The organism is Paenibacillus sp. AGC31 (assembly GCF_057334655.1).
This window is the reverse complement of record NZ_JBHFJH010000046.1, coordinates 1-57,671: the sequence shown is the minus strand read 5'-3', so window position 1 is coordinate 57,671 and position 57,671 is coordinate 1. Positions and strand designations below refer to the sequence as shown.

Annotated in this window: 49 protein-coding genes and 1 pseudogene; 44 read left to right on the top strand and 6 right to left on the bottom strand. The window is 46.7% G+C overall.

The genetic code is table 11. The features are described from left to right. The first annotated feature begins 283 nt into the window (after nt 1-283). The 17 genes and pseudogenes from ACE04G_RS27440 (at nt 284) to ACE04G_RS27360 (ending at nt 16,180) form a co-directional block, all read left to right on the top strand. Nucleotides 284-2,077, top strand: a complete 1,794-nt coding sequence (locus ACE04G_RS27440; protein ID WP_486095224.1) for a serine hydrolase domain-containing protein — start codon at nt 284-286, stop codon at nt 2,075-2,077. Nucleotides 2,078-2,138: 61 nt separating this feature from the next. Further along, nucleotides 2,139-2,744 carry a phosphotransferase gene (locus ACE04G_RS27435; RefSeq protein WP_221821583.1) on the top strand — a complete coding sequence of 202 codons (606 nt, stop codon included), beginning with the start codon at nt 2,139-2,141 and terminating at the stop codon, nt 2,742-2,744. Between the two features lie 233 nt (nt 2,745-2,977). After that, on the top strand, nt 2,978-3,403 hold the full coding sequence (locus tag ACE04G_RS27430; protein ID WP_221821582.1) for an NUDIX hydrolase: 426 nt from the start codon (nt 2,978-2,980) through the stop codon (nt 3,401-3,403). Between the two features lie 26 nt (nt 3,404-3,429). Then, the gene (locus tag ACE04G_RS27425) at nt 3,430-3,852 is read left to right on the top strand and encodes an NUDIX hydrolase (RefSeq protein WP_449005471.1); all 423 of its coding nucleotides are present in this window, start codon (nt 3,430-3,432) and stop codon (nt 3,850-3,852) included. 34 nt (nt 3,853-3,886) lie between these two features. After that, nucleotides 3,887-4,634: pseudogene (locus ACE04G_RS27420) on the top strand (class I SAM-dependent methyltransferase). A gap of 143 nt (nt 4,635-4,777) precedes the next feature. Then, nucleotides 4,778-5,272, top strand: a complete 495-nt coding sequence (locus tag ACE04G_RS27415) for an AAA family ATPase (RefSeq protein ID WP_221821580.1) — start codon at nt 4,778-4,780, stop codon at nt 5,270-5,272. A 41-nt stretch (nt 5,273-5,313) separates the two neighbouring features. Continuing rightward, entirely contained in the window at nt 5,314-5,907 is a 594-nt protein-coding gene (locus ACE04G_RS27410; protein WP_221821578.1) for a C39 family peptidase, read from the top strand. A gap of 317 nt (nt 5,908-6,224) precedes the next feature. Continuing rightward, a complete protein-coding gene (locus ACE04G_RS27405; RefSeq protein WP_339304141.1) occupies nt 6,225-7,355 on the top strand; it encodes a collagen-like protein in 1,131 nt (376 codons plus the stop codon). A gap of 254 nt (nt 7,356-7,609) precedes the next feature. After that, nucleotides 7,610-8,002, top strand: a complete 393-nt coding sequence (locus ACE04G_RS27400) for a hypothetical protein (protein ID WP_449005470.1) — start codon at nt 7,610-7,612, stop codon at nt 8,000-8,002. Then, on the top strand, nt 7,989-8,177 hold the full coding sequence (locus ACE04G_RS27395; protein ID WP_339177033.1) for a hypothetical protein: 189 nt from the start codon (nt 7,989-7,991) through the stop codon (nt 8,175-8,177). Before ACE04G_RS27400 ends, ACE04G_RS27395 begins: the two co-directional genes overlap by 14 nt. A 209-nt stretch (nt 8,178-8,386) precedes the next feature. Next, complete coding sequence (locus ACE04G_RS27390) at nt 8,387-8,779, top strand: DUF2500 domain-containing protein (protein ID WP_017688132.1); 393 nt, start codon at nt 8,387-8,389, stop codon at nt 8,777-8,779. Between the two features lie 147 nt (nt 8,780-8,926). Next, nucleotides 8,927-9,676, top strand: coding sequence for a glucose 1-dehydrogenase (locus ACE04G_RS27385; RefSeq protein WP_339304139.1), 750 nt, complete (start codon nt 8,927-8,929; stop codon nt 9,674-9,676). A 204-nt stretch (nt 9,677-9,880) separates the two neighbouring features. Next, nucleotides 9,881-11,566 (top strand): hypothetical protein, encoded by a 1,686-nt coding sequence (locus tag ACE04G_RS27380; RefSeq protein ID WP_221821575.1) that lies wholly within the window; start codon nt 9,881-9,883, stop codon nt 11,564-11,566. A gap of 160 nt (nt 11,567-11,726) precedes the next feature. Further along, nucleotides 11,727-12,149, top strand: a complete 423-nt coding sequence (locus ACE04G_RS27375) for a cell wall hydrolase (protein WP_221821779.1) — start codon at nt 11,727-11,729, stop codon at nt 12,147-12,149. 18 nt (nt 12,150-12,167) lie between these two features. Continuing rightward, entirely contained in the window at nt 12,168-12,683 is a 516-nt protein-coding gene (gene gerQ / locus ACE04G_RS27370) for a spore coat protein GerQ (RefSeq protein WP_449005469.1), read from the top strand. A 226-nt stretch (nt 12,684-12,909) separates the two neighbouring features. Next, entirely contained in the window at nt 12,910-14,493 is a 1,584-nt protein-coding gene (locus tag ACE04G_RS27365) for a sigma-70 family RNA polymerase sigma factor (protein WP_449005468.1), read from the top strand. A gap of 370 nt (nt 14,494-14,863) precedes the next feature. Next, complete coding sequence (locus tag ACE04G_RS27360; RefSeq protein ID WP_486095218.1) at nt 14,864-16,180, top strand: hemolysin family protein; 1,317 nt, start codon at nt 14,864-14,866, stop codon at nt 16,178-16,180. Nucleotides 16,181-16,249: 69 nt separating this feature from the next. Here ACE04G_RS27360 and ACE04G_RS27355 read toward each other — a convergent pair whose 3' ends face one another. Further along, nucleotides 16,250-16,900 (bottom strand): hypothetical protein, encoded by a 651-nt coding sequence (locus ACE04G_RS27355; RefSeq protein WP_449005466.1) that lies wholly within the window; start codon nt 16,898-16,900, stop codon nt 16,250-16,252. A 232-nt stretch (nt 16,901-17,132) separates the two neighbouring features. Between ACE04G_RS27355 and ACE04G_RS27350 the strand changes: the two genes are divergently transcribed. Beyond that, complete coding sequence (locus ACE04G_RS27350) at nt 17,133-17,645, top strand: hypothetical protein (RefSeq protein WP_339304129.1); 513 nt, start codon at nt 17,133-17,135, stop codon at nt 17,643-17,645. A gap of 5 nt (nt 17,646-17,650) precedes the next feature. Here ACE04G_RS27350 and ACE04G_RS27345 read toward each other — a convergent pair whose 3' ends face one another. From ACE04G_RS27345 to ACE04G_RS27330, 4 genes are all read right to left on the bottom strand, one after another. After that, entirely contained in the window at nt 17,651-18,601 is a 951-nt protein-coding gene (locus tag ACE04G_RS27345; RefSeq protein WP_221821569.1) for a hypothetical protein, read from the bottom strand. After that, nucleotides 18,579-19,169 carry an RNA polymerase sigma factor gene (locus tag ACE04G_RS27340; RefSeq protein WP_074095416.1) on the bottom strand — a complete coding sequence of 197 codons (591 nt, stop codon included), beginning with the start codon at nt 19,167-19,169 and terminating at the stop codon, nt 18,579-18,581. The genes ACE04G_RS27345 and ACE04G_RS27340 overlap by 23 nt, the downstream gene beginning before the upstream one ends. 247 nt (nt 19,170-19,416) lie before the next feature. Next, nucleotides 19,417-20,649, bottom strand: a complete 1,233-nt coding sequence (locus ACE04G_RS27335) for an aminopeptidase (protein WP_449005465.1) — start codon at nt 20,647-20,649, stop codon at nt 19,417-19,419. Between the two features lie 91 nt (nt 20,650-20,740). Continuing rightward, nucleotides 20,741-21,973, bottom strand: a complete 1,233-nt coding sequence (locus tag ACE04G_RS27330) for an aminopeptidase (RefSeq protein WP_449005464.1) — start codon at nt 21,971-21,973, stop codon at nt 20,741-20,743. 210 nt (nt 21,974-22,183) lie between these two features. On the opposite strand from ACE04G_RS27330, the gene ACE04G_RS27325 reads away from it, so the two are divergent. The 19 genes from ACE04G_RS27325 (at nt 22,184) to ACE04G_RS27235 (ending at nt 49,270) form a co-directional block, all read left to right on the top strand. Continuing rightward, on the top strand, nt 22,184-22,456 hold the full coding sequence (locus ACE04G_RS27325) for a hypothetical protein (protein WP_047843332.1): 273 nt from the start codon (nt 22,184-22,186) through the stop codon (nt 22,454-22,456). A 180-nt stretch (nt 22,457-22,636) separates the two neighbouring features. Beyond that, the gene (locus tag ACE04G_RS27320; RefSeq protein ID WP_449005463.1) at nt 22,637-23,446 is read left to right on the top strand and encodes an MBL fold metallo-hydrolase; all 810 of its coding nucleotides are present in this window, start codon (nt 22,637-22,639) and stop codon (nt 23,444-23,446) included. Between the two features lie 179 nt (nt 23,447-23,625). Then, on the top strand, nt 23,626-24,636 hold the full coding sequence (locus tag ACE04G_RS27315) for an aldose 1-epimerase (RefSeq protein ID WP_449005462.1): 1,011 nt from the start codon (nt 23,626-23,628) through the stop codon (nt 24,634-24,636). A 132-nt stretch (nt 24,637-24,768) separates the two neighbouring features. After that, nucleotides 24,769-26,157: a class II fumarate hydratase gene (gene fumC / locus ACE04G_RS27310; RefSeq protein ID WP_074095411.1), complete on the top strand. Its 1,389-nt coding sequence runs from the start codon at nt 24,769-24,771 to the stop codon at nt 26,155-26,157. A 176-nt stretch (nt 26,158-26,333) separates the two neighbouring features. Continuing rightward, nucleotides 26,334-29,078: a CHASE3 domain-containing protein gene (locus tag ACE04G_RS27305; protein ID WP_449005461.1), complete on the top strand. Its 2,745-nt coding sequence runs from the start codon at nt 26,334-26,336 to the stop codon at nt 29,076-29,078. Nucleotides 29,079-29,505: 427 nt separating this feature from the next. Beyond that, nucleotides 29,506-31,128 (top strand): PucR family transcriptional regulator, encoded by a 1,623-nt coding sequence (locus tag ACE04G_RS27300; protein ID WP_449005460.1) that lies wholly within the window; start codon nt 29,506-29,508, stop codon nt 31,126-31,128. Between the two features lie 237 nt (nt 31,129-31,365). Then, entirely contained in the window at nt 31,366-32,871 is a 1,506-nt protein-coding gene (pucL, locus tag ACE04G_RS27295) for a factor-independent urate hydroxylase (protein ID WP_449005459.1), read from the top strand. Beyond that, complete coding sequence (uraH, locus tag ACE04G_RS27290) at nt 32,871-33,248, top strand: hydroxyisourate hydrolase (RefSeq protein WP_336758501.1); 378 nt, start codon at nt 32,871-32,873, stop codon at nt 33,246-33,248. Before pucL ends, uraH begins: the two co-directional genes overlap by 1 nt. Before the next feature lie 42 nt (nt 33,249-33,290). Continuing rightward, nucleotides 33,291-34,694 carry an allantoinase AllB gene (gene allB, locus ACE04G_RS27285; protein WP_449005458.1) on the top strand — a complete coding sequence of 468 codons (1,404 nt, stop codon included), beginning with the start codon at nt 33,291-33,293 and terminating at the stop codon, nt 34,692-34,694. Continuing rightward, nucleotides 34,691-35,998, top strand: coding sequence for a Zn-dependent hydrolase (locus tag ACE04G_RS27280; RefSeq protein WP_449005457.1), 1,308 nt, complete (start codon nt 34,691-34,693; stop codon nt 35,996-35,998). The genes allB and ACE04G_RS27280 overlap by 4 nt, the downstream gene beginning before the upstream one ends. A gap of 6 nt (nt 35,999-36,004) precedes the next feature. Further along, entirely contained in the window at nt 36,005-37,246 is a 1,242-nt protein-coding gene (locus tag ACE04G_RS27275; RefSeq protein ID WP_449005456.1) for a pyridoxal-phosphate-dependent aminotransferase family protein, read from the top strand. Next, entirely contained in the window at nt 37,240-38,835 is a 1,596-nt protein-coding gene (gene ggt / locus ACE04G_RS27270; protein WP_449005455.1) for a gamma-glutamyltransferase, read from the top strand. The genes ACE04G_RS27275 and ggt overlap by 7 nt, the downstream gene beginning before the upstream one ends. A 45-nt stretch (nt 38,836-38,880) precedes the next feature. Then, on the top strand, nt 38,881-40,203 hold the full coding sequence (locus tag ACE04G_RS27265) for a 5'-deoxyadenosine deaminase (RefSeq protein WP_091029542.1): 1,323 nt from the start codon (nt 38,881-38,883) through the stop codon (nt 40,201-40,203). Nucleotides 40,204-40,245: 42 nt separating this feature from the next. After that, nucleotides 40,246-41,526 (top strand): XdhC family protein, encoded by a 1,281-nt coding sequence (locus ACE04G_RS27260; RefSeq protein WP_486095209.1) that lies wholly within the window; start codon nt 40,246-40,248, stop codon nt 41,524-41,526. Beyond that, the gene (locus tag ACE04G_RS27255; protein ID WP_221821550.1) at nt 41,492-42,139 is read left to right on the top strand and encodes a nucleotidyltransferase family protein; all 648 of its coding nucleotides are present in this window, start codon (nt 41,492-41,494) and stop codon (nt 42,137-42,139) included. The genes ACE04G_RS27260 and ACE04G_RS27255 overlap by 35 nt, the downstream gene beginning before the upstream one ends. Before the next feature lie 290 nt (nt 42,140-42,429). Next, on the top strand, nt 42,430-43,344 hold the full coding sequence (locus ACE04G_RS27250) for an FAD binding domain-containing protein (RefSeq protein WP_449005453.1): 915 nt from the start codon (nt 42,430-42,432) through the stop codon (nt 43,342-43,344). Between the two features lie 33 nt (nt 43,345-43,377). After that, nucleotides 43,378-45,810, top strand: coding sequence for a molybdopterin cofactor-binding domain-containing protein (locus tag ACE04G_RS27245; RefSeq protein WP_449005452.1), 2,433 nt, complete (start codon nt 43,378-43,380; stop codon nt 45,808-45,810). After that, nucleotides 45,807-46,325, top strand: coding sequence for a (2Fe-2S)-binding protein (locus ACE04G_RS27240; RefSeq protein WP_221821545.1), 519 nt, complete (start codon nt 45,807-45,809; stop codon nt 46,323-46,325). The genes ACE04G_RS27245 and ACE04G_RS27240 overlap by 4 nt, the downstream gene beginning before the upstream one ends. A gap of 365 nt (nt 46,326-46,690) precedes the next feature. Next, nucleotides 46,691-49,270 carry a glycosyl hydrolase gene (locus tag ACE04G_RS27235; protein ID WP_449005451.1) on the top strand — a complete coding sequence of 860 codons (2,580 nt, stop codon included), beginning with the start codon at nt 46,691-46,693 and terminating at the stop codon, nt 49,268-49,270. Nucleotides 49,271-49,376: 106 nt separating this feature from the next. On the opposite strand, the gene ACE04G_RS27230 is transcribed toward ACE04G_RS27235, so the two are convergent. Then, complete coding sequence (locus ACE04G_RS27230; protein WP_221821543.1) at nt 49,377-49,997, bottom strand: YczE/YyaS/YitT family protein; 621 nt, start codon at nt 49,995-49,997, stop codon at nt 49,377-49,379. A 122-nt stretch (nt 49,998-50,119) separates the two neighbouring features. Here ACE04G_RS27230 and paiA point away from each other — a divergent pair, with 122 nt between their 5' ends. The 7 genes from paiA to ACE04G_RS27195 all read left to right on the top strand — a co-directional run bounded on the left by paiA (nt 50,120) and on the right by ACE04G_RS27195 (nt 57,651). Then, nucleotides 50,120-50,638, top strand: coding sequence for a spermidine/spermine N(1)-acetyltransferase (paiA, locus tag ACE04G_RS27225; protein WP_221821542.1), 519 nt, complete (start codon nt 50,120-50,122; stop codon nt 50,636-50,638). A 691-nt stretch (nt 50,639-51,329) separates the two neighbouring features. Beyond that, complete coding sequence (gene glpX / locus ACE04G_RS27220; protein ID WP_076217229.1) at nt 51,330-52,412, top strand: class II fructose-bisphosphatase; 1,083 nt, start codon at nt 51,330-51,332, stop codon at nt 52,410-52,412. A 509-nt stretch (nt 52,413-52,921) separates the two neighbouring features. After that, nucleotides 52,922-53,971: a LacI family DNA-binding transcriptional regulator gene (locus tag ACE04G_RS27215; RefSeq protein ID WP_449005450.1), complete on the top strand. Its 1,050-nt coding sequence runs from the start codon at nt 52,922-52,924 to the stop codon at nt 53,969-53,971. A 54-nt stretch (nt 53,972-54,025) separates the two neighbouring features. Next, a complete protein-coding gene (locus ACE04G_RS27210; protein ID WP_169479161.1) occupies nt 54,026-55,198 on the top strand; it encodes a Gfo/Idh/MocA family protein in 1,173 nt (390 codons plus the stop codon). Between the two features lie 70 nt (nt 55,199-55,268). Further along, nucleotides 55,269-55,994 (top strand): ThuA domain-containing protein, encoded by a 726-nt coding sequence (locus ACE04G_RS27205; protein WP_449005449.1) that lies wholly within the window; start codon nt 55,269-55,271, stop codon nt 55,992-55,994. Nucleotides 55,995-56,083: 89 nt separating this feature from the next. Continuing rightward, nucleotides 56,084-57,190 (top strand): Gfo/Idh/MocA family protein, encoded by a 1,107-nt coding sequence (locus ACE04G_RS27200; RefSeq protein WP_047843312.1) that lies wholly within the window; start codon nt 56,084-56,086, stop codon nt 57,188-57,190. A 140-nt stretch (nt 57,191-57,330) separates the two neighbouring features. Next, the gene (locus tag ACE04G_RS27195; RefSeq protein ID WP_373865008.1) at nt 57,331-57,651 is read left to right on the top strand and encodes a transposase; all 321 of its coding nucleotides are present in this window, start codon (nt 57,331-57,333) and stop codon (nt 57,649-57,651) included. Nucleotides 57,652-57,671: the final 20 nt, after the last annotated feature.

Sequence of the window (57,671 nt, the reverse complement as noted above, 5' to 3'; positions counted from 1 at the left end):
ACTCAAAATGTGGAATTGTTTATTGACTCTTAGTTTGGAGGAAGGTGACAAGGATAAACGTAGTATTCATTAAACCAATGGCTTGTTTTGGGATACCAAAGGACAACTTTTGTCATCCACAAATGTGTTGCTGCAGAAGAGGATAGACTTGTTTATAAAAAATGTTACTTTGATAATTGATGCAACTGTAAAATGATGATTTTGCTAATAAAGCAAAGATGCTCCCTGTAACCTTTGTGATAAAGGCACGAAAACTATATTAGAACGATAAGGAGAGTGGCTAATGAAGATTAATCGAAAATATTACTATGTTAATAAAGTAATCGCTTGTGTTCTGATACTTGCATTCATCATTACGACATGTGCGGTACCTGTAAACGCTGAGGTAGAGAATGTGGAGACTACGCCCTCCAGGATTGCGTTGTCTTCGCTAGAGGAAACGATTGATTCATACGTGGCCACGAATCAGAAGAATACCGCTGCCGTTTCGGTTGTAGCTATCAAGAACGGTGAGACCATTGTGAATAAGGCCTATGGATATGCAGATTTTGAGCTACAGAGAAAAGCAGACACCTCTACTGTATTTGAATGGGGTTCAACTTCTAAACTATTGGTCTGGACGAGTGTTATGCAGCTTGTAGAACAGGGGAAGCTTGATTTGGATACCGATATTCAGGACTATTTGCCGGAAGGATTTCTAAAGAAGCTTGAATACGATGCTCCCGTTACCCTAATGAACCTTATGCATCATAACGCAGGATGGGAGGATAGATTGATAGATTTATGGTATTCATCCGAGAGTGATATTGTGGAATTAGGTGAAGCTTTACAAAAATTTGAACCAAGGCAGATCGATAAACCTGGGAGTGTTGTTGCTTATTCAAACTATGGTACGGCTATGGCTGCTTACATCGTTGAAGTGCAAAGCGGACAACCCTTTTACAAATATGTCAACGAACATATATTTAAACCACTGAACATGAAAGACACATCGATTCACCCGTCACAGTATGATAATCTAAACGTCTTGAAAAGAAGAAACGAGATTCAGGGGTACACTACGAATTTGAAACTCATCCCTAAGAACAGAGCATACATAAGCTTATACCCTGCGGGGGGCGCCATTGGAACAGCAGAGGATGCAGCTAAATTTCTCGCAGCCTTAATGCCGGTGGATCGTAGCAATTTATTGTTTGCGAACAAGGACACGTTAGACGAGATGCTGTCAACCAGTCTATATTACGATGGGACTTCTACTCCACGAATTGCACATGGCTTCTTTGAAGTAGAGTACTGGGTGCCTGCACTGGAACACGCTGGAAGTACGGCGGGATTTTCAAGTAAATTTGTTTTTGACCCGGAGTCTAATTTTGGGTTAGTAGTCATGACAAACCAGTCAAATGAAATGGCTTATAACATTGGTCTTGTACAAAAGGTGTTAGGAAGTAGTTTCAGCACGAATTCAGTTGAATCTGAGGGAGGAGGATATTATCTGCCTGCGCGGCGGGTCGTTTCCGGTTTTACGAAGGCATATTCGATGTTAAGTCTACAGAAATATACCACATTTGACCTTAGTAACTTTGCAAATGTTGTTGAGCGTAACGGCACTGTTGAGAAGGTTTCCATCCCTTATAATGACTTTTTGCCCGTATCCAATTTAACGATAAACTTGATCAAAGCATCTTTTATTGCTCTTGCAATAGCGATCCTGCTCAGTTTGAGAGCGATAATTGGCTATTTTATTCGGTTATCCAGATACAAATTAAAAAACTGGGAAAGACCCGGTACAGGGTTTGATAAATATCATATTGTCATTAATATCGCCAGTCTGGCATTAATTTTGAATACGATCCTATTGTTCATGCGCGCCTTAGGCTTCTCCCCCTATTCTTCATTGCGCATACATCTCATCTTGAACCTGGTTTATGTGATTCTAGCTGTGGTGTATCTTGTCTTGTTGTTCTACAAAGTGCTGAAAAGAAGCTATAGTAAAAAGCAAAAGGCGGTATACATCATGTCTGGCATGTCGGCTTTCCTATTTGCTGCTTTTATTATGGGATGGGATTTGTACTTTTAGAGCTTAATTATCGACGAGAACATGATAAGAAAGAGCATGAGATAGTAGAAAGGATAAAACTATGAACATTCAAGATCTCCCAATTGAAATAAAAGAACATATAGGGGAAGTCCAGAAAATCACTTTTCCTAAGCAAGGTCATACTTCTACTGTGGCTATACTGGATACGTTTGATCAAAAGTACATCATCAAGAAGACAGAAAACGATCTTTATAATGAATGGTTATCCGATGAATATAAGGTGCTCCAATACCTTTACCATACCGGACTCCCTGTTCCAAAGGTATATTCATTTCATACTGAGGACACATCGAGATGGCTCCTGATGGATTATATTGATGGAATAAGTTTAAGAGAATTTCTCTCTAAGATGCCTGACCTCCAAAGTAAAGAAAAAGCGATTTTTAACTTTGGGCTTTGTTTAAAGAAAATACATGAATGCTCTTGTCCTGTTGAATTATTGAACAATAACACTCCTTGGTTAGATACAATACTTAATAAAGCAGAATATAATCTAACTCACTTTGCTGTAGACGGCTCAGCAGAACTACTTCAACAGTTGAAAGAAGGAAGACCAAAACCAATAGAGAACACTTTCATTCATGGAGATTTCACTATAGATAATGTGCTAGTTAATGATTGCAATATTGTTGGAGTTATTGACTGAGCAGGTGCCGCTTATGGCGATCCAAGATATGATGTAGCATTAGCCACCAGACCGAAACATAATGCGTTTGATAATGAAAGAGATAGAGAAATATTTTATAACGGGTATGGAAAGTTAAGAATAACGGATGAAGAATACAATTATTTTGAAGACGGGATATATAACTTCTTTTAGTCTGGCTATAAATCATATCCTCAAATGCATATCCAATCTCTCTAGAAGGAGTCGAATAAATGAGCCCTCCAAAACATATCTTATCTGCCGCTGCTATCGTGATAAACGACAAAAATGAATTATTACTTATTAGAGGACCACGAAGAGGATGGGAAATGCCAGGTGGTCAAGTAGAAGAAGGAGAATCCCTAAGTCAAGCTGCGGTCAGAGAAACGAAAGAGGAGTCCGGAATCGACATTGAAATCATCAGATTCTGTGGAATATTTCAAAATATTGAAAATTCAATATGTAACACATTATTCCTAGCCAAACCAATAGGAGGAGAATTAATCACATCATCGGAGAGCTTAGAGTCTGGTTTCTTTCCGATCGAAGAAGCCATTTTAAAAGTCGAATGGAAAAACTTCAGAGAAAGAATAGAGTATTGCTTAAAACCTGAGATGCAACCTTTTTGCATTGAGTTCAGTGATAAGAATAATATTTAAAATTTTCCAGAAAGGAAGTTCAATCAATGAAACGAGTTGATGTAGTTTACTCATTATTAACGAATCCATCCAAATCTAAAGTGCTTGCGGTAAGAAATGTAGGACGTTCAAGCTGGTCGCTGCCTGGTGGAGCTGTTGAAGCTGATGAATCATGGGAACAAGCAGCAATCCGGGAAGCCAAAGAAGAAACAGGACTCGATGTTGGCGTCCACGGTATTGTAGCAATAAACGAGTGTAAATTTGAAGAAATAAAGGAACATGCCATTTTTATCACATTCAGAGCGGAAATCGTCGGAGGGAGAGAAGAGATATCAAGACCAGACGAAATCTCTGAGATTGCATGGTTGGATATAACACAGGCAGATGAGCTTATGCCTTATTACAAGAACGGCTTTAAAAGCTTACTTAATGGCAATGAGATTACATATTTCAACGAAGGTAACAAGTAATGTTCTGAATGTAGTGTATAAAGGAGGCTATCAGATGAACAAGTACAGTGTTTATGAAACAAACAGCTTTTATTGGGATACAAAAGGGAATGACTTTTTGAGTGCAATCGTGCTTCCACATTATGGAGCATTTATCTCAGAAGAAAAACACCAACTTTTTGGTGATGTCTCAGGATTAAAGATGTTAGAGGTGGGCTGTGGAAATGGTCAATCCTTGCAGTATCATGGAGACCGCAAAGCAGGTGAACTGTGGGGTATGGATATATCCCCAGAAACAGATAGAAAAGACACAACAACACTTGAGGACATACGGAATTCCTGCAACATTGATATGTTCACCCATGGAAGAGGAATGCGGTATTCCTACTAATTATTTTGACGCTGTGTATTCGATTTATGCCATAGGTTGGACAACCGATCTTGAAGGTACTTTCAGCCGAATCGCTTCTTATTTAAAGAAAGATGGTATTTTTATTTTCAGTTGGTCTCATCCAATTCATAGATGTGTCGTTGAAGAAAATGATAGATTTGTCTTCAATAAGCCATATTCTGATGAATCGTGGTATGCGATATCTCCTGATTTTTGTCAGGGTGAATTAACCTTGGCTGATCGTCAACTATCAACCTATGTCAATGCGTTAGCGAAAGCGGGATTTGTCATTGAACAAATGATAGAAGAATCCGATGAGGACATCATGCAATTACATAATAATAGCGATAGTCTCCTTAAGAGAGCAAAGATGTTACCTGTATCTTTTGTGATTAAAGCAAGAAAACGGTGATTAAATGAAATGAATCGGAGAGTGGGCTATGTTTAAATATCAAATGGATACTGCTACCTATATATCGCTATTATTTATGGCTTGAAAGCAGATCAATGGAGAACGTAATAAATCAAATTTTATTTTAACTAAAGGAGCGAGTTATGAGAAGATTACCCCTTTTTGTAGTGACAGGCGCAAGTGGAACAGGAAAAACAACGATCTCTTCGCATGTTCGGAAGCAGCTACCCGAATTTGACGTTTTTGATATGGATATCATCGATAATGTGGATTGGCAGATTGCCAAAGAGAATTGGTTGAGGATTGCGTATAACATATCGCTAAGTGGGCGAGGGACTGTTTTATGTGGAACGATGGTTCCGGAAAACATTGCATCGTCCGATTACATAGATCGATTTGATCGAATTCTATATATGAACTTGCATTGTGACGATGTTACTCGCGAGACGCGTTTAAGAGCCCGTGGGTGGGACGTGAACTTGATTGAAGATCATAAAAACTTTGCCAACTGGTTACTCCATAATTCGGAAACTGCGTTTGACCCGCCAATGCAAACAATTGATACGACAGAACTTACAGCAGTGGGAGTAGCTGAACAAATTAAAGATTGGGTTTTAAAGAACTGGTGCGAGGAATGAACATCTAAAAGACATCTTGATGAGACGAAGGAGGTCACGTTTTGTTTCTCAATGTATTACTTTGGTTGATTATTCTCTGGGTGATCTCCCTTTATTTCAGTTTCCCTAAGAAAGATCGCATGTACACAGTCAATGTGCCAAGCACATATTACATTCAATCTTCAAATCGGTTGGATATTCAGAAAAACTACGAATGCGCTGCATTTTCAAGTGCGTTTGTCTTGAGACATTTCGGTTTGGAGTCCAACGGAACAAAGTTATATGAAACCTATCCTCGCAAATTACTGGATGGGACGGTATATCCCAAAGCGGTCGTTGTTTTTTTCAGGAAGCTAGGATATCAGGCAATGTACTTACGAGGAAATGCGAATACGTTGAAAAAACAGATCAGCCAGGGTGTGCCTGTTATTTTATTTATTAGAGTACATCCCAAGCAACGTTATTTGCATTTTGTTCCCGTCGTTGGTTATGATGAAACACATTTTTACTTGGCAGAATCGTTAGACCACAAGATTAATTGTGATGAAGAATATTACAATCGAAAAATCAGTATAAGTGAACTCAACATGTTATGGAGGTCCTGGTTACCTTTTTCTCAAAACTCCTATATCGTTGTACACCCGATGCAGATGTAAGACGACTCTCTTTCAAGGGGTATGATATATTAGCTTTAAACGAACTAATCTGCTTTATTCGGAACGTCTGCGTGATTAAACCAAGCAACTCATGCCCAAATGGCATGAGTTTTTTTGTGAACAAATACCGTTACGTAAACCAGCTCGACTCAATTAATGGTTATGACCGATTTAGATCAACCGTAGGGACGGTGTGATTCAATTTTATTGTTTTTCCTGGGAATAAGCTGAGTTTTTCACTAAAATGGTTGTTCGTCCACGCACCTTTTCATCTACATACGTACGTTAAACTATGTCTTTAGGGAGGTGTCCACACGGTGAGTTATTCAGAAGTGAAGAAACGTATGAGGAGAAAAAAGGCAACATTACACCCGTGTAAAATTAAAAGAAAAGAACGCCGATTAAAAGTGGTTAAAAAGTTCGTTCAAGTAAAATGTCCGCCTCCAGAAGTGAATATATCTACACCTACTGTTGTTGGCCCAACAGGACCACAAGGTATACAAGGCGTACAGGGCGTACAGGGTATTCCAGGTAAACAAGGGGTTGAAGGACCACCAGGAGCTCAAGGACCAGCAGGGGGGCCACCTGGACCACAAGGACCTCAGGGACAGCCTGGTCCTGCTGGAGCGGTAGGCTCTCAAGGCCCGGTCGGACCTGCTGGACCCATGGGAGCACAGGGGATTCCGGGAGAAGCAGGGGCCGTAGGGCCACAAGGTCCGCAAGGTAATCCAGGTCCTGCCGGAGCGATTGGACCTCAAGGTTTCCCCGGACCCGCTGGAGCAGTAGGCCCAGCAGGACCAACAGGTGCAACAGGAGCAATAGGCCCTGCTGGAGCAGTAGGCCCGGCAGGACCAGTCGGTGCAACGGGAGCGGCAGGCTCTGCTGGAGCAGTAGGATCGGCAGGACCAGTCGGCGCAACAGGAGCGGTAGGTCCTGCTGGAGCAGTAGGTCCGACAGGTGCGACTGGAGTAGCTGGTCCCGCTGGAGCCACAGGAGTTACAGGTGCAGCAGGAGCAGCCGGAAGTGTACTGGGGTTTGCGGACTTTTTCGCACTGATGCCACCTGATAATGCAGCAACGGTTGCTCCCGGTACTGATGTAAGCTTTCCTCAGGATGGGCCGACAAGTGGAATAACGATCGCACGCACAGGGCCTAGTTCATTCAATCTGGCAGCCATTGGTACGTATCAGATTTTGTTCCAGGTGAGCATCAATGAAGCCGGTCAATTAATCTTAACTCTCAATGGGGCAGATTTGGCTCCTACTGTAGTTGGGCGAGCAACGGGAACGTCTCAGATTGTGGGTATGGCTTTAGTGCAGACAACCGTGATTAATTCTATTCTGACCGTACGGAACCCGGCTGGTAATGCTACAGCATTAACAATCACGCCACTTGCGGGCGGAACAAGACCTGTATCGGCACATCTTGTGATCACACAATTAGCTTGAGTACGTTAACAGCCTAGGCTAATTGTCCTTTGCTTTATTAAATATGCATCTACAATGGTAATATGGGTTTGCTTGAACTGAGATAGCAGTGCTTTACCCGAGGCTGTTATCTCAGTTGGAGCGGATAATGGTACAGGAGTAACTACATATCGGATCCCCTGTTGATTTGTGAGGAATGGTGAAAACGTCACTACTAATTATTTTCTCAGTTGTTAATATGATAAAAATATTGGAAAAACATCAGAGGTGAGTACATGAGGAATGGACACTGGAGAAAAATAACATGGATTGTTGCGGCATTATTATTAATCATGATCACGGCTTGCGGCAATAGCAAATTCAATCCAAACGAATTTTCAGAACAGGATCTGGCTGTGACGAAGACCGACAGTGAGGATAAGATTACGTATGGAATGAGCCAGGAAGAGGCGGAGAAAATCCTCGGTGAGGGAACATCTACTGGTGTGGGTCAATCCTATCAATACAATAATGGAATCACGATTGGGTATAGGGATGCCAAAGTCGTTAGTATCATCTTGAACAAGGACTCGAAAGGGTACTTTAAGACGGCTCGCGAGGCAGAGGCGGGGATGACACATAGAGATTCTCGACCTGTATGGCAAGGAACATGGTTTGGTCGAATCTGAACGTAATATCGATTATGCCTATCATATTCAGAAGGAAACATTCCTGGATGAGAAGTCGCTGCAAGCGGAAAAAGATGATCTGGCTATCTATCGTGCATCGTTTATGCTGACAAAAGAAGGACAGGTTAATCAGGTTATATTGACGGATCAACGATTTGCAACAACCTTTAAATAAAACAGGGCTGCTAGTTAAACAAGGTATTAGATAATGAAATAGTACTTATTTTCGGATAAAGCAACCCTTCGGTATTCTGCCGGAGGATTTTCCCCTTCACACCGTTCGATTTTAATCCGGATAACAAGTTCCTTATTTACGTGCATATACATTACTGGAGACGGGTCAAGACTCCGGCTGTCCTAAGTTGTATGAACGGAGGGAGAGACATGGGCATTGAATCATCCTGGATGTTTGATTTGTTTGGAACCGTCTTTCCGGTTGTATTTGTTCTGATTATAGGTATAGTCCTTCTGTCGATGGGAAAGGAGGTATGGAGGTGGGGACGCAACAACTCGGAGCCGCTATTGACCGTGCCTTCACGAATCACCAGCAGACGGATGAAGATGAGTCAGTCGCAATCTGAACCGGGCAGTACAGCACGAACGTTATACTACGTCACCTTTGAAGTAGAAAGTGGAGATCGGCTTGAATTCAAAGTCAATGGTGAAGAGTATGGTTTGTGCGCCGAGGGGGATGAAGGACGGCTCTCGTTCAAAGGAACGCGTTATGTAGGCTTCGAGCGATATAATCGCGTATATTCTGAACGCCTACGTGGTTAAACTGAGCAGCTTGCGCCAGAAGGGCGTGAGCTTTTTTTGATTATTTGCTGGACAAGCGTTTCTTAATGGGCCTATCGTGTTTTTATATAAGAAGAGGCTTAATGTGGTTATGATCAAAGGATCATTACAATAGAGGAGGCAATCAATATGTCATATACAGATCAGGTCGTTGTTGTAACCGGGGCCGCTCAGGGAATAGGACGGAGTGTGGCTGAGGCTTATGCAGTCGCCGGGGCCAAAGTTGTACTTGCCGACTACCAGGAAGCAGAAGGGGCGGCAGCTGCAGCTTCCATTCGTAATGAAGGCGGAGAAGCCATCTTTGTCCAATGTGATGTTCGGAGCGAGCAGGATATTACGAATCTTTTTCGTACAACCGTGGAAGAATTCAAACAAATTGATGTGTTGGTGAATAATGCAGGACTCGCCAAGTGGAAGTCACCCTATGAGCTGACGCTGGAAGAATGGGACGATGTACTCAATACCAATGTGAGGAGTTGCTTTTTGGCGAGTCGGGAAGCAGCCAAACATATGAAAAGCAATGAACATGGGGGTGCCATTATCAACATGGCTTCTACCCGTGCGCTGATGTCTGAGCCGGATACAGAAGCTTATGCCGCATCCAAAGGAGCGATTGTAGCTCTGACGCATGCGCTGGCGGTCTCACTGGGCAATGACCAAATTCGGGTCAATTGTATCAGTCCGGGATGGATTGAGACAGGTGACGTGGAGAAATTGAAAAAGGAGGATCATGAACAGCATCCCTCCGGTCGTGTGGGTGTTCCTTCGGATATCTCCCGTGCTTGTTTATATTTGTCTGATCCAAGCAATACCTTTGTCACAGGGACCAACCTCGTTATTGATGGAGGCATGACCCGAAAAATGATATATGAGGACTAGAACCGGGATTGAGCCGGGCGAGCCCTAAGCTGTCCCAACTTAAGAGCAATAAGCCCAAGTTAAGCACTTGGGCTTATTTGTTTTTAATAACTCGGTTGCTATAATTAATGTGATTTTACAACAGTAGAGGAATGGAGGGAGTATATGTTCGGGAAACAATCCCGGAAGGTATTTTGGCTGTTACTGCTGATCGGAGGGATGATAATGATAGGGAATGAGTCTCCTGCTGAAGCTGACGGCGCAGATATACGGGCGGCCTGGGTATGGCAGGCGCAGTCTGTTAGCAACGGAGATGAGCTGTTGGCCAATGCAGCTAAACATAAGATAAACAGGCTGTACGTGAATATAGACATGACGCTGTCCAAAGAGGTATACCAGACGTTTATAGCCAAAGCCAGCCGTGCGGGTATTACGGTTGAAGCACTGGGAGGCGATCCATCCTGGGCACTCAGTGGCCGTGAAGTCCCCATGCTCAGATTAGCGTCGTGGGTAAGTGATTACAATCAAGCTGTTGAGACTAACGAGCAATTTGATGCCATACATCTGGATATCAAACCCTATGTGTTACCGGCCTGGAAAGAGGATGCCAAGCCACTGGTACAATCATGGGTAGCCAATATGAATCTGTTATTTGAGCAAGTGAGACAGGATGGCGCAGTTGCAGTGAATATTGACCTGCCATTTTGGCTGGATTCCTATACCATCACAGGAAATAGAGTTTCTGAGGATGCAGATAACGAACCATTGTCACGTTGGTTCATTGAACGAGTGGAGCATGTCACTTTACTCGCTTACCGTGATAACGCGCAAGGGAACAATGGTATCATACGTTTGATTGAACAGGAAATGAACTGGGCCGATACCAGCAATGTGAGCGTTACGGTTGGGTTGAACACCAAGCCCATGCCTGGCGAGGAGTTCACGTCATTTGCCGGGAAAGGTGCAGCACAACTGGAAAGTGTTATTGAAGAAGTTGCCTCCGCATTCGGCGAGCATAGTTCCTACGCAGGTTCTGCTGTACATGACATCGTATACTGGGGACAACTGGAGCCGTCGGAACTGCCATCACCGGAGATTCCATCCAATCAGCCAGAGATTCGGGGAACGTATATCTGGGAGGCTTCTCAGGTGACGCATGACGGGGGAGAGCACATACTAGCGTTTGCTAGAGAGCAGAATATTAACTGGTTGTATGTGCGGTTAGATCTGGATCAACCCTATTCCAGTTACCGCAGTTTTGTGAAACGGGCAAAAGCGCAGGGCATAGAGATTCATGCGATGGGTGGACATCCGATCTGGGGCAAGAAGGAGAATCGTCCACGCATTAAGCGCTTGATTGATTATGTGAAAAACTATAATGCTGAATCCGAGCCGGATGAACGATTTGAAGGCATCCATCTGGATATTGAGCCTTACACATTGCCAGAGTGGGAGAATAGTCGGGACACCCTGTTGACCGAATGGGCTGCCAACATTACATTTTTCCAGGAAGAAACAAAGAAGGACAGTGATCTCGAAACAAGCGCAGACCTTGCTGTATGGCTGGATAGCTTCGCGTTGCCAGGAAAGGATACATCTGTGGCTGAATTTATGATCCGTACACTCGATCATGTGTCGCTGATGGCTTTCCGTAACAACGCCGAAGGTTCCAATGGGATTGCTGCTGTTGTGAGTCAGGAGATGGAGATTGCCGATCGTTTGGGTAAAAGGTTGATGATTTCGGTAGAAATGAAGCAGAACCACGAAGGTCCTCATATTTCTTTTTATGAAAAAGGGGCAACGGAGATGGAGCTTCAGCTTGCCAAGCTTCCGGATCTGTTGGCCGAACATCAGGCTTACCAAGGCAACATTGTCCATGCCTATGATTATTGGATTGAAGCCAAGCCTTGAACAGGCGAGTATTATAAGAAACGAGTTGCTTCGGGACTTCACCTTGGGTGAGGTTCCGGGCTTTTTTTTATGGAAAAAAGATGGAATCGTGTCACCGAATGGGCTCCTGCACAATACGATGTACGGTGATGAACAGCTGAAACAAGGGAGGAAACAGACTATGGCTGTTATTAAAGCCAACTCAGAGGACGTCAAGCTGCTGGCTAGGCTCATGAGGGCAGAGGCTGAAGGTGACGGCGAACAGGGTATGTTGCTTGTAGGCAATGTAGGTGTGAACCGGGTGCTTGTGGATTGTCTGGATTTTAAGGATATTCGCGATATCAATCGTATGGTATTCCAGAATCCAGGAGGCTACGAGTCAACACAGAAGGGGTACTTTTACCAGCGGGCAAGACAGTCCGAGATTCGTCTCGCACAACGGGTGATCAATGGAGAGCGCATCTGGCCAGCGAGCAATTCATTGTGGTTTTTCCGACCTGTGGGCGACTGCCCACCAACGTGGTATAACCAGCCAAATACAGGACGTTTCAAAGCGCATTGTTTCTTCAGTCCGACAGGCGATGACTGTCCGGAAGTATATTAAATTTTGGGAGGAATCACCATGATTAATCAGCCTTATCAACCAACGACTCAAACACTGGGTCAGCAAGCGAATTCTGTATTGGGTCAACAAGCCAATTCTCAGGTTCAAGGTACGTCTTACAAAATCGGTAACGGAATGCCTACCATGTCACCAATGCCAGGGATGGTATCACCAAGCTCCACAAGTGTACCCCCACTCGTATCCAGTGGAAGCCCAATGACACCCACGGGTGCAGTGATTACAACAACAGCTCCACAGTTTGAGCAGTCATACATTGAGAATATTTTACGTCTGAACCTTGGTAAATTCGGTACATTCTACATGACTTACGAAGGCAACAAAGAATGGAACGCTCGTATTTTCCAAGGTATCATTGAAGCAGCGGGCCGTGACCATATTATCATCAGTGACCCCAAGACAGGAAGACGAATCATGCTGTTGATGGTCAACTTCGACTATGCTACATTTGATGAGCCGTTGTTGTATCAATATCCGGGCGTGGTAGGAAATTACCCGCAAGCTCCAAGCAGATAATCATTTTCCCCTCATCATTTTGATTGATTACTGACATGTCTAACACATACTGATTTACTTCGCTGTCCTGAATGTGGAGGGAATCCACAGACAGGACAGCTTTTTACATAAACATATATACGAAGGTTACTATAGGTTTAGAGTCATACGTAACCTTTTGGCGATAACATGGCACTTATACATGAATAGAACAAGCAGCATGCTTATATGAAGGGAGTCCATAGCATTGAATTCATGGATTGAAGGAGCGATGAAGGGCGAAACCGAAGCTTACGCACAACTGATGTCTCAATATCGCGGGATGGCTCTTGCTGTTGCCTATAATCGTTTAGGAGATACATTTTGGGCTGAAGATGTCGTACAGGAAGCATTTACTGAAGCCTTTGGCAATCTGTCCAAGCTGGAAGCTCCTGAGGCTTTTCCCGGGTGGTTTAAGGTGATCGTGGAGAGGCAGTGTTATCGCTGGCTAAGACGCAAGCAGCATACCATGATTCCAGTTCAGGAGCTGGAGCATGTATTCCATGAAGAGGATCAGGCGTATGATCCGGAAAAACAAGCGGTGCAAAATGAAATGCATCGTACGCTTCGTGATTCCATTGCAATACTGCCATCATCGATGCGGATTGCTGTTGAACTGTTTTATTTGGAAGGATACTCGCTCAAGGAAATATCGGATTTCCTCGGGGTGAAGGTACCTGCATTAAAGAAAAGACTGTTCGATGCCCGATCCAAACTCAAGCGCTCTATGCCAGTAAGGGATCTGGTCTCTGTATTCAGTGACTTGTATGAAGGGGGAAAAGGATTGTTACACATTATGAATGGGGATCACGCTGCCAATCGTTTAAGAGAGAGTGGAATTCAGGGAGACATCCTGGTATGGAGAGAGTTGTATACGTACGGCCCGGTAGCCAAAGAGATGGGAGATACAAAGAAGCGGAAGAATCGTGCATCCGTGTTAGAGCAGCAGTTGGGCATTCCACAGGCGGAATACTTGAAGATTGAAGAACTTGAACACAAGTTGCATTCGTTTCAACAATACAAGGAAATTGTCTTATGGTTCGAATACGATCTCTATGATCAGACGATGTTATCGTATCTATTACATTATTTCAAAGGACAAGCACTCCAGAATACAAAACTGAATCTGCTCTGTATTGACTCGTATCCAGAGATTGAGCACTTTAGAGGACTGGGACAGCTTACCTCCACACAGATTGAACGTCTGTCCGGTAGTTGGCATGTGATTGAGAAAAACGAGTTACAAGCCGGTGCGCAGTTCTGGGAAGCCTATACGTCGACTGATTTCCGGCATCATCTGGATTACTTGCGGGCAGACACTTCTGCGCTACCCTTTGCGGAAGCTACCTTTAAGGCACATTTGTCCCGTCTGCCATCTGTATCGAATGGTCTGGGGCTCATTGAGCAGACAACACTGGAGACCATTAGAGCGGGTGTGGAGCATCCGTATCCATTATTTCGCGAGGTAGGGGACAAGCTGCATATTCTCGGGATGGGTGATCTTGAATACTGGGCACATCTGAGGCGGATGACAGAAGAACCTCATGCCCTTCTTCAGATGAGCGATGCAACCACTTTCCCTAATTTCAAGCAGCATGATGAAAAATTCCGTGACGTAGTCCTGTCACTAACGGAACTCGGAATTCAGGTGTTGAATGGAGAAGTCGATTGGGCACTGCTGAAGAAGGATGAATTCTGGATCGGCGGATTGCATAACTCAAGCGGGAAACAAGCCAGATGGCGCTGGAACCCCACTTCTGAGACGGTAGTGGAGATTGAGTCGACATCGTAATCAGCAGATAGAATTTGAGAAAATAACAGTATTGCAAAAAGAGAGTATCCAGCCATGCGGAAGCATAAGCGAGGATACTCTCTTTGGTTTGGTTAGATTATGTTTGTGAAATGTTAAAAAACAGCGTAATCGAGACTTTTGTTAAAGAAATAAGGCGTTTGTGCCATTTCGTTGTCATAGGACACGGATTGACTGTGTAGTGTAGAATTATATAATAAAAGAAGCATATCTTTGTTATTCGACAGAACAAGGTGGAGGTGGAAGCATTGGGAAGTTGAAATTGCATATGAGCGGCAGAATGGCAAATATCCTACATTTTCGAAGGAGGTGGACCTATTTGCCGAAGAATGACGGCGAATAGGATGAAAATTTGAGTGACCCCTTACCGAGTATTTTAAATTTAGTATTAATTGGTTTACTTGTATTAATGAATGGTTTCTTTGTGTCGGCGGAATTCGCGATGGTGAAGGTTCGTGGAAGTCGGATTGAGGCTTTGGTGGAAACAGGCAACAAAAATGCCATCTATGCTTCCAATATCATACGTAATCTGGATGCATATCTGTCAGCTTGTCAACTAGGTATAACTTTGGCTTCACTGGGACTCGGGTGGCTGGGAGAACCGGCAATTGCACATCTGTTAGAGCCCGTGTTTACCGCATTTGGACTGGGACCAGTCTACGTTCATGGAATCTCTATTGCCATTGCATTTGTGATTATTACGATCTTGCACATTGTACTGGGAGAACTTGCTCCCAAAACGATGGCGATTCGAAAGTCTGAGACGATCACATTGTGGTCTGCGGCTTTGCTGACGTTCTTCTACAAGTTAATGTATCCATTCATATGGGCACTGAACGGTATGGCTAACGGCTTGTTGAGACTGTTCCGAATGGCACCAGCTTCGGAGATGGACTCGGCACATAGCGAAGATGAAATACGTATTCTGATGAAAGAAAGCAATAAGAGCGGTTTAATTGATAACACTGAATTAGCACTTGTTGATAATATATTTGATTTTACGGATACAACCGCCCGTGAAATTATGATTCCGCGGACGGAAATGATCTGTCTGAACGCCAATGAGTCCATGCTGGAAAATCTGGAGATTGCCAGTGAAAGTATGCGAACAAGGTATCCGGTATATAACGGAGACAAGGATCATATTATCGGCTTTATTCACATCAAGGATCTGATGCGATCCCAACTCACGGATACCATCTCCGTAATCCGGCCCATCCTGGCTGTGCCAGATACCACGCTGATCAGTGATCTGCTCAAGCGTATGCAGCGTAGCAAGACACAGATTGCGATTCTGATTGATGAATACGGCGGAACCTCCGGGCTTGTCACACTTGAAGATATCATGGAAGAGATCGTAGGCGAGATTCAGGATGAATTCGACCATGAGCGTCCTGTCATTGAGCAAGTGGATGAGATGGAATACTCCATTGATGGATTGATGCTGATTGAAGAAGTCAGCGAACGATTCGGGCTGGAGATGGATCGTGCCGATTACGATACCATCGGGGGCTGGTTATACTCCAGAGTAGATGCCATTCCACCTGAGGTCGGTCAATCGGTTGAGCATGGGGGGTATGTATTTGTCATTCAAGAGACAGAGCATAAGCGGATTTCCCGAGTAAATGTGATTAAGCTGGAACTGTTGGTTGAAGAAGAAGGCGCGTAGCCAGATCGAAATTGTAACAAATGAAGCTGTATGGTGACGTAATGGTCATCGTACAGCTTTTTTGCATACTCATGATTCTTTGGGTGCATGAATGACAATATCGGCGTAACGATTCTCCGTGACCAAGCTATTCTCGATAGAAATTCGCTTATAAGTGACGTAAACATTCTCTCCCGGAGCGAGATCATACTGGATATTCAGCTTTTTTCGAGTGGATTGGGTTGTTGTCGGTGTCTTAATGGTGATGATGGCGTACATAGGCGTATCGACAAAAGTAACCTCGTAAGAGTTATAGTCCCCCACCTTAGTGGTGGATAGCACAGGATTTTGCTTAAACTGGGTCAGGTGATCATTCACCATGCCAAGTGTTACGGGTAACACATAAAACAGAAGTACCAGAGGCAGAAGGCAGAAAGCAATCCCGAAAACACGTAAAAATTTGACATGGGAAAGGGTTCGTCCGCTCTGCCTGAGGAAAAGAAAAGCAAGGACGGGAGACAGTAGAAGTCCCCAGATCATAAAGGGCAATACATAGCGGTCAATCCCCATGCTTATCCAGCTTTCTCGAGCTGTAGCCAATAAATATATTAAGGTCCCTGCGGTAAGTGCACTCACCAAGATAACAAGCCAACGTTTGAACGAGCCGGAAACTTCGATATGTAGTTCATTCGGGTTGGAGCTGTGACGATGCCTTCTGGATTTGGATTGAAATTTACTCAAGTTTTACACCTCATTTGCAAATCTGGTTGGTTCATATGGTTTCGTGTATCCATTACCCAATACATACGGGCTGGAATAATTTAGGTTTCAACCATGCTGGAGATGCATGCATAGACAAAAGACGCTGCCGACAGAAACATCGGAGCGTCTAATTTTTTTTGAAACCTGTCACCCGATCCGTCCGTTTATACCCTTACACAAAATCAAGTATGGAAGCGGAGGATGGATCAATATGCGGAAAATGAAAACGAAGAGTGCAGCATCTATGCTAAAAATAACCCTTGTTGCCTTGTTAATGGTGCCAACAATCCTGGTTATACCTACGTCCGAACCAGCCGTTGCAAGCCCGATGGTCAACGTGTCCTCTGGTGCCCTTACACCCCCACCGCCGCCGGAACCATCCATCCATTCGCTTGTTAACACTCGAGAACTTGGACATATCTATCAAGCGGTCGGTGCAGTCATTCCTGGGGGTGGACTATCGGCTATCGTCAATACCAAGACCATGACATATACAGCAATGAAGACACTTTCCGTAGACTATCGACTTGAGCGCTGGACAGGAACAGCATGGGTAACTTTCAAAACCAATTCCAACAATGCAACGAATACAAACTTACTGAATGCCACATCGGATTGGACCGTTATGCCAGGATATTATTATCGCGTTACCAGTATTCATACAGCGTATGATGGAAGTACCACGGAAACAAGCAAACATGTCTCTGGCACCGTGTTATTCTGATCTTATCAACGGGTGCTACCGGGAAACTTCTGTTCTTGAAAATCGTTGGCAATAGCAGTCATTTCTTCTTCCGAAAGGGTGCCAAACAGACTCATATTGTTGGAACCCATCATCCACTGAAAGGAGTTATAGGGTGGGCCGATATACATCAGTGCTTCCGATCCATCCGCCAGCTTAACGGTGCTCATATCACGAAGCATGGCGCCTTCAATTTTCTCCCCAGGCATGACATAGACATAATCAAACTGGATAATCTCATCCTCTATGCTCTTGCCTTCACTGGTATATTGAACTCTCATTTGTGTGGACTCATAATAATCGTCTGGATTCACAGGGTTTTCAGTATCAAGCACGAGTTCGAATTTAACCTTGTTGAATCTCTCGGGAATGGCATTGGATAACAGAAAGTCACCCATGAACCCTTCGCGTGCGATCTCTTCCGTAACAAGTACTGGACGAAGCAGGTGGCTCGATAACTCATACGAAGGTGTATTAAGAGCTTCTTCTTCCTGTACTTTAAGAATGTCGTCTAAGCTGGTTTCCGGTGGTGGAGGTGTTTTGGCTGTTGACGGATCAGCCCCCAGATGGGTCGTGCGATCCTCGATGATAATGGATTTCATGCCATTGCCCCAATCCTTGATGGATTGCACAAAAGGGGATACCGCTTGCGTACCGGACGGCAGGCTGAAAATAACGGCTCCGATGGTCACGGACGCTGCTACGACAACTGAAAGTCGTAAGGTACGAATTCTTTTTTTGCGTAAACCGATTCTGTTAATTTCCCTGTGTACCTTCTGCCAGGATTGCTGCATGGATTCGGTATGGGAGGCGGAAGGGGCAGAGACGGCCTGATGGAAAGCTTCATCAAAAGCCAGGTCAAACGCAGCGTCGAAATATTCGTCTTCCAGCTCTGAATCGAATGGCTCTACGTGCTTATCGGACTTGCCTTTGCTCAATGCTTCCACCCCATTCCTTATGTAATTTCTTCTTGATACTGCCACGGGCTCTGAACAAACGTTGTTTCACAATGTCTTCGGAGGTATCCAGCAGTTCGGCCATCTCTCGGTAAGAGAGACCTTTTTTCCACCGTAACTCCACCAGTACACGGTATTCCGGTTTGAGCTGTCCGAGATAATATTCAATGGACTCTTCCATCATCTGCGTTTCTACCATGCTTTCCACGGAAGCTGCCGTCTGATTCATCGTCTCCATATCTATAAAAACACTATCCGTATCCAATTGGTTACGGTTATTTTTATTTTTTCTCAGATAATTAATAGCTGTGTTCCGTGTGACAACCTTGAGCCAGGCTTTCAGTTTGACCTCGTCTTCAAAGATGGGTTTGTTTTTAATGATTTTGATAAAAGCTTCCTGAATAATATCTTCTGCTGCAGCACGCTCCTTGATGATATAAACGATAAGACCATGTACCATATTATAATATTCATAATACACTTCTTCTTGAAGTGCAGAGCCTAAATTATGGAAATCTGAGGCTAGTAATAACTGGAGCCGATTGGCCATGATGTTCTCCTTTCTGGTGAACAATCCACAAACATTGGTATCATTACATTTTACAACATAATATGGAAACGATACAATGGGATGTTGGTCCGGGAAAAACCAGTTGAGAGAAGTGTGTATAACATGCGGGAAAGTTTGCTTAAGATTAATAAAAGGCCGTCTCGCCAACCATGAAAAAATGGTTGCAAGACAGCCTTTTCGACTGTTCAGAGAAAATACATTAAGGGAGATAACTCTCCGTAATCAGTTAGAATGCCCAGTCTCCCTTAAGGAAGATAGCTTCACGTTCGCCGTTTGCCGTGATACCGTAGATGTCCGTCTCGGGTGAGCCCATCATGAAGTCCACATGGGTGATGCTGGTGTTCATGCCACGGGCTGCAAGCTCTTCAGGAGACATCGATTTGCCACCTTCGATATTGAATGCATAGGAACTGCCAATCGCAAGATGGCAAGACGCATTTTCATCATACAATGTAGTGTAATACAGGATGCCACTCTCAGAGATCGGTGAATGGAAGGGAACCAAAGCGACTTCGCCGAGGTAATGAGAGCCTTCATCCATGGAAATGAGTCTTTCCAGCGTATCCTGACCTTCTTCAGCTTGAAAATCAATGATACGTCCGTTCTCAAATGTGAGTGAAAAACGATCAATGATACTGCCGCCATAGCTGAGTGGTTTGGTGCTGGACACCTTACCGTTAACACCGTGCTTGGCTGGAGCGGTGAATACTTCCTCTGTCGGGATATTGGCGACAAAAGGGGTGCCTTGCTCATTCACGCTACCAGCCTGCGCCCAGATATGACCTTCTGGAAGCTCGACAGTAAGATCCGTCCCTGGGGAGAGGAAGTGCAATGCTTGATACTTCTTGTTGTTCAGGGCAACGGCTTTGGTCTCCAGTCGTTCAATATGCTGTTCCCAAGCCGCTACAGGGTCCTCCAGATCGGCTCTCACCGCAGCAAAAATGGCTTCCCACAGCTGGCTAACCTGCTCGGCTGCCGGGAGATCCGGGAATACTTTGGCTGCCCAATCGGGGGAAGGACAAGCCACACCCGTCCAGCTCATTTTATCCGCCTGTTGATACTGACGGTACTTGGCCATAGCCTGACCAAATGTACGTTGATGGGTCGAGATCCGCTCCGGGTCAATACCTTTCATCAGGTCTGGGCTGGATGACAATACGGTCAGAAAGGCTGCATTATTGGCCGCCAGTTCTTCAAGCTCCGCTGCATGCCATTTCGGCGGCTCTTGGAAGGATTCCTCAGGGGCCATCTCAAACCGCAATCGATTGACGGTTTCATCTCCGTATTTTACAATCACCTGCTTGGCGCCAGCTTCATATCCCTTACGTACCAGCAAACGTACGAATTCAGCGGTATCAATCATCGCAGAGATGACAAATACTTGTCCTGGTTGCACGTTAGCACCTACTCTTACAGCCAGTTCAGCGTAACGATCCAGTTTTTGTTCAAAACTTAACATATGAGTTCCCTCCAATTGTTGAATTTTCGACCTGTTGACGCAGGAAAAGAGAGGAGTAATCTCCTCTCTCCTAAATCACATCAAACGGTTATTAAAATGCCCAGTTTCCTTGCAGGAAGATCGGCTCTTCCGCGCCTTCGGAGGTCACACCGTGGATGTTCATTTCTCCGGATCCAATCATGAAGTCTACATGAGTGAGACTGGAGTTCATGCCACGTTCAATCAACTCTTCTTTGGACATCGTTTTACCACCTTCCAGACAGAAGGCATAGGCATTACCGATAGCCAAATGGTTGGAGGCATTTTCGTCAAAGAGTGTATTGTAGAACAAAATATTCGTATCCGAAATTGGTGACTGATGTGGAACGAGGGCTACTTCACCCAGATAGTGTGCACCTTCATCCATCTCGATCAGGTTTTTGAGTGCATCGAGACCTTGATCAGCGGTGTAATCTACGATTCGACCGTTCTCAAATGTAAGGGAGAATCCGTCAATCAGGTTGCCACCGTAGCTCAGTGGTTTCGTGCTGCGCACTGTACCGTTAACACCTGTTTTCAGCGGAGCCGTGAATACTTCTTCGGTAGGCATATTGGCAATAAAGACATGTCCTTGCTCATTCACACTTCCACCGGATACCCAGATATGGCCTTCTGGAAGTTCAATGGTCAAGTCTGTGCCTGGAGCTGTATAGTGAAGTTTTTTGTATTTCTTGTTGTTCAGCAGATCAGCGCGGGAATCCAGGTTTTGCAAATGGGTTTTCCATTCGGCAACAGCATCATGCTCACCGATCCGTACCGTTTTGAAAATGACGTCCCACAGGCGATCCACTTGCTGTGCTTCTGGAAGATCCGGGAACACTTTAGCTGCCCATTCCGGAGAAGGAACGGCCACGATAGACCAGCTGAATTTGTCAGCCATCTGATAAGCACGATATTTTTCGAGCGCTTTGCCGCGCACTTTTTGGCTGGTAATAATGCGTTCCTGCGCTACACCGTTCAGCAGATCAGGATTTTCAGCGATGACGTGCAGAATAGCGGCACCTTCTTCAACAAGTTCAGTCATTTCAGCTGCAAACCATTTCGGTTCAATGGAGAAGGCTTCATCAGGTGCAAGATCGTAATGAAGACGTGTAACGGTTTCATCGCTCCAGTTTACTTTGACCAATTTCGCACCTTTACCGTAAGCTGCTTTGACAATCAGTCGTACAAAATGTGCTGCCGAGATTGGAGCGTTAACCACGAGTGTCTGTCCAGGATGGACATTGACACCGACTTGTACAGCCAGTTCAGCATATTGCTGCAGATTCGTTTCAAAAGTGTTCATGCTATTTTTTCCTCCAATGTGATAATAATATCGTAGCTTGTTGGCTATTATAGTCCTCATTACAACTATGTAAGGACTCAGAATGGTTCCTTCATTGAATAAGGTATACGTTGCTACGTTATATATTGTACAATTAACCAATAATAATTACCAAACTAGGTTTACCAGAAATGTTGGAGACCGACTGTAGATGAAAGATTAAAGGAGAGAATGATTGTGAATATTGAAATTATAAGTGCTGAAATGCGCCGTGAAGGTGAAAAAGGATACGTGGGAAATACCGTTTACCGCACAGAAGGCGAAAAGTCAGTATATGAGATTACCTTCATGAGCAAGAACGGAAAAGATTGGGACTATAGCTTGCATTTCACGGAGCAATCCGGTGATGAAGAAGAGTTACTGCGTATGGACGAGTTGCTTGAAAATGATGACGATCTGTACAATCAATTGCTCGATGCTGCTTTGGAGGCATTTCCGGCTTAACTAGCCGAGATGTTCTTGTTCTATTGTGTTGTGTCGATGACTATACTAGACGGTGTATGCCCGAAACAGGGTGTATACCGTCTATTTTATTGGAAATGTTGAATAGATGATCCAGAAAAGGGAAGTCTACGAGATGAATGGAACCAGAGAGACAATCCGCCTAATGGGAGGTAACCGTGAATGGCATCTGACAATCTGATTACAGAAGGGTTGACGGGACTTGAAGAAGTCGCGCCCGATATTCTCAGTTTACGTACACTATTCGTTAATGTCGTGTTCATCGGAGAGCCAGGAAGCAGGAACTGGGTCCTCGTGGACACCGGAATGGCGAGGTTCACAGATCATATTGTTCAGGTTGCAACAGAACGATTTCAAGGTCCGCCGTCTGCGATCATATTGACGCATGGTCACTTCGACCATGTAGGAACCGTTATTGAGCTGGAACAATTCTGGGGTGTGCCAGTGTATGCTCATCCGCTTGAAATTCCGTATTTAACGGGATTAAAAAATTACCCGCCAGCGGACCCTTCTGTAGGTGGAGGTTTAATGTCCAGGTTGTCATTCGCATATCCCAATGAGGCGATCAATCTGGATGATCGGATATTCAGTCTACCCAAAGATCATTCCGTTCCAGGCGTATCAGGATGGGAGTGGGTGCACACGCCAGGTCATACGCCTGGACATGTGTCGCTGTTTCGAGAAGCAGATCGTTTGTTAATTGCGGGAGACGCAATCATCACAGTGAAGCAGGAGTCGCTGTGGAGTGTATTGCTTCAGGACAAACAGTTGCATGGCCCGCCTTCCTATTTTACAACCGATTGGCAGGCTGCTCATCAATCTGTCCAGCATATAAGGCATCTGGAGCCGAAACTTGCGATTACCGGGCATGGGCATGCCTTGAGCGGAGATATGCTGAGTGAATCCTTGAAGCGGCTTGATCTGGACTTTGAAGAGAACGCTGTGCCGGATCACGGCAAATATGTGAATTAATTGAACCATCCTATGAAAGACAGCAGAGACAGCCGTAACGTATTGCAGCTGTCTTTTTCCTGTCTTTTTTGTCTTTCTATTATGAATTTGTTCTCTATCATAGATTGGTATTTTGCGCTCGGGCATGATATAGTCGAGCCGTATAATATAACCTTAGTATGCAGGAGGTACATATAACGATGACACAGCAAAATGCAGCACTTGAAGAACAATTTGGAGGGATACCAGCCATTTGGCTTCGTTTTAATCAGTTTGAAGCGGCAGTTATTCCAAGCGTGGGTGCCAACCTCGTTGCTTTTCGTGATACAGAAAAGGGTTTTCGTTACTTGAGAGAGCCGAATCAGGATCAGATGGATGAATTTATGGCAGCACCTGCGGTTTATGGAATTCCGATTCTTTCTCCACCGAACCGTTATGAGGATGGACGTTTCCCTTGGAATGGTAAAGTTTATCAGTTGCCTGTGAACGAACCCGCTACAGGAAACCATTTGCATGGATTTTTGCATGATGCCGAGTGGAAGGTTGAAGGATACGGTTCTGATCAGCTGGAGAGTTATGTGTTGCTTAGCCAGGACGTGAAAGAAGGACATACATTCCATCAGTACCTGCCTTTTACGTTCACAGTGACGCTTCGTTACTCTTTGAGCAGCCAAGGACTTCAGCAACAATTGATCGTCCGCAACAACGGGACTGAATATATGCCGAATTTGTTTGCATTCCACACGGCGATTGCTGTACCTTTTGCACCGGACAGTCAGGCCTCGGATTACACGGCCAAAGTTACAATTGGACAACGTCGTGAATTGAACGAGCGTTCTCTGCCAACAGGACAATTTCAACCGCTTACACCTGAGGAAGAACAATTGAAGAACGATGGGGTTAGTCCGTTCTTTGCTGCCATGGATAATCATTACACTGCGGAGCCGCAGAATGGACGTAACTATATGGAACTTACGGATCACCGTACTGGAGACAAACTGGTATACGATGTGGGCACCTCTTACAAGCACTGGATGATCTGGAACAATAACATGGGTGGCGAATTCTTCTGTCCTGAACCACAGATGAACTTGGTTAACGCTCCTAATGTTGAAGGCATACCTGCAGAAGAAATCGGATTGATCGGTTTGGAACCAGGTGAACTATTCGAACAGAGCAGCCGATTGTATCCAATTGCGTCACAAAAATAATTCACGCTCATTTTGCGCTACGCTTACAATTTTGTCGAAAAGGTGAAAACCTGCTCGCAAATCATGTATAATATGACGAGATACACAAGCTTTGTAGAGACCCAAACCATTTTTTTGGAGGAGGACAAGCAAGTGGAATACCGCATTGAGAGAGATACGTTAGGCGAAATGAAAGTACCAGCCGACAGGCTGTGGGGAGCTCAGACGCAGCGCAGCAAGGAAAACTTCCCGATTGGCAGTGAACATATGCCGATGGAAGTTATCCGTGCCCTTGCCATTTTGAAAAAAAGTGCTGCGGCTAGTAACCATAAATTAGGTAAATTATCTGCGGCTAAGTCCGATGCTATTGCTTATGCAGCAGATGAGATTATTGCAGGCCGAATTGATGACCATTTCCCATTGGTAGTGTGGCAGACTGGTAGCGGAACACAATCCAATATGAACGTGAATGAAGTGATTGCGAATCTGGGGAACCAACTGCTGGAGCAAAAGGGCAAGGAAGAGCGTCTGCATCCAAATGATGACGTGAATATGTCCCAGAGTTCTAACGATACATTCCCAACGGCTCTGCATGTCGCAGGTGTTCTGGCTGTTGAGGATCAACTCTTGCCGGCCATTGCGGTATTAAAAGCTACTTTTGCGGACAAGTCGGAGGCATTCAAGGATATTATCAAGATCGGACGTACCCACCTTCAGGATGCAACACCAATTACACTTGGTCAGGAGATCAGTGGTTGGGAAGCCATGCTGGGCAAGAGTGAGCGCATGATCCGTGAAAGTGTGCAGTATCTGAAGGAGCTTGCGATTGGCGGTACAGCTGTCGGAACGGGCATTAATGCGCATCCGGACTTTGGGGACTTCACTGCCAAGGAAATTGGCAAACATACGGGGAAGGATTTTGTATCTGCACCAAACAAATTCCACGCACTTACAAGTCATGATGAAGTTGTGTATGCGCACGGTGCCGTTAAAGCGCTTGCAGCTGATTTGATGAAAATTGCCAATGATGTCCGCTGGTTGGCCAGTGGCCCTCGTAGTGGATTGGGCGAGATCCGTATTCCTGAGAATGAGCCAGGCAGCTCCATTATGCCGGGTAAAGTCAACCCAACTCAGAGCGAGGCCATTACTATGGTGGTTACGCAGGTCATGGGTAATGATGCAGCGATTGGTTTCGCGGCAAGTCAGGGTAATTTTGAGCTGAATGTATTCAAGCCGGTTATCATCTATAACTTCCTGCAATCCGTGCAACTCCTGGCGGACTCCATTATTGCGTTTAATGACAAGTGTGCCGTAGGCATCGAGCCTAACCTGGATCAGATTGAACATAATCTGAACAACTCGCTTATGCTGGTTACAGCGCTTAATCCGCATATTGGTTATGAGAATGCAGCCAAAATTGCGAAGCTTGCGCATAAAGAAGGCTTGTCTTTGAAACAGGCGACGTTACAAACGGGCCTGCTTACCGAAGAGCAGTTTGATCAATATGTCGATCCGGCCAAAATGATCGCTCCAAAGGCCTAAAATCAGCCCAAATGAGCATTATAGATCACTGAAGAGGACGACCTGCACAAGCAGGTCGTTTTTCTTATGATTACCGATGAACTTAAAGCTTGTCAGACTATACGTATACATATAAACTACATATGCACCAGTTTTAATTTAATTATTGGATTCGTATATATTTGGAGGTTTCCGCGTTGTCAAAAACGAGAAGATTTACGATACGCTCCAAAATTTTATTGGGCTATCTTGTGGTTGTGCTTTTGTTTGGAGCTGTTCTGCTAGTGCTTACGGCCCAAATTAATGTGTTACAGAAGGAAAATGATTTTATCTCCCATCATGATCTGGAAGTACATAATCTGACCAACGCGATTGAAAAAAATGTCTTGAACATGGAGACAGGACAGCGTGGATTCATGATTACAGGCAATGAAAGTTACCTGGAGCCTTATTCCCAAGGCATATCCCAGTGGAGTTCCAACTATGATCAGCTGAATGCTCTCATTAGTGATAACCCTTCACAGCAGCAGAGTCTGGAGAATATCAAAGCACATATTACACGCTGGATTGAAATTGCTGGGGAACCGTCTGTGAACTTAAAAAAGCAAGGTGATCAAGCCGAGGTCATTGCGTTCTTCCAATCTGATCCGGGTAAAACGGAAATTGATCTCTTGAGGTCTCAGCTTACGACCTTCCGTAACACAGAGATCGCTCTGACCGAGGCGAGGGTTACTGAACTTGCCAGACGCAGTTCCACCCTGCTGACGATTATGTACACGCTGTGGGGGATTATTGCAGCATTATCCATTGCAGCTGCGATTGTGATATCAGGAAATATCGTCAAAACGTTGCGAGATGTTATGCAAACCATAAGTGATATCTCCAAAGGTGGAAACCTGAAGCAGCGAATTCAGGTTCGAACACATGATGAAGTGGGAGACCTAGGCCACGAAACCAACAAATTACTGGATGAAGTACAGGAACAGAATCGGGTCAAGGACCAGATCACAGGGATTGCCACACTTTTACAGAACCCGACCAATCTGGAGGGATTGTCTCGCTTGTTCCTGAACGAGCTTGCCATGTTGTTTGAAGTTCCCTATAGCGTCTTATATTACTGGAAAGACAATCGACTGCTGCGCCTGGCTGCATATGCTGGGGATGGAGAGAAAGAACGTTCGCTCGGTAAAGTGTCGCTTGCCCCGGGTGAGGGGCTTGTAGGTCAAAGTGCTGTGGAGAAGCGAGTTCTACGCATGAATGATCTGCCGCAGAACTATATCCGAATCTCTTCGGGTCTCGGGTATACATCTGCCACATCACTTACTGTAGTACCGGTCTTGTTCGAAGGCAGAACGATTGCGGTAATTGAGCTTGCTTCAATGAAGCCATTGCAAGAGAATGATATGAAGCTGATGAAAGAACTGACGGATATTTTTGGTGTTTCACTACACTCGACCGTCACTCGCATGGAATTACAGCAATTATATGATGAGTCACAAGTTCTGAATGAAGAATTACAGGCACAATCGGAGAAACTTCAGGCTCAGACCGAAGAGATGTTGTCTCAGACGGAGGAACTGCAAATGCAGACCGAAGAGCTTCATATGCTTAATGATCGCCTGGAAATACAGAAGAATGCTGCAGAGACCTCAGCCAATGAACTCTCGGTTGTGGCTGATCAGTTACGAACAAGCTCGGGGTACAAATCCGAATTCTTGGCGAACATGTCCCATGAACTGCGGACACCGCTCAACAGCATGTTGATTTTATCCGAAATATTATCTGAGAATAAAAACCAACACTTGAATAGTGAAGAACAGAACTATGCTTCGGTCATTCACAAGTCGGGCAAGGACCTACTGAATCTGATCAATGATATTCTGGATCTATCCAAGGTAGAGGCCGGGCAGATGGAAGTGGATTTCGATGATGTTTATCTAGGTAGTCTGCCTGAGGTCATGAATCAGTATTTCCTAAAAACAGCGGAGCAGAAAAAAATAGATTTCCGAATTCAACTCCAAAGTCCTTTGCCGGAAACAATCGTGACAGATGAGATGAGATTGCACCAAATTCTTCGAAATCTGCTCTCTAACGCATTTAAGTTCACCAGTGAGGGTGAAGTTGCCTTAACGATCTCCAGCATGAGTTTGGCTCATCCGGTAGCCAAAGACCAAGAGACCGACGTGATTGCTTTCTCCGTTAGTGATACGGGTATCGGGATTGCGGATGACAAACTCTTGCAGATCTTCGATGCCTTCAAGCAGGCGGACGGAGCAACAGCTCGTAAATATGGGGGGACAGGACTCGGCTTGTCCATCTCTCAATCGCTTGCGACTCTGCTGGGAGGTTCTATCTCAGCAACAAGCCGTGAAGGGCATGGCAGTGTATTCACGCTGTTCCTGCCACTGAGAATGGATGAGCCTGAGACCATGCACACATCCCGGTTGTTCCTGAATGAGGTGGCTAGCACCACTCCGGAGATCAACAAACTCCCTTCATTGACCACAGCTCCATCGGATGTGTTATTAACACCTCTGGAAGAAGCGTTGCTCAGCGGACGCCAAGTGCTTGTCGTTGATGATGATATACGTAATGTATACGCACTAGCTAACGCTCTTGAGCAATACGGCATGCATGTTATTTCAGCGCAGAACGGATACGAGTGTCTGGAACTGTTGGAACGCGGAGGAGTAACGCCTGATCTCATCATGATGGATATCATGATGCCGGAACTGGATGGTTATGAGACCACTCGACAGATCCGTGAACGACTTGGCATGACCCAGCTTCCGATTATTGCGCTAACAGCCAAGGCCATGAAAGAGGATCGGGAAAAATGTATTGCAGCAGGTGCTTCGGACTATCTCAGCAAACCACTGAACATCAAAGAAGTATTATCCCGCATGAAATTATGGATGAATCACGAAACATTGGAGATCTGATCGTAGTTGAACTAAAAGTTATTTACACTGACACTACGATGACAGAACAACCCTCCAATCGCTGTTATCCCCAGATTTTTTCGATTCCCTTTTTCAAAGGGGAGAATCCGGGGATAAAGGCGAACGCTTCGCTTTTTCAGGTTTTTTCTGCCCTCTCCGTTATCGTGTAAATGGATTACTTCAACGTTATGTGGATCATAGTAACTTATAAAAACCTATGCCGATTACAGTAAATTGCGCTGTAATTAGGTCATAGGTTTTATTTTTTTGCCGTGTAAGCTTTATTTAGAAAATTGATGTTATAATACTTAACAACAAATAAAAGTTAAATGCATAAATATGGATTTAATTAGAAAAATCATGCGAAATTTAGTTTCGTTAACCAGAATGACATTATATTGTGTTATATATATGGGAGGTAGTGTCCATGCAACTTACGGTTAAAGAGGCTTTACAGGTATACCCGTTGTCAGAGGCCAAACTGGTTGCGGGTGGGGAAGGGACTTCACGGATGATGAAATCCGTTAACGTCATGGACGCTCCTGATATCGCGGATTGGATCAAATCCGGAGAGATGCTGTTCACCACCGCTTTTATTATGAAAGACAGTGAGACGGATGCATTACGTTTGATGCGGCGCTTGAATGAACGCGGCTGTGCAGGACTCGGCATCAAGCTGGGACGTTTCTGGCAGTCCATTCCCCAAGGTATTGTCGAGGAAGCTGATCGGCTTCGTTTGCCGCTGCTTGAGCTCCCCTTTCAATTCACCTTCTCGGACCAGATGAATGCCTTGTTCAAGGCTGAACATGAACGTAGCAACCGATTGCTGCATGAGGTCGTGCAAAAGCAGAAAAAATTAATGCAGTTTGCACTGCAACAGCAACCACATCGGAATGTGTTTGCCGAACTTGCCACGGTGCTGAACTATCCGCTTGCCGTCATTGGTTCTCGAGGGCATGTGCTGTACGGTAGTGAAGGCATCGCAGGGGATGCTGTAACCCAAGGCTGGCCTTGGAAATCCGTCATGCACCGAGTGAAATGGAATCAGGGAAGTTGTCATCGCGTACCGATTAAACAAAATGATGAAGAATACGGATCGTTGCTTGTGTTTACGGATTCAGCCCTATCGCTTCGAGCGGAGGAAGAGCTGTTCCAGCAGGCTGCTGATGTACTGGCATTTTATATGGATATGACTTATCGTGAGCATATTAATCCGACCGTGCAAGATGAGATGCGTACACTGCTTACACAGTATCTGGATAACAAAATGACTGTTCAGGAATTGACCACCTTGAGTGAAAACAAAGGTGTACATTTATTCCAGGGAACTTATCAGTGCGTACTGATCACGCTTGAACCGACTCTGTTTGCCGAGGGAAAGCTACTTAAACAGATTCATCGCGAATTGCAATACAATCCGCTGATGCAATTCACGGCCTCACAGCATTTTCAGATTGAGGATGGCATTCTGTCCATCTACACCTGCCCAACAGGGCGAGATTATGGAGAGGAGCTGTCAAGTTTTCTCTTGAGCCGTTTCGGTGATGTACTGGCAGCACAAGAAGCAAAAGGGGCACCGGCTCCACGCTTCTGGATCAGCAAAATGAAACATGAACCCAAATCGCTCCGTGAAGCATACCAGGAGTGTCTGGATACGCGACAACTGGCTCGTCGATTCGGCATGAAAGACCGTGCGTTGCAATTTGAAATGCTCGAATTTGCCTATGTGTTCCAACACGTACCGGATAACATTATGGAGAACTATTGTAATAAAGTACTTGAGCCGTTACTTGCCAGGGATGGTGATCCCAATCAGGTGCTGATGAATACATTGGAGTCCTTTATCGAGAATGACGGACTCATCAATGAAGCTGCCAAGCAGTTGTTTGTGCATCGCAACACGGTCACTTATCGTATGGAGAAAGTTGGCAGCTTGCTGCAAATGGACTTTAAGAAGACAAATGATCTGCTGAAGTTGAAGCTGGTATTCACCTTCCGCAAGTTTGTTCGGGATAAAGCCGCTGCAAGACCGCACAATGTCCAACTCTAGACCGCACATTGTGCAACATGACAATACTACGGGTCAGACCCCCAAGAACCGCATTCCCTTGATGGAGTGCGGTTCTTTATGTTTGAGGATAACGAAAGATGTCCTTGCCGTGCATAGCAAACAAATCGCAACTCTGATGTTATGTTATATTACAAAATTGCGTAAATATTGTTGTCGCGACATTGAACGACACTTAGAATGAAGAACAATAATCCACAACAGACCGGAGGTTCTAACATGAGCGACTTAATTAAACTTGTTAACAACTGGTCTATCATACAATTCGTGCATACGTTTGGCGGCTTATTTGAAGAATCACCGTGGGTAGCTGAGCGTTCCGGGCTTTCACGACCTTTCGATTCATTTGAACAGATGATGCATGCGATGACGAGTGTGGTTCAGGCATCGGATGACCAGGTGAAGTTGCAGTTGCTTCGAAATCATCCGGATCTTGGAGCACGAATCAGCATGAGCAGCAACTCCGTTCAGGAGCAGGCTGGTGCAGGACTTGATTCCCTCTCACAAGAGCAATACAACGAACTTCAACAATTAAACAAAGCATATACAAGCCAATTTGGCTTTCCATTCATATTAGCCGTAAAAGGCCATACCGCAAGCTCCATCCTCGAATCCATGCGGCAACGTCATTGCCGAGGCAAGGAAGAAGAATTCGAGACTGCCTTGAAGGAAGTATTCAAGATTGCGGGCATTCGCTTGGAGCAGTGGCTCGCACAGATCGGTCATGAACATGAGTTCGTGAGCAAACCAGCCGCAGTGCAGCAGCGGACCATGTATTACGGCAAAGGGGATGTGTGGATGTATCGTTCCTACGCCAAACCGTTGACGGGCATACAGTCGATCCCGGAATCTCCGTTCATGGGACGCAGTAATATTCTGTTTGGATTGAATATCAAGGTGGCTGTGCAGGGCGATGAATTCTTGCCTTCTTTTGCAGAAGGGGATAATTCGCTGGTGGTCGCAACCGATTCGATGAAAAATTTCATTCTTAAACATGCAGCGGACTACACAGGGGCGACGGTGGAAGGATTTCTTGCGCTGGTAAGTCGGCGTTTCCTGGAGACGTATCCGCAGATGAGCAAGGTTCAGATGACAGCGGACCAGATTCCTTTTGAAGATATACCGATTGGATTGGAAGGAAGCTATCGGCCGAGTGCGCTCGTATTTCGTTATTCGCAGAACGATCGTGCCACAGCTGCCGTGGAAGCAGAACGAACAGGAGACTCGATTGAACTCAGCAACCATTTCAGTGGTGTAGCCGATCTGAGACTGATCAAGGTCAAAGGCAGTGAATTTGCCGGATTTATGCAGGATGAATATACCACTCTTCCAGAGACAAGGGATCGACCGTTATTTATTTTCCTGAACATCAATTGGCGTTATGAAGATCCGAGAGATGGCATGGACGATCAGCGTGGACGGTATGTAGCGGCGGAACAAGTCAGAGATTTGGCTGCTGCTGTATTTCATGAGTGTCGATCCGCTTCTATTCAACATCTGATCTATCAGATTGGACGAAGATTGTTAATTCGATTTGAGCAGTTAAGTGAGGTTTCATTTGAATCCAACAATCGGACCTGGGAGACGGTGCTGGAGGAAGTAAAAGAGGGAGAAGGCAAAGTATTTACCGAGCCGAGACCACCATATGGATTCCAGGGTTTCTCGATGACAAGGGATGATCTGGGAACAGACGGCCGTAACGCCGGGAAAGAAGGTGACGTCTGATGTCGATATCTGGTGGACGAATTACAACACATGTGCTGGATACATCCAAAGGCGTCCCTGCTGCGGGTGTTCGGATCGAACTGTATATCCTGAAGAGGGATGGAGAGCAGGAAATCAAGATAAAAGTGGCTGAGTCGGTAACAAATGCGGATGGGCGTTTGGATGCGCCGCTGCTGGATGGAGGCAAGTTGGAGCAAGCGATATATGAGCTTCAATTCCATGTCGAGAGTTATTACGCACAGCGTTCGTTGGAAGAGTTGGGGCAGGCACTGTGGACGGTCGTTCCAATTCGTTTTGCCGTATCTGATGCATCAAGCCATTACCATATTCCGTTATTGATTGCTCCAGGAGGTTACAGTACATACCGGGGAAGCTGAATATGCACACATCCGGTTCTGATTCAGGGGAGGGTCATCCACATGACAACATTTGATACCATCATTCGGGGGGCCCGGGTGGTGCTGAAAGATCGCGTAGAAGAACTGGATATCGGCATTACTGGTGAGAAAATAACAGCTATATCCACGCAGCTCGCCGCTGGCGAAACGACTCGGATCATTGAAGCTGATGGCCTTACGGCTATGCCGGGCGTGGTGGACATTCATGTGCATTTCAATGAACCTGGACTCGCCAGTTGGGAGGGATTTCGATCGGGTTCGGCAGCCCTTGCCGCAGGGGGAATCACAACCTATGTCGATATGCCACTTAACGGCGTACCACCAACCACGAGGCCGGAAGCATGGGAGATGAAAAAGAAAGCAGCTGCAGACCAATCTTATGTTGATTATGCGTTCTGGGGAGGTTTGGTTCCCGGCAATCGTGGCGAACTTGCTCCACTGGCAGGGTTGGGTGCTGCCGGGTTCAAGGCATTTATGTCTGAGCCGGGTGGAGATGGGGAAGACCTCTTTGCCAGAGCCGATGACCATACATTGCTGGACGGAATGCATGAGCTTGCCAAATTAAACCGTGTGCTGGCACTTCATGCAGAGGACGAAGGCATCGTTGCCGAACTCGCTGCGAGAAGCATTGCGGAGGGAAAGACTGAACCGATGGATTATATCCGATCCCGTCCTGTGGAAGCTGAAGTCGTCGCGGTTGCCCGGGCGTTGAAGTATGGTGAACTGACCGGTTGTGCGCTGCATTTTGTGCATATTAGCACCCGGGAAGCACTGGATCTGATTACAGAAGCAAAACGGCGTGGGCAGGATGTCACTTCGGAGACATGCCCTCATTATCTGACGCTGACCGATCAGGATGTGGTCCGATTAGGTGCTGTAGCGAAATGTGCTCCACCGCTTCGCAGCTCTTGCGAGCAGGAGCAGTTATGGGATGCACTGACTTCGGGATTGATTGATGTTATTGCCTCTGACCATTCTCCATGTCCGCCATCCATGAAACAATCTGATAACTTCTTCGAAATCTGGGGCGGTATATCCGGGGCGCAAAGCACACTGCTAATCATGCTGGAGGATGGACATCTTCAGCGTAATATCGACCTCCCGTTGCTCGGAAGAGTGCTCTCCTTGCAACCTGCCAGAAGGCTTGGTCTGGAGAGCAAAGGAGAGATTGCGATTGGCAAGGATGCAGATCTGGTCCTGATTGACTGGGAGAAGAGCACAACCCTGAACACGGAGGATCTGCTCTACACGCATAAACAGAGCCCTTATGTGGGACGTACATTTAACTGTTGCATTACAGACGTGTTCTGCCGTGGGCAGAAGGTATATAACTCGGAATGCGGATTATCTCCTGAACCTATCGGGCGGCACATCGTAGCCTACTCCTCAAGTCCCATCGAGGTGGGAACGGAGGAGGCGCCATGACAGAGTCTGGAGTATACCGGTCATGCGGTACGAATAATCCGCCTATTCCTTTGCCAAATGTAGAACAGGTGGAGCTGCAAGCCATGCTTGACTGGCTGTCGACATATGGTGCGGATGCACAGGGTGGCGTTACACGACTGTTGTATGACTCGGCTTGGTGTGAAGCACAGGGTGCCCTTGCAGCCAAGATGCAGGAGAAAGGACTGTCTCCCGAGTTTGACCAGTCTGGTAATCTATATGGGACATTGAAGGGCGAGGGCAAGGAATCAACAACTGGTGCAGAAGCATTACCGATTGTGACCGGATCACATATTGATACTGTGGTGCACGGCGGTAAATATGATGGTGCTTACGGTGTGGTGGCGGGAGTCCTGGCATTGGAGTATTTGCAGAAGCATTTCGGAGCACCGAAGCGCACACTTCAAGTGGTATCGTTATGCGAAGAAGAAGGAAGTCGATTCCCTTTTGCGTATTGGGGTTCGCGCAGTATAACATGCATAACGGCTCTGGAAGACGTAGAACATTTGAAGGATCAAGACGGCGGTACCTTTACACAAGCGATCCGGGATGCGGGTTTTGGACCCGATAGTGCATATAGACCTGCCGCGAAAAATTACGGTGCCTTTATTGAGCTTCACATTGAGCAAGGTCAGGTTCTGGAACGTCTTGGACATTCGATTGGTGTTGTATCCGATATCGTAGGTCAGAAGAGATTCAGTATTACCGTCAGCGGAGAAGCAAATCACGCGGGGACGACGCCGATGTCCTGGCGCAAGGACGCACTTGCCGGAGCAGCCGAGATGATTACTGCGGTAAGGAGTATTGCATTGGATGCAGGTGAACCGCTCGTAGCCACGGTCGGACGAATCACAGCTGATCCGGGTGTTGGGAACGTGGTTGCAGCCCGGGCGGTGTTTTCACTGGATATCCGCCATATCCGGCAGGAGAGTATTGATCATTGCTGGCAGGATATGCTTCAAGCTTTTAGTCGGATTGCAGCCGAGCAGCAGCTTGGACTGGACTGGGAAGAACATCTGTCGGTGACGCCCATTCCTATGAATGCAGAGATGATCTCGGACATTCAAGATATCTGTGAGCAGGAGCAATTATCCTATTGGCCAATGCCAAGCGGCGCCGGACATGATTCGCAGATTTTCCAGCCGGTTTGTCCAACGGCCATGATCTTTGTGCCGAGCCAGGACGGTATTAGTCATAATCCACTTGAATATACAGCTGAAGCAGACCTGATGCACGGTTTTCGGGTTCTGGTCCGGCTACTCTATAAATACGGTTACGGGAGTTGAATGCAGATGTCCAACTATAAAGAGTTATCTCCGTCCTTGCGGACCATTATGACCCCGGGCCCCGTTGAGGTTGATCCACGTGTACTTAGAGCATTATCCTTTCCGATCCTAGGGCAGTTTGACCCGGAATTCACATCTTTGATGAACGAGACAATGGCGATGCTACGAGAGTTATATATGACAGATAACGAGTGGTGTTATCCAGTCGATGGTACATCCCGTTCAGGGATTGAAGCTGTGTTGGTCAGTCTGATTCAGCCCGGTGACAAAGTTCTCGTCCCGATCTACGGACGATTTGGACATTTGCTGGTTGAAATCTCGGAACGCTGTGGTGCCGAGGTTGTTTTTTTTGAAACGGAATGGGGAACGGTATTTGATCCAGAAGAAGTGATCAAGGCTATTCATACCCATAAACCGAGTCTGGTTGCGATGGTTCACGGTGAGACTTCCACCGGTCAGATGCAGCCCCTTGCCGAGATTGGCAAAGCCTGTCGCGAGCTTGATATTTTACTCGTTGTAGATGCTGTGGCAACCATTGGCGGGACACCCGTGGAGACGGATGCCTGGCATCTGGATGCGGTGATGGGTGGCACGCAGAAATGCCTGTCCGTTCCTTCAGGAATGGCACCTCTCACGTATAACAGTCGTGTGGAGCAGAAACTGATGAGCCGCAAAACAGTTGAACGAGGACTGCGGGATGCAACCAGTGCGCGGGCAGAAGGCCGCACGATTGCCAGTAATTATTTTGACCTGAGCCAATTGCAGGATTACTGGAGTTCGGCACGGTTGAACCATCATACGGAGGCTACCTCCATGCTCTACGGTCTTCACGAAGGATTACGCATTCTGCTGCAAGAAGGATTGGAGGCCAGGTTCCAGAGACATCTGGTAAATGAACGTGCGTTGGTCGCTGGAATTCAAGGAATGGGACTGCAACTGTACGGGGATATGTCAAGCAAACTTCCGGTGGTCACTTGTATCACGATTCCGGAGGGGATTGATGGTGAGTCGGTGCGCAGCATGTTGCTGAACGATTTTGGTATTGAGATTGCCAGTTCATTTGGACCGTTGAAAGGACAAATCTGGCGGATCGGTACAATGGGATTCAGCTGCCAACGCAAAAACGTACTTCATGTGCTCGGAGCGCTGGAAGCTGTTCTATTACGTCATCGTCACGTATTACCAGCCGGTGAAGCGGTGCAGGCCGCATTGGATGTGTATGCAGGGAAGGAGGGCGCCTTATGTTAAATCAGATGCCAATCTCCAGGGAGGTCATGGTTACTACTCCTCATTATCTGGCGAGTGCAGTGGGAAGCTCCATCCTCCAGCAGGGCGGGAATGCTTATGATGCTGCTGTTGCGGTCAGTGCAGCTCTGGGTGTGGTATATCCGCATATGACCGGACTTGGCGGGGATGCCTTCTTCCTGATTCATGACGGAGCCAGCGGTGAGATTACCGCCTATAACGGAAGTGGCCGCTCAGCCGCAGGCATTCATGCGGATACGTTCAAAGCGATGGGCATGAATGCCATCCCTCAGCGTGGTGTACTTAGTGCCATCACGGTTCCGGGAATGGTGGATGCCTGGTGGGAAGTCTGGTCCCGGTACGGTAAGTTACCGTGGGAGCAGTTGCTTGAACCTGCGGTGCAGTATGCAGAAAAAGGATGCCCTGTATCCCGGAATCTCCGCCTGTGGATGGAAAGGGATGAAGATTTCATTATGGGGCATACACCGCTGCGAGCGGTATTTGCGCCTTTGGGTACACTTTTGCAGGAAGGTGAGCTGCTGATCCAGCCTGATCTTGCTGCCTCCATTCGTCTGATTCAGACGGAAGGTCGAGATACTTTTTATACAGGAGAACTCGCGAATCGTCTGACTTCGGCTATTCGTGAGGATGGGGGCATGCTTGCACCAGCAGACTTTGCAGGGCATCGGGGCGAGTGGGTGAAACCCGTTAGCACGGAGTATCGTGGCTATGAAGTTCATCAGATGCCGCCCAACTCGCAGGGATTCTCGATGCTGATGATGTTAAATATGCTGGAGCATACCGATCTGTCCTCTGTAGCACGTACCTCACCTGAATTCTATCATCTGATGGCGGAAGTGGTGAAAAAGGCGTTTCGGGATCGTGACCGTTATCTGACGGACCCGGATTTCAGGGACATTCCGCTGGATCTTCTATTATCCAAGAGTTACGGAGACCAATTGTGGAATGAGATTCAGTCTGCTCCACCTGTAGCACAACCGTTTTTGTCCAAAACAATAGGTCAGGACACAGCATATGCAGCGGTTGTCGATAGCGAAGGCAATGCCGTTTCGTTCATTCAAAGCCTGTATTTTGACTTCGGTGCAGCCTATGTTCCAGGGGATACGGGGGTTATCATGCAGAACCGGGGATCTTTTTTCTCCTTAGATCCGAGAGATGCCAATGTACTGGAACCGAACAAACGCTCATTCCATACCCTTATGCCGGGCCTTGTTACACGAGATGGCAAACCTTATATGCTCGTGGGTACACAGGGGGGAGAAGGCCAGCCGCAAACACAATTATCGGTGCTTACCGGAGTGCTTGATTATGGGCTGAACATTCAGGAAGCGATTAGCCTGCCGCGTTGGGTGTACGGACGTACCTGGGGCGAAGAAGGCGATACGATGCGTGTGGAGAACCGATATCATGATGACGTATGTGCAACCCTTGCCCAGTGGGGACATAACGTTGAAGCAAGAGCCCCGTGGGACGGTATTATGGGACAGTCGCAAGGCATTGTCATTCGTGAGGACGGCATGATTAGTGGCGCAGCAGACCCTAGAGGCGACGGTATGGCTATTGGATGGTAACAGCTACATGAATACTATAGACAGACACAGATAGGGGAGATTGGCATGGGAACGATCCTGCTGAAAGGTGCACAGCTTGTGACGATGAATGCAGAAGAGGAAGTGTTCATCGGAGATCTGTTGATCGAGGATAACAAAATCAAGGAGATTGCAGCTCACATAGACGTGCAAGCTGACCAGGTCATTGATGCTCGTGGCAAAGTGCTGTTGCCAGGTTTCATCCAGACGCATATTCATCTGTGTCAGACCTTGTTCCGTGGACGTGCGGATGATCTGGAACTGATGGATTGGCTCCGTCAACGCATCTGGCCGCTGGAAGCAGCGCATGATGAGGAGTCCGTCTATTATTCGGCAATGCTTGGACTTGGCGAATTAATCTCCAGCGGAACGACGACCATTCTGGATATGGAGACGGTACATCACACGGACTCGGCGTTTCAGGCGATGGCACAGAGCGGCATCCGGGTCATCTCCGGCAAGGTGATGATGGATCATGGAGACGAAGTTCCGGAACCCCTGCGTGAGGATACAGCGACTTCGCTGCAACAGAGTGTGGATCTGCTGGAGAAATGGAACGGGTTTGGCGGAGGACGCATTCAATATGCTTTCTGTCCACGTTTCGTTGTATCGTGTACCGAGGAATTGTTGATAGAAGTGCGCGACCTGTCCAATAAATATCATGTCAAAGTCCACACCCATGCCTCCGAGAATCGCGGAGAGATTGAACTGGTCGAACACGAACGCGGAATGCGTAACATCGTATACCTCGATCATATCGGTCTGGCGACCCCCAGATTGGTGCTGGCACACTGTGTATGGCTGAGTGAAGAAGAGAAAGAGATCATCCGCAAGCGCGGAGTCAAAGTCACCCACTGCCCTGGATCGAATATGAAACTTTCCTCCGGGGTAGCCGATATTCCGGATCTGCTGAATCGTCAGATCGCCGTTGGGATTGGGGCCGATGGTGCCGCATGCAACAACAATCTGGATATGTTTCAGGAGATGCGCCTCACAGCCCTGATGCAGAAGATTCCTCATGGTCCAACGGTGATGGATGCCCGGACCGTATTGCGTATGGCTACCATGGGCGGTGCAGAGGTGCTTGGCTTGTCGAAGGAAATTGGCAGTCTTGAAGTGGGCAAAAAGGCAGATATGCTGCTGCTGGATCTGGATGATTTCCACACGTACCCTTCCTATGAGACGGATGTCTATTCCCGCGTAGTGTACTCCGCAACACGTAGCTGTGTGGATACCGTTATTATTGACGGAAGTATAGTGCTCAAGAATCGTAAGATTCAGACGATTGATCGTGGCATTGTGCTGCGTGAGTCGGATAAAAGCATTGCGAGATTGATGAAGCGTATCTGATCGAAGGAAGTTTATGCAATTCCAGAAAGGATGGAGACCGATATGGAAATGCATGATCTGTGTGCAATTGCAGCCCGTGAAACGCGCTGTGTGCTCGCAACGGCGATCAAGGTAGAGGGTCATGCTTACCGTAAGCAGGGAGTCTCTATGCTGTTGACCGAGGATGGCAAAATGATTGGCAGTATCAGTCCGGGATGTCTGGAGAGTGATCTTCAGGCCCGGGTGAGCCGTGTGCTGGATACAAACCAGATGGAATTCGCGGAGTATGACATGCGTCCCGAAGATGATCTGTCCTGGGGGGAGACGATTGGCTGCGGCGGACTCGTTGTTGTGTTGCTTGAACCTGTGTGTGGTGAACTCCGATATACGTTGCAGAAGATGCAAGAGTGTTTGCAATCCGGGGCTGCAACAGCGTTAACCCGAACGTTCCAAGATGATTACACAAGGGTTCAATATGGATGGACACGGATTGAACCAACGGGTACCCGGCGCCAGCCAGTCTTGCGTCCTTCGCTCGTCCCTCCTCATGATCGCGTGACGAACAATAATCCAGCTTCATTGCAGATTGATGAACAGTACAGTAGTGGTAATATCAAGCATGAACATACGACATCAAAACAATATTCTCCCGACATACCTCGCCTTACGCTTGTGCCTGAAATGGTAACTGCTACGTCAAACGAATCTCATTCTTCCCATCTATCCGGTGATTCACAACATATCTCTGATACTGATGCTGAAATACCGACAAATGACGGGGGTTCAACGAATCCCTGGGACCTTCCGCAACAACTCACGTCGCTGTACACGCCTAAGCCTCGCCTGATTATCGTCGGAGCCGGGAATGATGTTATTCCTGTTGCCAGCCTCGCCGGGTCTGCAGGATTCCGTGTTGTAGTAGCCGATTGGCGAGAGTCCTTATGCACCTCGGAAAGGTTCCCTGAAGCTGAACTGGTAATGGGATTCCCGCGTGAGATCATGCCTCTGTTAGACGTGAACAAAGGGGATTATTTGATTTTGATGAGTCACAATTTCCCCCGCGAACGTGAACTGTTAGAGATGTTAGTGGACTGTGAGTACGCGTATCTTGGCATCATGGGTTCCAAAACACGAACTGCCCGTCTGCTGGATGGCTTACCGCCGTTGAAATATGTGCATTCTCCCGTTGGATTGAGCATCGGAGCAGATGGGCCCGAACAGATCGCCATCAGCATTGCAGCGGAATTGATCGCATGTAAACAGAAGGTCTCTTCCTTGAGTTCTGAGGTTCAGAAGGGGAGCGTTGCACATGCGAATGACGGGCATAGTTCTGGCAGCAGGTAAGAGTCGTCGTCTTGGTCGGGATAAACTCGCGGTTGTCATGCCAGACGGGAGGTCCCTGGCTGGCTGGTCCCTGGAAGCTGCGCTGAATTCCGAGTTGGATCAAGTGATCTGTGTGGTCAAACCGGAAGATTCATTGGCATGGCTACCTGTAAAATGGTTTGATTCTGCCGCGTATGCCTATCATCCTACAGCAAGACTTCGAATTGTGGTCTGTGCTGACTATGCCTGCGGCATGGCCAATTCTCTTCATTCTGGCGTGTTGTCGGCCATGGAGTACAAACCGGAGGGCATTCTCATGTTACTGGGCGATCAGCCTTTATTACAAGCACAGGATATCAATCGGGTGACCAGAGCACTGGCTACCCACAAGTTATGTGACTATGTCGCAGCTACCGATGGTGAGGGAGGCAAGCCGCCTGTTGCTTTTCGCTCCCATATGTTCGGGCCTCTGTTGTCTCTACATGGAGATGAAGGGGCACGCAAGATTATGCGCAGCGCTAATTATTCAGGTGTACATGTACCACTGTCTGAGACTAGTTTCTGGGATGCGGATACAGAACCGGAATTGGAACGCATTCTGAGTCATGTATATGAATCGCAGCAGACAGACTAAATAACAGGAGAAGATTATTAACTATGTATAATTTAATAACATGATCAGGTCAGCCAGGCAGTCTGGTTGGCCTGTTTGTCTTCTTTTCACGTATGGTGAAAGAGAGTTTGTGTTAGCTTTCGATAGATCATCATGCATCAAGCACAAATAGAACGCAGGTTTTATACTTTTATCCAAAACGATGTAAAGGTAATTGACGTTGCTGCTGAACTCTCATATGATTTGAAGAATTATCTGGATCAGACGGTTGAATTTCCTGCCCAAGGAAGAGAGAGAAAGGGGGTGCAGCGATGGTAACACCGGCATACGGTTCTGGAGCCATGCCATCGGTATGGCAGCCTGAGAATCTGCAAGAACTGCAAACGTTGAGAAGTAGACTCAAGGGTATATGTTGTTTCACGGCAGGTGGAACATTGCTAAGAACCCAGTGGGAGGGCGGCTTGGTTCCAGCGCCTGAACACATGATTAGCCTGGCTCGTATTCCTGAAATGAGCGGTGTATCTACTCGTGGAGACGAGATGATCATTGGAGCCATGACCCGATTAAAAGAATGTGCTGCACAAGTGTTGCTGCATCAACTGCCGATCCTGCAAGAAGCGGTGAATGCAATTGCTGCTCCTTCCATTCGAAATATGGCAACCATTGGCGGGAATATTGTATCCGGAGTAGGAGATACGTTGCCTGCTTTGCTTGTATATGATGCGGAGCTGCACTGGTTGACTGACAACGGAATAGAGATTCGCAGTGTGTCTTCCTGGCTTCAGGATGGACGGAATGGCAGCCGTAATCCAGGGGACGTATTAATCTCGATTCATATTCCGATGAGACCGTCCTCTATGCTTGATGTGGAAGGTGAGTACAGACCTGCTGCACGAGCAGTTTCCTTTTATCGCAAGCTGGGTCGACGGGAGACGTTCAGTGCATCGCTGGTGACGGTTGCGTTATACGGTGAGATTGATTCGGATAACCGCTGGACCAAGATTGCGATTGCGGCTGGCGGGGGCTCAGGCATGGCGATGCGACTTCTGGAGTCAGAACAACAGCTTCTTGGTAACGAAGTTTCTGTCATGCAAGCCGCGGCTCTTTCAGCTGCTGTGGCTGATGAGTTTACAACGTATGATGATGCATTTGCAACAGAACAATATCGCAAACAGACCGCAGGCAATATGCTTGGTGCTGGGCTATGGGAGGCACTTCACGAATAGAAGACTTCGATCACACAAAGGGGGAGAGGGATCATGCTGCTGAACCGGAAACAGAGCGGGAAACGTTGGCACCTGCGGCCAGATGGGGCGCCCAAAGTAACAGGCCAGCTTCAATATCTGACGGATATGACGCTACCTGACATGATTCATGGCAGAGTATTGCGAAGTGAATATCCTCATGCTCGCATTCTGTCTATAGATTCTTCGGAAGCTGAGGCGTTGGAAGGTGTCTATGCGGTTCTGACCTCCAAAGATGTGCCTGGTCTGAATCGTTTTGGCATTGCGACCCCGGACCAGCCTGTGTTCTGTGAGGATATTGTGCGTTATGTCGGTGACGCCATTGCAGCGGTTGCTGCGGATTCTCCGGAACGTGCGGCGTTTGCACTGGACGCGATCCGGGTAGTGTATGAAGAACTCACGCCGCTGGATAGTACAGATGCTGCATTGGCTCCCGGTGCACCAGAGCTGCATGAGCATGGTCCAGGTAATGTGCTGCATCGCACGGAGATCAAACGTGGAGACGCCGAGCAAGCTTTTGCCACGTGTGATCATATCGTGACAGAGACGTATTATACGCCTCGTCAGATGCATGCGTACATGGAGACAGAAGGTGGCCTGTTTGTCCCGGTTGAAGAGGGGCGGCTGAATGTGTACGCGGCAACGCAACATGGCTATAAAGACCGGATGCAGCTTGCGCGCATTATTGGCTGTCCTGAAGAAGATATCCGGGTGGTGTCTTCACCGATTGGTGGTTCATTTGGCGGAAAAGATGAACTAAACGTACAGCCTTATGGTGCATTGCTGGCCTTGAGATGCGGTCGTCCTGTGAAAATGCATAATTCACGCAAAGAATCCGTCCGTGCGGGGCTGAAGCGGCATCCGATGAAAATTGAAATGCAGACGGGCATGAGTCGAGAAGGCATCATACAGGCGCACCGTGTCCGCATTACAGCAGATACGGGAGCCTACGCCACACTTGGCGCACCGGTGCTGAACTTCTGTACCGAGCATTGCCTTGGACCCTATGCCATTCCAAATGTGGATGTGGAAGGTGTGTCTGTCTATACGAATAACGGGCTGTCAGGTGAGTTTCGCGGATTTGGCGGGAATCAGGCGATTTTTGCCATGGAAGGCCAGATGGATCGGCTTGCAGCAATCATGAACATGGGCCCTTGGGAGTTCCGCAGACGTAATATGAGGGAAAAAAATGATCCCGGACCACTGAATCAACGCATTCTGGTTACGGATGGACTGTCCCAAGTATGGGAGGCATTGGATCGCTCTGAACTGTGGCAAAAACATCAGAGTCCCCCGGCAGATCCTGCTTTGCCGCCGTGGATCAAACGCGGAGTCGGAGCAGCCATCGCCATGCATGGTGCAGGGCTGGGTTATGGCATTCCAGATCCTGCGGGAGGCCGCCTGTCCCTGAACAACGAAGGTAAGATTGAGGTGGCGTTCAGCTACGAGGAATTTGGTCAGGGGCTTATTGCAACGCTGGAAATTATGTTATGTGATCTGTTTCAATGCAGTACATCGGATCTCAGTATCATCATCGGAGATACGGATCGTGTGCCACACAGCGGATCAAGCACAGCTTCACGTTCAACAACGATGGCATGGATGGCTCTTCAACGCTTGCAGACTCCATTTCGTTCCCGTGTTCTCACTGTCGCGTCTGAAATGTCGGGCATTCCGGCGGAGCAACTGGTGACAGGACCTGGCGGTGTATGGCGTAAAGACCAGCTTCCTGGTGAAACTCCTGAAGTGGAAACAGCTGGGCAAGGGGCAGGAACGAGCGAGAAGGAGGAAATGCAGGCGCTGAAGGGAGTAGATCAAGATTCTGAAGCTGGGTTCGATTCTGCAGCAAAAGAAGGAGTTCGCTCATGTGCTGTGGTTTCGTATGCGGAGCTTGTCATGCAGGGCGAGCCCGATGAATGGATTTTCGATACAAAGTTCGATTACCCAACTACGCCGGACAATGTGGTAGGCGGGCATTATCTGTATACGTATGCGGCGGTTGCGGCAGAGGTGGAAGTAAATACTTTGACCGGAGAAACCAAGCTTCTTGATACGCGCCATGTTGTTGCGGCAGGCCCGGTTATCAACCCTATGGGCTATATCGGACAGATTGAAGGCGGCAGTGTCATGGCGCTTGGATTCACGTTAACCGAGGATGCGGTCATGCAGGACAGCCGTTATGTAACCACCAACCTCGACACGTATCTGATCCCAACCATTCAGGATATTCATACCAATCTGGAGGTTGAGGCAATTGAAGACTTGCCAGAAGGTGATGCGTTTGGGCCTAGGGGGATCGGAGAGATTGGCTCCGTTGCGCTTGCGCCAGCCATAACAGCTGCAATTCATCAGGCAACAGGCGTATGGGTTAACCGTCTGCCTGTACCGAGGGAACAACTGGTCAGACCTTTAAATGTACCTTTGCAGGAAGGAGTGAGTCCATCATGAGTAAGCCAATTGATAATCACTGGACAGCCGTGGTGAATGGCGAGCAGAAACATCTGGAGATTGCACAAACGACCCGACTTGTCGATGTGCTTCGGACTCATTTGCAGCTAACGGGTACCAAAGTATCCTGCGAAGTTGGTCGCTGCGGCGCATGTATGGTTCTGATGAATGGAGAGCCTGTGAATTCCTGTCTTGTCATGGCTTATCAATGTGAAGGCAGTGACATTATGACGATTGAAGGTCTGCACGGCGAGGAGAAAGGCACTCTGCATCCAATTCAACAGGCATTTGTAGAGGAAGGTGGTTTTCAGTGCGGCTATTGTACTCCGGGCATGGTGATCTCAACCAAGGCATTACTGGATGCACATCCTGAGCCTTCTCAAGAACAGATTGAAACGGGATTGTGCGGGAATCTGTGTCGTTGTACCGGTTACGGTGGCATTATTCGGGCGGTACGCAAGGCAGGGGAACGCTGTGTGATAAAGGAAACATCTCCCGAGGAATCCGTTAGTTGAGTCGGAACGCAGGACGTAGACATAAAAAAAGATGAATTGAAGAAACGCACTTTGAAAAAGCATCCGATCCAGGAATGCTTTTTTTGTTTTTGTAGGTTTTCTGCCAAGTACATTCATCAAACGGGAGACGAAGTTTAGGCCCGAAACTGGTTAGATAATGAACCGTTTTCGAATTGTCTTCAATATTGGTGGAACGATGGACAAATGGCGTTCAAAGTACTGGTACAAAAGAATTTCAAACATTCTTATTCACCATATATTTACAAATATTGGTGTGCGTGCTATGTTTAAAATGAAAGCGCCATCATGAATGGGTTCATTGACATTTCATTATCATATTTCACTTGGGAAGGAAGATGGAATTGATGAAAAATTTGCTCAAAAAGGCAACCGCAATGATGCTGGCATTGGCCCTACTGCTTGGATTAATGACAGCGCCCGTTCATGCAGACACACCATTGTTCACCATCGAAAGCGAAGATGCGCAGCTCACCCCGGATCTTCAAGTGGTTACTTCAATCTATGGGCAACCCAAGCCCGGATTCTCAGGGGCCGGATTTGTCTGGATGCAGAACTCTGGCACATTAACCTTCACAGTGACTGTCCCGGAAACCGGCATGTACGCAATCTCCACACGATATATGCAGGAGCTTAGTGCAGATGGCAGGTCACAAAATTTAATCGTGAATGGTGTTACGAAAGGGGCGTATATGCTGCCTTACACGACAACATGGTCAGACTTCGATTTTGGCTTTCACAAGTTGAATCAGGGTGCCAACACGATTGAGCTGAAGGCTGGCTGGGGCTTCGCGTATTTTGATACTTTTACAGTGGATCATGCGGATTTGGACCCTTTGAATGTACAACCAGTTCTCACTGATCCTGAAGCTACACCGGAAACTCAAATTTTGATGAATTATTTAACGGAGGTATACGGAAACAACATTATTTCTGGTCAGCAAGAGATCTATGGAGGAGGGAATGACGGAGATACAGAGCTTGAATTCGAGTGGATTCATGATCTGACCGGAAAGTATCCTGCAATCCGTGGCTTTGATCTGATGAACTATAATCCGTTGTATGGTTGGGAGGACGGTACAACCGATCGTATGATTGATTGGGTGAATAACCGTGAAGGTATTGCAACAGCTTCCTGGCATATCAATGTACCTCGTAATTTCAATACGTATGAGCTTGGGGACTTTGTGGATTGGAAAGAGGCGACCTACAAGCCAACAGAAACGAATTTTAATACAGCAAATGCGGTAATTCCCGGTACCAAAGAGTATCAATACGTGATGATGACCATCGAGGATCTGGCAGAACAACTGCTAATTTTGCAGGACAACAACGTGCCAGTGCTTTTCCGTCCGTATCATGAAGCAGAAGGCAACGGCGGGCTGAACGGGGAAGGGGCATGGTTCTGGTGGGCTTCGGCAGGTGCAGAAGTGTACAAAGAGCTATGGGATCTGCTATATACTGAATTGACCGAGACGTATGGTTTGCATAATCTGATCTGGACCTACAACAGCTACGTATACAGCACTTCTCCTGCCTGGTATCCGGGAGATGATCAGGTAGATCTGGTGGGATACGACAAATACAATACGATCTACAACCGTTATGACGGTTTGTCTGGCGTGCCGAATGAGGATGCAATTACCTCGATTTTCTATAAGCTTGTTGAGTTGACGAATGGTACGAAAATGGTAGCCATGACGGAGAACGATACGATCCCAAGTGTGAAAAATCTGACAGAGGAGAAATCAGGATGGCTGTACTTCTGCCCTTGGTATGGCGAGCATCTGATGAGTTCTGCTTTTAATTACCCGGCAACATTGAAAACGCTTTATCAAAGTGATTATGTCATTACGTTGGATGAGCTGCCAAATCTAAAGGTTAACAATCCCAACCCCAGTGCATCCATTACACCTGGAAACGTTGAATTTGACAAATACACACCCAATCAAAGCGATAAAACCGTAACTGTGAATGCAAACGGTCATACGCTGACTGCTCTCCGGGCAGGCAACAATGCGTTGACCGCAACGACAGACTATATTTTGAACGGAAGCACATTGCTGCTGAAAAAAGCTTATCTGGCGACACTGCCAGTTGGTGAGCATTCGATTGTTTTGGATTTTAATCAAGGTCAGGACCCTGTGTTAAAAGTCAAAATTGTGGATTCAACACCGGGTACAAATGCTGTGATTTCTCCTGTGAATGCAACATTTGATAAAGCGACGACTCCGTCACAGGATATTAACGTATCTCTCACCCTAAATGGCCGTCAGCTTACAAGCATCACGAAGGGGAATGCTACGATTATATCAGGTCAGAATTATACAGCGTCCAGCTCTGCTGTTGTTCTGAACCATTCCTACCTTGCGACGCTTCCCCTGGGCCAGAACGTATTGACCTTTCACTTCAATGGAGGAAATGACGCTGTGCTAACGGTGAACGTCGTAGATAGCACGGTTACTGTGCCAGCGGGGGATTTGACGATTCAATCTTTTAACGGCAATACAAGTGCATCCACCAACGGCGTCTCACCCAAGTTCAAATTGATCAACTCAGGCAATTCGGCTATTCCGTTGAGTGATGTAAAACTCCGGTATTACTATACCATTGACGGGGAGGAAGCTCAGAGTTTCTGGTCCGACTGGGCCAGTATGGGCAGTGCGAATGTAACGAGCAATTTCGTTAAACTGGCGACTCCAGTTGCCGGAGCGGATCATTATCTTGAAGTGGGCTTTACAAGTGCAGCGGGATCACTGAATGCAGGCCAGAGCGCAGAGGTTCAAGCACGTTTTTCCAAGAACAATTGGACGAATTACACACAGACTAACGATTACTCGTTCAAGGCATCCGGTAGTCAGTTCGCAAACCATGATAAGGTTACCGGTTATGTGAACGGCCAGCTGGTATGGGGAATTGAGCCGTAAAAGGTAGAAAGAACGTTTAGTGAGCTGGATCAGGGTTGAAACCTCTGATCCAGCTTTTTATTTTGTAGGCGGTGTACACTCATTAGATCGAATGTTCTTTCTCATGCTAAGTGCTCGACGATGTATCCATGTCTCTTAATATGTGATCTATTATCTTTTTCGTATGGCCCATGATGAACTGAAGAAGTAGACCCGCAAAACATACGGTTAACAACGTTCCAAGCCCGATCGGTCCACTGAGCAGAAACGCCAGAATCAAAAATACAAGGTAAATGAATGTTCTTGATATAAATAAAGGAGTTCGAGTGAGTTCATGCAGGATTAATGTTAAGCGGTCAATCGGAATGGGTGCGAAGTTAGTCTGCAAATAGATTGCTGTACCGATACTGATGATCACTAAACCAATGACAAAAGTCATCAATTTGGTGTACCAAACTTCGGGCGTAATCAAGAAATCAGATACATAAAGCCAGATATCAATCCCCACGCCAGTAATGAATGCGGTGACGAGCCCCAAAAACTCGGGTTTTTGCTGCTTCAACAGCGAATTACATCCGATTAACAGGAAAGCAAGGATGACTTCCCAGCTCCCTACACTTAGGCCTACATGTTGTGACAACCCTACCAGCAGTGCGTCAAACGGTGAAGTACCCAGTTCGGATTGAATGGTAAGGGAAATACCAAGCGTTAAGATTAGAATACCTGCGACAAAAAGAACATATTTCAATTCATTCAACCTCTTCTTTTATAATATGTTGCAAATACAACAAAATTGAGTTAAATTCAATGTAATACTTTTTTATTGCATTTGCAACAAATGATTAACTTGATAAAGGAATGTGATTATAGATGAAGATTCGTATAGGGATATGTACCATCGAACAGGTGTGTGAACTGCAGGAGATTAGTTATGAGACGTTTAATGAAACGTTTAAAGCGCAGAATTCGCCTGAAAATATGAATGCTTATCTGAACAAGGCGTTTAATCGGGAACAATTAGAGAGTGAGCTATCCATGGCGGATTCACAATTTCTTTTTATTTATGTCGACAATCAAGTTGCTGGTTATATGAAGGTGAATATCAATGATGCTCAATCTGAGAAGATGGGGGAGGAATCCCTTGAGATCGAGCGGGTATACATCAAGAAAGAGTTCCAAAAACATGGGCTGGGTAAGGTACTGCTCCTTAAAGCCATAGAGATGGCAACAGAGCATCACAAAACGAATATTTGGTTAGGCGTGTGGGAGAAAAATGAAAATGCCATCGCATTTTATGAGAAGATGGGGTTTGTACAGACAGGAGCCCATGCTTTTTACATGGGAGATGAGGAACAGATTGATTTGATAATGACCAAAAAGATATTGTAACTGGATCATCGAGGGAAAAGCTTGGGAGAAAAATGCTATTGAGCAGAATTCTTTCGGGCTTTTTTATGTTTTGCCAGAACTGTTGAATCATAAAATGAAGAAATCGATGAATTTTAATACATAATAAATATTATGTAAACTTATTATTTTCGATGACCTTCATAAGCTGCATCTATGGCTTTAGCAAAAGTTAAAGGCCTGATTAATACATAATTAGTAGTAATATTTTGCTCAATAATCGTGAAAGTAATAGGCTGATCTCAAGGATCATCAATACAATGTATTAGTTTATTTCTACGTTTGGACAGTCAGCCGAAAATCGTTTTCGTTCGTAGTCTGTTAGATAGCGTTACGTTCTTAATAATCAGTACATAAGTTGTATATACCTCATGTTAAAAGAACTTTTTACGCACGAAACGGACGTGTTAATCCACCATGTTGAATTATTTTGTTTTTGAGCGGAAAATGGAAAATAAAATTAATATTTCAAGTGAGAAATCAGGAGGATTGAACTCTTAAAACCAGCCGAAAAAAGGAGCGAATTCGATCCATATATTAATTGGATAAATAAGGTATATATCGTTAAAAAGGCGCTACTACGCCGACTATAGATCAATTTCATATGGATTTGCGATGGATTTAGTACCGCTTTCACGTTATGCTTTTGGAAATTGGAAAGGAAGTGGGAAAAATGGAACGCGAACTGGCGTTGGAAATTGTCAGAGTAACAGAATTGGCTGCGTTAGCCTCAGCACCCTGGATGGGACGAGGCGACAAGAACAGTGCAGATGAAGCGGCTACTTTGGCCATGCGCGCCATGTTCGATTCCGTGTCCATTCGCGGCACGGTGGTAATCGGTGAAGGAGAAATGGATGAAGCACCCATGTTGTACATCGGCGAGGAAGTGGGCAACGCTGAGGGGCCTGAGGTTGACGTGGCTGTAGACCCGCTCGAAGGTACAGAAATCGTGGCCAAAGGACTAAACAACGCTCTATCGGTTATTGCAGTGGCGGGAAAAGGTAACCTGCTCCACGCACCGGACATGTATATGGAGAAATTGGCGGTAGGGCCTGCGCTTGTAGGCAAGGTCAGCATTGAAGACCCGGTTGAAGTTACACTGGAGAAAGCCGCTGCCGCATTAAACAAAAACATCTCGGACCTCACTGTGATGATTCTGGATCGTGTACGACATGAGAGCACCATCAAGACGCTACGCAAGGTTGGCGTGAGAATTAAGTTCCTCAGTGACGGTGATGTTGCGGGTGCAATGGCACCTGCATTCCCGGAGGCGGGCATTGATCTGTATGTCGGATCTGGAGGAGCGCCAGAAGGTGTGCTGGCTGCCGCAGCGCTATCTTGCCTTGGGGGTGAGATTCAAGGTCGTCTGATGCCTGCCAACGCAGACGAATTCCAGCGCTGCTTGCAGATGGGAATTGATAATCCTTACAAAGTGTTAACGATGCAGGATATGATCGGCACGGAGGATGTTATTTTTGCCGCAACAGGTGTGACGCCAGGTGAGATCTTGGGAGGGGTACGGTATCTTGCGGATGATCGCGCCGAGACGGATTCGATTGTTATGCGTGCCAAAACCAAAACAATTCGGTTTATTCGTTCCCAACACTTCCTGCCGAACAAAGAAGTACTGCACAAAGTAAGACAGCTCCAATCCACGCCAGAACCCTCGGATCGCATTCCGAGTCATGCGAAAACAAAGGAGCAGGCTGAGTTCAGCCAATCCTCCGTTGATCTTGGCGTTACAACGACGTTGTGAGCTGTACTCCATATAATTGAACAAATAAAAGCAACTGTAATCGTTCTAGTGTTTTTGATAAGTAACTTGAACCCCTAAGATTACAGGTGCTCGAATTCAATGAAAATACCATCTCTGGCAAGATAATAATGAGGGCTTGGATTAACCCAAACCCTCATTATTTTTTTGTGTTAAAAGCATTGACAACGGTTACATGGCATGAGAAAATGTACGCGCGTACATAAATATCGATTTTTAACCATTTTATGATTTAATGATGAGCTATATATGTTGAACTAATCATTTGCACGATAACGGAGAGGACAGAAAAAACCTGAAAAAGCAAAGCGTTCGCCTAAAAGCTTTCTGAAAGAAAGCTGCATCGGAAGCATACGCTATCCCCGGATTTTCCCCTTTAGAAAAAAGGAATCGAAAAATCTGGGGATAACAGCGATTGGAAGGTTGTTCTGTCATCGTAGTGTCAGTGCAAATAGTCTTTAGTTCAACTTATATAGAAGGGGGTGGAATTCATGGCATCTCGTAAAGAAGTGGCTGATTTTGCGGGTGTTTCCGAGGCGACGGTCTCCCGGGTGCTGAATGGGGTAGGTCCTATTAAAGAAGAGACACGCCGCAAGGTTCTTGAAGCTTCCGAACAGTTAGGCTATGTGCCCAGCGCTCTTGCTCGCAGTTTTGCCAGAAGTAAAAGCGGGAATCTTGGCGTGGTATTACCTTATGTTCCGAAGGCGCATCTGTTCTCGGCGTATTTTTTCTCGGAAATGCTGAGTGGGATTGGGAGCAAAGCCAGAGACAATGGCATGGACCTGTTGGTTATGTTCCGAACACCCGGTGAAGTGATGAATTATACAGATCTGTTCCGGCGTCAGAAAGTGGATGCCTGCATTATCCTTGGTGCCAGAGATGATCCTGAAGAACTGGCTGCCATGCAGCAGCTTCACCGGGAAGGACACCCATTTTGTGTCATGAATCAGCATTTTGAGGGGCAATCGTTCACGGAAGTGGATGCGGATCATGTGGAAGGAAGCAGGATTGCCATACGTCATCTTACGGATCAGGGGTATCGCAAAATCGCTTTTCTCAATGGTCCGGACAGCTATTCCAACAGCCAGGAGCGAATGGAAGGTGTCTGTCTTGGCCTGCAAGAAGCAGGTATGGAGCTGGACCCGAGTCTATTGCTTGAGGGGAATTATAGTAGACGAAGCGGCACTGAGGCGGCAGCGATTGTAGCAGATCGCCTACATGAGATTGATGCTGTATTTGCGGCCAATGACCGGATGGCAATTGGGGTCATGCATGGTTTGCGTGAGCGGGGAATAGGGCCTGCGGATTTTCCGGCATTTGTGGGTTATGACGACTCCGATGCCGCCGAGATGGCGGTTCCGCCGCTGAGCAGCGTCAGGGTTCCATTTTTTGAGATGGGTGAACTTGCAGTATCGAAGCTTATGCATGGGTCTGTGGGTGATACACATGAAGCGAATAACTCTGTTGTAGCGGTACCCAAATCTGTGAGAGCGTTGTTGCCTACCGAACTGATTATCCGTGCTTCTTCTATCCGTCAATAGTTTATTGGTACACATATTGAAAGACTTTTTATTATTCCAAAGGAGGAAATGATCATGTCAAATCGTCTTCGTGTCGGAATGGTTGGATACAAGTTTATGGGGAAGGCCCACAGTAATGCCTATCGCAGTCTGCCGATGTTTTTCCCGTCTGCTCCGTTGCAACCTGAGATGTCTGTGATCTGTGGACGTAACGAGCAGGGAGTTCAAGAGGCGGCGAGCCAGTTCGGTTGGTCCGAAAGTGTAACGGATTGGCGCGAACTGGTGAAGCGGGATGATATCGATCTGATTGATATTAACGCGCCAAGTGATGCCCATAAGGAAATAGCTTTGGAAGCGGCTCGTCAGGGCAAGCATCTGTTCTGTGAGAAACCACTGGCCCTGTCGCTCGCAGATTCGCGTGAGATGCTTCAAGCAGCAGAGGATGCTGGCGTCGCCCATATGGTGGGGTTCAACTATCGTTTCTCACCAGCAGTACAGTTAGCCAAAGATCTGGTGGAGAGCGGACGACTGGGTAAGATCTATCATTTCCGTGCGTTTTTCCTTCAGGACTGGATTATGGACCCTTCGTTCCCATTGGTATGGCGTTTGCAAAAAGAAGTGGCTGGTTCTGGTTCCCATGGGGATCTGGGTGCGCACTTAATCGATCTGGCGCGTTTCCTCGTTGGTGAGTTTCAGGAAGTCATCGGCATGAGCGAAACCTTTATCAAAGAACGACCCCTTGCATCTGAGATGACCGGACTAAGTGCCAAGGGCAGTTCCAATGCAGATGCACCGATGGGAGAAGTAACTGTTGATGATGCCACACTATTCCTGGCACGATTTGCAGGAGGTGCACTGGGCAGCTTCGAGGCTACACGCTTTGCAGCGGGGCATCGTAGTACGAACTCGTTTGAGATTAACGGCAGTCTCGGTAGCGTACGATTTGATTTTGAGCGTATGAATGAACTGGAAGTGTATTTCACAAAGGATGAAGAGGACGTACAGGGATTCCGCCGTGTACTGGCGACTGATCCGGCACACAAATATTCCGAAGCCTGGTGGCCTGCCGGACATACGATTGGATTCGAGCACACGTTCACACATGAAATGCTGGAGCTGGTGACAGCGATCTCTGAAGGACGACAACCATCACCGAGTTTCCACGACGGGGTCGCCTGTCAGGCTGTACTGGAAGCGGTAGAACGTTCGGTAACAGAACGGCGTTGGGTGACGCTTGAAGAGATGTGAGCAAGCAAGGCAGTGACGTCAGGAATAGGGTTGAACACAACTAAACTAGGCGAAAGCGAGTGAATAAACGATGAGTAAAGCACTGATTGTATGGGGCGGCTGGGATGGACATGAACCGGAGCAGGTAGCAGCGATTTTTGAACGTATTTTGAAGGAAGAACAGTTTGAGGTTGAAGTCTCGAATACGTTGGAGTCTTATGCGGAAGCAGAGAAGCTTCTGGGTCTGGATTTGATCGTGCCTTTGTGGACAATGGGACAGATTGAGCAGGAGCTGGTCAATAACGTATCAGCGGCTGTTCAGAGCGGTGTGGGCTTGGCTGGTATTCATGGTGGCATGTGTGATGCCTTCCGAAATAACGTGGACTGGCAGTTTATGACGGGTGGACAATGGGTTGCTCATCCAGGCAATGATGGTGTGGAGTATATGGTAAACATGAAGCGTGGTTCCAGCCCGTTATTGGATCATATTGAAGATTTTCAGGTGAAAAGTGAACAGTACTACCTGCACGTAGACCCGGCAGTGGAAGTGCTGGCAACCACTCGTTTCCCAGTGGTGGCTGGTCCGCATGCGGCGAATGGTCCTGTAGATATGCCTGTTGTCTGGACGAAACGCTGGGGCGCAGGACGGGTATTCTACAACTCACTGGGACACCATGCAGACATTGTAGACATGAAACCCGTGACTGAAATGATGCGCAGTGGATTCAAATGGACAGCAGCAGGCAAAGAGCTTGCCAAGAGTCGAGTAAGTGCATCAACAGAAGTGTACACAGGTATGGCGGACAACCAGAACTAATGAGATTGTTTGCAAACGTAACTTCAGTGTTAACCATTCATCCTCAATGGATAAACCATTTCTGATCCACGGCGAAGGGAGCCCCAGGTATGAAAACAATGAAAGTAGGCATTATTGGCTGCGGTAAAATCAGCGGTATTTATATGGAAAACTGTCACCGGTTTGAGGTGCTGGAACTTGTTGCTGTTGCGGATCTCGACCGGAAACGTGCCGAGGAGCAGGCAGCAGCCTATAACGTGCCTAACGTATACAGCGTCGACGAAATTTTGGCTGATCCCGAGATTGAGTTGATCATCAACCTGACGATTCCTTCCGTTCATGCGGATGTATGCTTGCGGGCGCTTGAATCTGGCAAACATGTTTATGTAGAAAAACCGCTCGCTGTTACCCGTGAAGAAGGGCAGGCCGTGCTCGAAACAGCGAAGCGTAAGGGACTGCTCGTGGGTTGTGCACCAGAAACGTTCTTTGGTTCAGGCATCCAGACTTCACTTCAATTGGTGGAAGAAGGGGTTATCGGCAAGCCGGTGGCGGCGACCGCATTTATGATGAGCCGTGGTCATGAGCACTGGCACCCCGATCCGGAGTTTTATTACGCATCAGGCGGTGGGCCAATGTTTGACATGGGTCCCTACTATCTTACTGCATTGGTCCAACTGATGGGCCCGATCAAGTCGATCGCAGGTATGACAGGTAAAGCCATGGAAGAACGGACGATTACGAGTGAGAAAAAGAGGGGCCAGACGGTTCCCGTCGAAATTCCTACTCATGTTACCGGTCTGTTACAGTTTGAACAGGGGGCCATTGGCACACTGATTACAAGTTTTGACGTATTTGGCGGAAGTGCATTGCCACCGATTGAGATATATGGCACGCACGGTACACTGCAGGTACCTGACCCCAACACCTTTGGTGGTCCGGTTCGTTACCGCTTGCTGGGTGAACATGAATGGACCGAAGTTCCGCTTCTCCCAGGATATCAGGAAAATACACGCGGCATTGGTGTAGCAGATATGGCCTATGCAGCCCATAGTGGACGTGCACACCGGGCGAGCGGGGAACTGGCCTACCATGTCCTTGAAGCCATGTGGGCATTCCACGATTCATCAGATGAGCAGACGTTCTACCAGATGAAAAGCTCGTGCCAGCGACCAGCTGCATTGCCAGTGGATCTGCCATTGTATACATTGGATAAATAAGATAGCCATTATTCTTTATGTCATGATAAAAAGCCCCTTTCCTTCAAACAAGGAAATGGTATTATCCCCTTTAAGTAGACACTTGAAAAAGCCTTCATGTTATCATGAGGGTTCAAGTGACACTTGGAGGGGATATTTTTATGGCAAAAAAAGGACAAACATTTCAGACGTATACCGAAGAATTTAAATTGAATGCGGTTAGATCCTATGTCGAAGGGTCTTCAAGTTATAAAGTGGTAGCTGAACGCGAAGGAATTCGAAACTGTTCACAACTGAAGGTGTGGGTGAAAAAGTGGAAAAACGGGGAAGCGTTCGATGAGCGAAAAAACAATGTTCCGAATCCAATGAAAGGACGTCCCCGTACTGCCTTTAGCAGTGTAGAAGAAGAACGTGACTACCTTCAAGCACAGGTGGATTATTTAAAAAAGCGGTATCCAAATCTAGTAAAGGAGAAGCGCTGAGCCAACGGGAGAACTACGAT

Bases quoted from the DNA above. Each gene is read 5' to 3' on its own strand.
- ggt (WP_449005455.1), top strand. From the start codon at position 37,240: ATGTTAAATCAGATGCCAATCTCCAGGGAGGTCATGGTTACTACTCCT.
- gerQ (WP_449005469.1), top strand. From the start codon at position 12,168: ATGATTAATCAGCCTTATCAACCAACGACTCAAACACTGGGTCAGCAA.
- uraH (WP_336758501.1), top strand. From the start codon at position 32,871: ATGTCGATATCTGGTGGACGAATTACAACACATGTGCTGGATACATCC.
- ACE04G_RS27340 (WP_074095416.1), bottom strand. From the start codon at position 19,169: ATGGCCAATCGGCTCCAGTTATTACTAGCCTCAGATTTCCATAATTTA.
- ACE04G_RS27260 (WP_486095209.1), top strand. From the start codon at position 40,246: ATGGAAATGCATGATCTGTGTGCAATTGCAGCCCGTGAAACGCGCTGT.
- ACE04G_RS27275 (WP_449005456.1), top strand. From the start codon at position 36,005: ATGTCCAACTATAAAGAGTTATCTCCGTCCTTGCGGACCATTATGACC.
- ACE04G_RS27235 (WP_449005451.1), top strand. From the start codon at position 46,691: ATGAAAAATTTGCTCAAAAAGGCAACCGCAATGATGCTGGCATTGGCC.
- ACE04G_RS27200 (WP_047843312.1), top strand. From the start codon at position 56,084: ATGAAAACAATGAAAGTAGGCATTATTGGCTGCGGTAAAATCAGCGGT.
- ACE04G_RS27350 (WP_339304129.1), top strand. From the start codon at position 17,133: ATGCGGAAAATGAAAACGAAGAGTGCAGCATCTATGCTAAAAATAACC.
- ACE04G_RS27300 (WP_449005460.1), top strand. From the start codon at position 29,506: ATGCAACTTACGGTTAAAGAGGCTTTACAGGTATACCCGTTGTCAGAG.
- ACE04G_RS27210 (WP_169479161.1), top strand. From the start codon at position 54,026: ATGTCAAATCGTCTTCGTGTCGGAATGGTTGGATACAAGTTTATGGGG.
- ACE04G_RS27415 (WP_221821580.1), top strand. From the start codon at position 4,778: ATGAGAAGATTACCCCTTTTTGTAGTGACAGGCGCAAGTGGAACAGGA.
- allB (WP_449005458.1), top strand. From the start codon at position 33,291: ATGACAACATTTGATACCATCATTCGGGGGGCCCGGGTGGTGCTGAAA.
- ACE04G_RS27385 (WP_339304139.1), top strand. From the start codon at position 8,927: ATGTCATATACAGATCAGGTCGTTGTTGTAACCGGGGCCGCTCAGGGA.
- ACE04G_RS27280 (WP_449005457.1), top strand. From the start codon at position 34,691: ATGACAGAGTCTGGAGTATACCGGTCATGCGGTACGAATAATCCGCCT.
- ACE04G_RS27380 (WP_221821575.1), top strand. From the start codon at position 9,881: ATGATAGGGAATGAGTCTCCTGCTGAAGCTGACGGCGCAGATATACGG.
- paiA (WP_221821542.1), top strand. From the start codon at position 50,120: ATGAAGATTCGTATAGGGATATGTACCATCGAACAGGTGTGTGAACTG.
- ACE04G_RS27425 (WP_449005471.1), top strand. From the start codon at position 3,430: ATGAAACGAGTTGATGTAGTTTACTCATTATTAACGAATCCATCCAAA.
- ACE04G_RS27320 (WP_449005463.1), top strand. From the start codon at position 22,637: ATGGCATCTGACAATCTGATTACAGAAGGGTTGACGGGACTTGAAGAA.
- ACE04G_RS27325 (WP_047843332.1), top strand. From the start codon at position 22,184: ATGATTGTGAATATTGAAATTATAAGTGCTGAAATGCGCCGTGAAGGT.
- pucL (WP_449005459.1), top strand. From the start codon at position 31,366: ATGAGCGACTTAATTAAACTTGTTAACAACTGGTCTATCATACAATTC.
- ACE04G_RS27245 (WP_449005452.1), top strand. From the start codon at position 43,378: ATGCTGCTGAACCGGAAACAGAGCGGGAAACGTTGGCACCTGCGGCCA.
- ACE04G_RS27435 (WP_221821583.1), top strand. From the start codon at position 2,139: ATGAACATTCAAGATCTCCCAATTGAAATAAAAGAACATATAGGGGAA.
- ACE04G_RS27250 (WP_449005453.1), top strand. From the start codon at position 42,430: ATGGTAACACCGGCATACGGTTCTGGAGCCATGCCATCGGTATGGCAG.
- ACE04G_RS27265 (WP_091029542.1), top strand. From the start codon at position 38,881: ATGGGAACGATCCTGCTGAAAGGTGCACAGCTTGTGACGATGAATGCA.
- ACE04G_RS27215 (WP_449005450.1), top strand. From the start codon at position 52,922: ATGGCATCTCGTAAAGAAGTGGCTGATTTTGCGGGTGTTTCCGAGGCG.
- ACE04G_RS27255 (WP_221821550.1), top strand. From the start codon at position 41,492: ATGCGAATGACGGGCATAGTTCTGGCAGCAGGTAAGAGTCGTCGTCTT.
- ACE04G_RS27315 (WP_449005462.1), top strand. From the start codon at position 23,626: ATGACACAGCAAAATGCAGCACTTGAAGAACAATTTGGAGGGATACCA.
- ACE04G_RS27375 (WP_221821779.1), top strand. From the start codon at position 11,727: ATGGCTGTTATTAAAGCCAACTCAGAGGACGTCAAGCTGCTGGCTAGG.
- ACE04G_RS27205 (WP_449005449.1), top strand. From the start codon at position 55,269: ATGAGTAAAGCACTGATTGTATGGGGCGGCTGGGATGGACATGAACCG.
- glpX (WP_076217229.1), top strand. From the start codon at position 51,330: ATGGAACGCGAACTGGCGTTGGAAATTGTCAGAGTAACAGAATTGGCT.
- ACE04G_RS27400 (WP_449005470.1), top strand. From the start codon at position 7,610: ATGAGGAATGGACACTGGAGAAAAATAACATGGATTGTTGCGGCATTA.
- ACE04G_RS27390 (WP_017688132.1), top strand. From the start codon at position 8,387: ATGGGCATTGAATCATCCTGGATGTTTGATTTGTTTGGAACCGTCTTT.
- ACE04G_RS27195 (WP_373865008.1), top strand. From the start codon at position 57,331: ATGGCAAAAAAAGGACAAACATTTCAGACGTATACCGAAGAATTTAAA.
- ACE04G_RS27430 (WP_221821582.1), top strand. From the start codon at position 2,978: ATGAGCCCTCCAAAACATATCTTATCTGCCGCTGCTATCGTGATAAAC.
- ACE04G_RS27335 (WP_449005465.1), bottom strand. From the start codon at position 20,649: ATGTTAAGTTTTGAACAAAAACTGGATCGTTACGCTGAACTGGCTGTA.
- ACE04G_RS27330 (WP_449005464.1), bottom strand. From the start codon at position 21,973: ATGAACACTTTTGAAACGAATCTGCAGCAATATGCTGAACTGGCTGTA.
- ACE04G_RS27240 (WP_221821545.1), top strand. From the start codon at position 45,807: ATGAGTAAGCCAATTGATAATCACTGGACAGCCGTGGTGAATGGCGAG.
- ACE04G_RS27440 (WP_486095224.1), top strand. From the start codon at position 284: ATGAAGATTAATCGAAAATATTACTATGTTAATAAAGTAATCGCTTGT.